Annotated in this window: 44 protein-coding genes, 2 tRNA genes and 1 pseudogene; 31 read left to right on the top strand and 16 right to left on the bottom strand. The window is 70.7% G+C overall.

Features of this window, described 5'->3' with window-relative positions; genetic code table 11:
* Nucleotides 1–81 precede the first annotated feature (81 nt).
* A complete protein-coding gene (locus tag DEJ04_RS15585) occupies nucleotides 82–1,113 on the bottom strand; it encodes a LacI family DNA-binding transcriptional regulator (protein ID WP_111047664.1) in 1,032 nt (343 codons plus the stop codon).
* Nucleotides 1,114–1,231: 118 nt separating this feature from the next.
* Between DEJ04_RS15585 and DEJ04_RS15580 the strand changes: the two genes are divergently transcribed.
* From DEJ04_RS15580 to DEJ04_RS15550, 7 genes are all read left to right on the top strand, one after another.
* Nucleotides 1,232–2,506, top strand: coding sequence for a sugar ABC transporter substrate-binding protein (locus tag DEJ04_RS15580; RefSeq protein ID WP_111047663.1), 1,275 nt, complete (start codon nucleotides 1,232–1,234; stop codon nucleotides 2,504–2,506).
* A complete protein-coding gene (locus DEJ04_RS15575) occupies nucleotides 2,506–3,384 on the top strand; it encodes a carbohydrate ABC transporter permease (RefSeq protein WP_027464687.1) in 879 nt (292 codons plus the stop codon). The genes DEJ04_RS15580 and DEJ04_RS15575 overlap by 1 nt, the downstream gene beginning before the upstream one ends.
* Nucleotides 3,381–4,367, top strand: coding sequence for a carbohydrate ABC transporter permease (locus DEJ04_RS15570; protein ID WP_204166197.1), 987 nt, complete (start codon nucleotides 3,381–3,383; stop codon nucleotides 4,365–4,367). Before DEJ04_RS15575 ends, DEJ04_RS15570 begins: the two co-directional genes overlap by 4 nt.
* On the top strand, nucleotides 4,367–5,764 hold the full coding sequence (locus tag DEJ04_RS15565; protein WP_111047662.1) for a cellulase family glycosylhydrolase: 1,398 nt from the start codon (nucleotides 4,367–4,369) through the stop codon (nucleotides 5,762–5,764). Before DEJ04_RS15570 ends, DEJ04_RS15565 begins: the two co-directional genes overlap by 1 nt.
* Before the next feature lie 14 nt (nucleotides 5,765–5,778).
* Nucleotides 5,779–8,805, top strand: coding sequence for a glycoside hydrolase family 38 C-terminal domain-containing protein (locus DEJ04_RS15560; protein WP_111047661.1), 3,027 nt, complete (start codon nucleotides 5,779–5,781; stop codon nucleotides 8,803–8,805).
* 40 nt (nucleotides 8,806–8,845) lie between these two features.
* On the top strand, nucleotides 8,846–9,820 hold the full coding sequence (locus DEJ04_RS15555) for an endo-beta-N-acetylglucosaminidase H (protein ID WP_111047660.1): 975 nt from the start codon (nucleotides 8,846–8,848) through the stop codon (nucleotides 9,818–9,820).
* Between the two features lie 251 nt (nucleotides 9,821–10,071).
* A complete protein-coding gene (locus tag DEJ04_RS15550) occupies nucleotides 10,072–10,362 on the top strand; it encodes a DUF1905 domain-containing protein (protein WP_111030540.1) in 291 nt (96 codons plus the stop codon).
* Between the two features lie 369 nt (nucleotides 10,363–10,731).
* Here the strand turns inward: DEJ04_RS15550 and DEJ04_RS15545 are convergent.
* Nucleotides 10,732–10,805: transfer RNA gene (locus DEJ04_RS15545), tRNA-Gly, on the bottom strand.
* A gap of 54 nt (nucleotides 10,806–10,859) precedes the next feature.
* Between DEJ04_RS15545 and DEJ04_RS15540 the strand changes: the two genes are divergently transcribed.
* The 5 genes from DEJ04_RS15540 (at nucleotide 10,860) to DEJ04_RS15520 (ending at nucleotide 14,150) form a co-directional block, all read left to right on the top strand.
* Nucleotides 10,860–11,135 carry a hypothetical protein gene (locus DEJ04_RS15540; RefSeq protein WP_111047659.1) on the top strand — a complete coding sequence of 92 codons (276 nt, stop codon included), beginning with the start codon at nucleotides 10,860–10,862 and terminating at the stop codon, nucleotides 11,133–11,135.
* Nucleotides 11,136–11,229: 94 nt separating this feature from the next.
* Nucleotides 11,230–11,306, top strand: a tRNA-Pro gene (locus DEJ04_RS15535).
* Nucleotides 11,307–11,359: 53 nt separating this feature from the next.
* Nucleotides 11,360–12,667 (top strand): trigger factor, encoded by a 1,308-nt coding sequence (gene tig, locus DEJ04_RS15530; protein ID WP_027464695.1) that lies wholly within the window; start codon nucleotides 11,360–11,362, stop codon nucleotides 12,665–12,667.
* Between the two features lie 167 nt (nucleotides 12,668–12,834).
* On the top strand, nucleotides 12,835–13,464 hold the full coding sequence (locus tag DEJ04_RS15525; RefSeq protein WP_071405541.1) for an ATP-dependent Clp protease proteolytic subunit: 630 nt from the start codon (nucleotides 12,835–12,837) through the stop codon (nucleotides 13,462–13,464).
* A gap of 26 nt (nucleotides 13,465–13,490) precedes the next feature.
* The gene (locus DEJ04_RS15520) at nucleotides 13,491–14,150 is read left to right on the top strand and encodes an ATP-dependent Clp protease proteolytic subunit (RefSeq protein ID WP_027464696.1); all 660 of its coding nucleotides are present in this window, start codon (nucleotides 13,491–13,493) and stop codon (nucleotides 14,148–14,150) included.
* A 63-nt stretch (nucleotides 14,151–14,213) separates the two neighbouring features.
* On the opposite strand, the gene DEJ04_RS15515 is transcribed toward DEJ04_RS15520, so the two are convergent.
* Nucleotides 14,214–14,822, bottom strand: coding sequence for a copper resistance CopC family protein (locus tag DEJ04_RS15515; protein ID WP_181437853.1), 609 nt, complete (start codon nucleotides 14,820–14,822; stop codon nucleotides 14,214–14,216).
* 50 nt (nucleotides 14,823–14,872) lie between these two features.
* Complete coding sequence (locus DEJ04_RS15510) at nucleotides 14,873–15,601, bottom strand: YcnI family protein (RefSeq protein ID WP_181437852.1); 729 nt, start codon at nucleotides 15,599–15,601, stop codon at nucleotides 14,873–14,875.
* Between the two features lie 236 nt (nucleotides 15,602–15,837).
* Here DEJ04_RS15510 and clpX point away from each other — a divergent pair, with 236 nt between their 5' ends.
* Nucleotides 15,838–17,118: an ATP-dependent Clp protease ATP-binding subunit ClpX gene (gene clpX, locus DEJ04_RS15505; protein ID WP_017886000.1), complete on the top strand. Its 1,281-nt coding sequence runs from the start codon at nucleotides 15,838–15,840 to the stop codon at nucleotides 17,116–17,118.
* A gap of 137 nt (nucleotides 17,119–17,255) precedes the next feature.
* Here the strand turns inward: clpX and DEJ04_RS15500 are convergent, their stop codons facing one another.
* Together DEJ04_RS15500 and DEJ04_RS15495 are read right to left on the bottom strand one after the other, a co-directional pair.
* Nucleotides 17,256–19,280: a M3 family metallopeptidase gene (locus DEJ04_RS15500; protein WP_111047656.1), complete on the bottom strand. Its 2,025-nt coding sequence runs from the start codon at nucleotides 19,278–19,280 to the stop codon at nucleotides 17,256–17,258.
* A gap of 227 nt (nucleotides 19,281–19,507) precedes the next feature.
* Nucleotides 19,508–20,089 carry a TetR/AcrR family transcriptional regulator gene (locus tag DEJ04_RS15495; protein ID WP_111047655.1) on the bottom strand — a complete coding sequence of 194 codons (582 nt, stop codon included), beginning with the start codon at nucleotides 20,087–20,089 and terminating at the stop codon, nucleotides 19,508–19,510.
* A gap of 122 nt (nucleotides 20,090–20,211) precedes the next feature.
* Between DEJ04_RS15495 and DEJ04_RS15490 the strand changes: the two genes are divergently transcribed.
* The gene (locus DEJ04_RS15490) at nucleotides 20,212–21,051 is read left to right on the top strand and encodes an alpha/beta fold hydrolase (protein ID WP_110864860.1); all 840 of its coding nucleotides are present in this window, start codon (nucleotides 20,212–20,214) and stop codon (nucleotides 21,049–21,051) included.
* 119 nt (nucleotides 21,052–21,170) lie between these two features.
* Here DEJ04_RS15490 and DEJ04_RS15485 read toward each other — a convergent pair whose 3' ends face one another.
* Entirely contained in the window at nucleotides 21,171–21,422 is a 252-nt protein-coding gene (locus DEJ04_RS15485) for a hypothetical protein (protein ID WP_027464702.1), read from the bottom strand.
* 65 nt (nucleotides 21,423–21,487) lie between these two features.
* Nucleotides 21,488–24,082 (bottom strand): valine--tRNA ligase, encoded by a 2,595-nt coding sequence (gene valS / locus DEJ04_RS15480; protein WP_258371396.1) that lies wholly within the window; start codon nucleotides 24,080–24,082, stop codon nucleotides 21,488–21,490.
* A gap of 288 nt (nucleotides 24,083–24,370) precedes the next feature.
* Here valS and proP point away from each other — a divergent pair, with 288 nt between their 5' ends.
* The gene (gene proP, locus DEJ04_RS15475) at nucleotides 24,371–25,933 is read left to right on the top strand and encodes a glycine betaine/L-proline transporter ProP (RefSeq protein WP_246552629.1); all 1,563 of its coding nucleotides are present in this window, start codon (nucleotides 24,371–24,373) and stop codon (nucleotides 25,931–25,933) included.
* Between the two features lie 150 nt (nucleotides 25,934–26,083).
* Here proP and DEJ04_RS15470 read toward each other — a convergent pair whose 3' ends face one another.
* Genes DEJ04_RS15470 through DEJ04_RS15455 form a run of 4 tightly spaced genes read right to left on the bottom strand, consistent with a single transcriptional unit; the run spans nucleotide 26,084 to nucleotide 31,357 of the window.
* The gene (locus DEJ04_RS15470; protein WP_111047654.1) at nucleotides 26,084–27,844 is read right to left on the bottom strand and encodes an ABC transporter ATP-binding protein; all 1,761 of its coding nucleotides are present in this window, start codon (nucleotides 27,842–27,844) and stop codon (nucleotides 26,084–26,086) included.
* Nucleotides 27,841–28,740: an ABC transporter permease gene (locus DEJ04_RS15465; RefSeq protein ID WP_027464704.1), complete on the bottom strand. Its 900-nt coding sequence runs from the start codon at nucleotides 28,738–28,740 to the stop codon at nucleotides 27,841–27,843. The genes DEJ04_RS15470 and DEJ04_RS15465 overlap by 4 nt, the downstream gene beginning before the upstream one ends.
* Nucleotides 28,737–29,732 carry an ABC transporter permease gene (locus tag DEJ04_RS15460; protein WP_111047653.1) on the bottom strand — a complete coding sequence of 332 codons (996 nt, stop codon included), beginning with the start codon at nucleotides 29,730–29,732 and terminating at the stop codon, nucleotides 28,737–28,739. Before DEJ04_RS15460 ends, DEJ04_RS15465 begins: the two co-directional genes overlap by 4 nt.
* A 5-nt stretch (nucleotides 29,733–29,737) precedes the next feature.
* Nucleotides 29,738–31,357 (bottom strand): ABC transporter substrate-binding protein, encoded by a 1,620-nt coding sequence (locus tag DEJ04_RS15455; RefSeq protein ID WP_111047652.1) that lies wholly within the window; start codon nucleotides 31,355–31,357, stop codon nucleotides 29,738–29,740.
* A gap of 32 nt (nucleotides 31,358–31,389) precedes the next feature.
* Here DEJ04_RS15455 and DEJ04_RS15450 point away from each other — a divergent pair, with 32 nt between their 5' ends.
* On the top strand, nucleotides 31,390–31,989 hold the full coding sequence (locus DEJ04_RS15450; RefSeq protein WP_111047651.1) for a TetR family transcriptional regulator: 600 nt from the start codon (nucleotides 31,390–31,392) through the stop codon (nucleotides 31,987–31,989).
* 342 nt (nucleotides 31,990–32,331) lie between these two features.
* Here the strand turns inward: DEJ04_RS15450 and DEJ04_RS15445 are convergent, their stop codons facing one another.
* Nucleotides 32,332–33,354 carry a cation diffusion facilitator family transporter gene (locus DEJ04_RS15445; RefSeq protein WP_111047650.1) on the bottom strand — a complete coding sequence of 341 codons (1,023 nt, stop codon included), beginning with the start codon at nucleotides 33,352–33,354 and terminating at the stop codon, nucleotides 32,332–32,334.
* Between the two features lie 244 nt (nucleotides 33,355–33,598).
* Between DEJ04_RS15445 and ileS the strand changes: the two genes are divergently transcribed.
* Genes ileS through DEJ04_RS15420 form a run of 5 tightly spaced genes read left to right on the top strand, consistent with a single transcriptional unit; the run spans nucleotide 33,599 to nucleotide 40,152 of the window.
* Nucleotides 33,599–36,856 (top strand): isoleucine--tRNA ligase, encoded by a 3,258-nt coding sequence (ileS, locus tag DEJ04_RS15440; protein ID WP_111047649.1) that lies wholly within the window; start codon nucleotides 33,599–33,601, stop codon nucleotides 36,854–36,856.
* Nucleotides 36,853–38,421 carry a folylpolyglutamate synthase/dihydrofolate synthase family protein gene (locus tag DEJ04_RS15435; protein WP_181436848.1) on the top strand — a complete coding sequence of 523 codons (1,569 nt, stop codon included), beginning with the start codon at nucleotides 36,853–36,855 and terminating at the stop codon, nucleotides 38,419–38,421. The genes ileS and DEJ04_RS15435 overlap by 4 nt, the downstream gene beginning before the upstream one ends.
* Nucleotides 38,418–38,834, top strand: coding sequence for a DUF4233 domain-containing protein (locus DEJ04_RS15430; RefSeq protein ID WP_111047648.1), 417 nt, complete (start codon nucleotides 38,418–38,420; stop codon nucleotides 38,832–38,834). The genes DEJ04_RS15435 and DEJ04_RS15430 overlap by 4 nt, the downstream gene beginning before the upstream one ends.
* A 35-nt stretch (nucleotides 38,835–38,869) precedes the next feature.
* The gene (gene ndk / locus DEJ04_RS15425; RefSeq protein WP_017885984.1) at nucleotides 38,870–39,289 is read left to right on the top strand and encodes a nucleoside-diphosphate kinase; all 420 of its coding nucleotides are present in this window, start codon (nucleotides 38,870–38,872) and stop codon (nucleotides 39,287–39,289) included.
* A gap of 14 nt (nucleotides 39,290–39,303) precedes the next feature.
* Nucleotides 39,304–40,152, top strand: a complete 849-nt coding sequence (locus DEJ04_RS15420; protein ID WP_111047647.1) for a thioredoxin domain-containing protein — start codon at nucleotides 39,304–39,306, stop codon at nucleotides 40,150–40,152.
* Nucleotides 40,153–40,228: 76 nt separating this feature from the next.
* Here the strand turns inward: DEJ04_RS15420 and DEJ04_RS15415 are convergent, their stop codons facing one another.
* Nucleotides 40,229–41,092: a thioredoxin domain-containing protein gene (locus DEJ04_RS15415; protein ID WP_111047646.1), complete on the bottom strand. Its 864-nt coding sequence runs from the start codon at nucleotides 41,090–41,092 to the stop codon at nucleotides 40,229–40,231.
* Between the two features lie 31 nt (nucleotides 41,093–41,123).
* The gene (locus DEJ04_RS15410; RefSeq protein ID WP_239001455.1) at nucleotides 41,124–41,726 is read right to left on the bottom strand and encodes a vitamin K epoxide reductase family protein; all 603 of its coding nucleotides are present in this window, start codon (nucleotides 41,724–41,726) and stop codon (nucleotides 41,124–41,126) included.
* Nucleotides 41,727–42,073: 347 nt separating this feature from the next.
* Between DEJ04_RS15410 and DEJ04_RS15405 the strand changes: the two genes are divergently transcribed.
* Both DEJ04_RS15405 and DEJ04_RS15395 read left to right on the top strand, forming a co-directional pair.
* On the top strand, nucleotides 42,074–45,082 hold the full coding sequence (locus tag DEJ04_RS15405) for an Rne/Rng family ribonuclease (protein WP_181437851.1): 3,009 nt from the start codon (nucleotides 42,074–42,076) through the stop codon (nucleotides 45,080–45,082).
* 1 nt (nucleotide 45,083) lies between these two features.
* Complete coding sequence (locus DEJ04_RS15395) at nucleotides 45,084–46,013, top strand: hypothetical protein (protein ID WP_111047644.1); 930 nt, start codon at nucleotides 45,084–45,086, stop codon at nucleotides 46,011–46,013.
* 95 nt (nucleotides 46,014–46,108) lie between these two features.
* Here the strand turns inward: DEJ04_RS15395 and DEJ04_RS15390 are convergent, their stop codons facing one another.
* A complete protein-coding gene (locus DEJ04_RS15390; protein WP_071405560.1) occupies nucleotides 46,109–46,381 on the bottom strand; it encodes a DUF4031 domain-containing protein in 273 nt (90 codons plus the stop codon).
* A gap of 179 nt (nucleotides 46,382–46,560) precedes the next feature.
* Between DEJ04_RS15390 and rplU the strand changes: the two genes are divergently transcribed.
* The 8 genes and pseudogenes from rplU to DEJ04_RS15350 form a co-directional block, all read left to right on the top strand.
* Entirely contained in the window at nucleotides 46,561–46,869 is a 309-nt protein-coding gene (gene rplU / locus DEJ04_RS15385; RefSeq protein WP_027464715.1) for a 50S ribosomal protein L21, read from the top strand.
* A 12-nt stretch (nucleotides 46,870–46,881) separates the two neighbouring features.
* Complete coding sequence (gene rpmA, locus DEJ04_RS15380) at nucleotides 46,882–47,133, top strand: 50S ribosomal protein L27 (RefSeq protein WP_017885976.1); 252 nt, start codon at nucleotides 46,882–46,884, stop codon at nucleotides 47,131–47,133.
* A gap of 104 nt (nucleotides 47,134–47,237) precedes the next feature.
* The gene (obgE, locus tag DEJ04_RS15375) at nucleotides 47,238–48,815 is read left to right on the top strand and encodes a GTPase ObgE (RefSeq protein ID WP_110864846.1); all 1,578 of its coding nucleotides are present in this window, start codon (nucleotides 47,238–47,240) and stop codon (nucleotides 48,813–48,815) included.
* A 7-nt stretch (nucleotides 48,816–48,822) separates the two neighbouring features.
* Nucleotides 48,823–49,641, top strand: a complete 819-nt coding sequence (proB, locus tag DEJ04_RS15370; protein WP_217499638.1) for a glutamate 5-kinase — start codon at nucleotides 48,823–48,825, stop codon at nucleotides 49,639–49,641.
* Between the two features lie 423 nt (nucleotides 49,642–50,064).
* Complete coding sequence (locus tag DEJ04_RS15365; protein WP_071405563.1) at nucleotides 50,065–51,330, top strand: glutamate-5-semialdehyde dehydrogenase; 1,266 nt, start codon at nucleotides 50,065–50,067, stop codon at nucleotides 51,328–51,330.
* A 40-nt stretch (nucleotides 51,331–51,370) separates the two neighbouring features.
* On the top strand, nucleotides 51,371–51,571 hold the full coding sequence (locus DEJ04_RS15360; RefSeq protein WP_035807661.1) for a hypothetical protein: 201 nt from the start codon (nucleotides 51,371–51,373) through the stop codon (nucleotides 51,569–51,571).
* Nucleotides 51,572–51,582: 11 nt separating this feature from the next.
* A complete protein-coding gene (nadD, locus tag DEJ04_RS15355) occupies nucleotides 51,583–52,182 on the top strand; it encodes a nicotinate-nucleotide adenylyltransferase (RefSeq protein WP_027464719.1) in 600 nt (199 codons plus the stop codon).
* Nucleotides 52,179–52,391, top strand: a pseudogene (locus DEJ04_RS15350) (hypothetical protein); the annotation flags it as partial. The gene nadD and the pseudogene DEJ04_RS15350, both read left to right, overlap by 4 nt.

Here is a 52,391-nt window from a genome sequence, read left to right as displayed (position 1 = left end):
CGCGCCGCGCTGCGGGAGGATGAGCGGCGGCATCGGGAGCGGGAGCGGGAGCGGGTCGTCGGCGCCGACGTCCGGAGCGGGTCAGGCGGGGGCGCGGCCGGTGGACTCGCGGACGCTCAGGGTGAGCGAGGGGCCCGGGCGTGAGGGGAGCGGGGCGCTGGCGTCGATCTGCGCGCGCAGCAGGGTCGCCGCACGCTGTCCGAGCTCGACGGTGTCGCGGGTGAGCGAGGTGATCGCCGGGCGGACGAGCCGGATCATCGCCGAGTCGTCGAAGGACACGATCGACACGTCGCCGGGCACTGCGACGCCCATCTCGCTCGCCACGCCCAGCCCGGCGACGGCGAGCACATCGTTGTCGTAGACGATCGCGGTCGGTCGGACGCTCTGGGACAGCAGGGTGCGGGTGGCGCTGGCGCCGGCCTCGGCCGAGTAGTCCGTCGGCACCGAGACCGTGTCGTCGAGCCCCTCGTCGGCAGCGAACGCCCGGAGCCGGTCCATGCGCATGGCGGTGTGCTCGAACTCGGGCCGCCCGGCGACGTGCGCGATGCGTCGGTGCCCGAGGGCGTGCAGGTACCGCAGAACGGTGTCGGTGGCGTCCGAGTCGTCGATCCAGACCGTGGGGGCGGCGCCGTCGGGGGAGGGGTGCGAGCCGACGACGACGGTGGGCATGCCGAGGTCGGCGAGCAGGGCGAGCCGGGCGTCGTCGCGACGGGGGTCGATCACGATTACACCGTCGACACGGTGTCCGCGCCACCAGTCCCGGTAGGTCTCGAGTTCTTCCTCGGCATCGCGCGCGACGAGCAGGTTCATGCCGACGTGGGTGCCGGCGAGCCCGAGCTGGATGCCGGAGATCAGGTCGCCGAAGAACGACTCGGTGCCCAGGGTCCGGGCCGGGCGGTTCAGCACGAACCCGATGGAACCGGCCTTCGCGCCGCCGAGCGCCCGGGCCGCGGTGTGCGGCTGCCAGTCGAGCTCGCGGGCGATCTCGCGCACGCGGCGACGGGTCTCGTCGGAGACGCCGGGGCGGTCGTTCAACGCGAACGACACCGCGCTGATGGACACACCGGCCCGCGCGGCGATATCGGCGATCGTCGTTCGACGCTTGGTGGCCACGGGGTTGACTATAGCGCTTTAGTCATCCACAGTGGCTGCCACACACGGGTTCGGTGACTGCTGCTGAACCGGTTCAGCTATGACGAGGGAGTCAGACGCCATGAGGACCACCACACGCATGACGAGGGGCCGCGCCACCGCGCTGCTCGCGACGGCCGCCGCCACGGCGCTCGTCCTGACCGGCTGCTCGAGCGGCGGGAACGCGGCCGACAACGGCGGCGGCGAGATCAGCGGCACCATCACCCTGCAGACCTGGGCGCTCACGCCGACCTACACGGGCTACCTCAACGGGGTCATCAAGGACTTCGAGCAGGCCCACCCGGACGCGAAGGTCAAGCTGCAGGACCAGCCCGGCGACGGGTACGCCGACAAGGTGCTCAGCCAGGCCTCGTCGAACAGCCTGCCCGACGTGATCAACCTGCCGCCGGACATCGCCCTGCCGCTCGCGAAGCGCGGGTTCCTGCAGGACGTCGCGAAGGACGACTCGAAGCTCGACAGCACGTACGTTGCCGGCGCGTTGGACTCGTACAAGTACAAGGGAGTGGACGGCACGTTCGGGTACCCCTGGTACCTCAACACCGACGTGAACTACTGGAACTCGACGATGTTCGCCAAGTGCGGCCTCGACGCGAAGAACCCGCCGAAGACCACCGACGAGCTGTTCACGCAGGCAAAGACCATGCACGACAACTGCCCGACCGACTACCTGATGAGCCGGAAGCCCGGCCTCGGCGACTTCACGCTCGCCGGCGTCAAGGTGCTCAACGCCGACGGCACGAAGTTCACCTTCGCCGACTCGTCGAAGGCCGCCGACCTGATCGACCGCTACAAGGACGCGTACCAGGACGGCTACATGCCCTCCAACGTGCTGAACAGCGACTACCTCGGCAACTCCACCCTGTTCACGCAGGCCAAGGTCGCCTGGACCACCGGTGGCGCCACCTCGCTCGCCGACTTCGAGAAGAACAACCCGTCGCTCAAGGGCAAGGTCACCGTCAGCCCCGCACTCGACACCCCGCCGCTCTACGTGCAGGGCCTGTCGGTCTCGAGCAAGTCGAAGCACCTCGCCACCGCCGAGGCCTTCGCGAAGTTCATGACGAACGCGGAGAACCAGGAGGCGTTCGCCCACAAGGTCAACATCTTCCCGTCCACCACGTCGTCGCAGTCCGACCCGTACTTCTCGAAGGACGACGGCACCGTGAACGGCGAGGCCCGGGTCCTCGCGAACGAGGCCCTGAAGACGGCGAAGGTCATCAACCCGGTCGAGGCGAACTCCGCGATGACGGACTTCCTCGACCAGCAGATCGCCCTCGCGATGAAGGGCCAGGTGGCGCCCGAGAAGGCACTGCAGACCGCCCAGACCAAGATGAACAGCCTGCTGGCCAACGGCTGATGCGTGCGAACCGCTGGTACACGCCCTGGTTGCTCGTCCTGCCGGCACTGATCTGGCTCGTCGCGTTCAGCCTGTGGCCCTCGATCAACACGGTGCGGTTGTCGTTCACCAACGCCAGCCCGCTCGGCGGCGTCAGCCAGTGGGTCGGGGTGCAGAACTTCGAGACACTGCTCGCCGACCCGCAGGTGTGGGAGGCGCTGCTCAACAGCGTCATCTACATGGCGGTGTGCCTGCCGCTGCTGACGGTCCTCCCGCTCCTCATCGCGGTGCTCGTGCAGCAGAAGCTGCCCGGGATCGCGTTCTTCCGCACCGCGTTCTACACGCCGGTCATCGCGTCCGCGGTGGTCGTCGGGCTCATCTGGACGTGGATCCTCGACGACCGCGGCGTCATCAACGAGATGGCGCAGGCCCTCGGCGTCGTGCAGGGCAGCGTCCCGTTCCTGACCGACCGGTGGCTGCTGCTCCTCAGCGCCATCAGCCTGACGGTGTGGAAGGGGCTCGGCTACTACATGATCATCTTCCTGGCCGCCCTCGGGAACGTCGGCAAGGACCTGCACGAGGCCGCCGCCCTCGACGGTGCCGGCGCGGTCCGTCGCTTCTGGTCGGTCACGATGCCCGGGGTCCGCGGCACCATGACGCTCGTCGGGATCCTGGTGTGCGTCTCGGCGCTCCGGGTGTTCAGCGAGCTCTACATCCTCACCAACGGCACCGGCGGACCCGGCGGGCAGGACAACTCGCTCGTCATGCTCATCCAGCAGTACGCCCGCGGCTTCACCGGCAACCTCGGCTACGCGTCCGCCCTGAGCCTCCTGCTCTTCGTCGTGACGCTCGTGCCGATGCTCGCCCTCGCCCGGATGAACAGCAAGGCGGACAAGTGACGAACACGACCAGCACGACCGAACCCGTCATCGGCGGCGCGCAGGGCGCAGCCAGCCCGACGCCGGACGTGACCGGCGCGACGGGCGCTGGACGGGCCTCCAGGCAGAACGGACGGGGCGGACGCGACGGACGCAAGCGGCGCCGCGCGGTCTGGGGCGTCATGTCCACCCGCGAGAAGGTCGTCCGCTACGTCCTGCTCATCGTGGTGCTCTTCATCACGATCGGCCCGTTCCTGTGGCAGCTGTCCACGTCGCTCAAGGGCGCCGGTGAGGACATCTACACGGCGAACCCGTCGTTCATCCCGTCCGAGCCGACCATCGAGAACTACCTGAAGGTCGCCGCCGCGATCCCGGTGTGGCGGTACATCGGCAACTCCCTGCTCGTCGCCGCGATCGACGTGCTCGGCAACATCGTGTTCGCGACCCTGGCCGGCTTCGCCCTCGCCCGCCTGCAGTGGCGGCACCGGAAGCTCGTGCTCGGCCTGTTCCTCGGCACCCTCGTGCTGCCCGGCGAGGCGACGATCATCTCGCAGTTCGTCACCGTGAAGGACCTCGGCCTCGCCGACAACCTGGTCGGGGTCGCCCTGCCCGGCATGATCGCGGCGCTCAACGTCCTGCTGATGTTCAACGCGTTCCGGCAGATCCCCGAAGAGATCGACCAGGCCGCGGTGATGGACGGTGCGAACGCGATGCAACGTCTGCGCTACATCTCGCTGCCCGCCGTGCAGGGGACCATCGCGGTCATCGCGATCTTCTCGTTCATCGGTGCGTGGGACGACTTCCTCTGGCCGCTCATCGTGCTGCAGTCGCCCGAGAACCTCACCCTGACCGTCGGGTTGCAGTACCTGCAGGGCACGTTCGCCACCGACCAGCGGATGATCGCGGCCGGCACCATGATCGCCTTCATCCCGATCGCCGTGATCTTCGCCGTCCTGCAGCGCTTCTTCTTCAAGGGCGTCGAAGAGGGCGGTGTGAAGGGCTGATGCGGTTCGGGGTCAACTACACGCCCTCGGTCGGCTGGTTCCACTCGTGGCTCGACTTCTCGCGGTCGGACACCGCCAGGGACCTCGAGGCCATCGCGTCGATCGGCGCCGACCACGTGCGGATCTTCCCGCTCTGGCCGGTCGTCCAGCCGAACCGGACGCTCATCCGGCAGCAGGCCCTCGACGACGTCGCGACGGTCGTCGACCTCGCCGGCTCGTTCGGACTCGACGTCAACGTGGACGCCCTGCAGGGGCACCTGTCGAGCTTCGACTTCGTGCCGTCCTGGCTGGACAGCTGGCACCGCCGCAACATGTTCACCGACCCGGACGTCGTCGCGTCGACCGCCGCGTACGTCCGGGCGCTCGCCGGAGCCGTCGCCGACAAGCCCAACCTGCTCGGCATCACCATCGGCAACGAGGTCAACCAGTTCGCACACGCGCCGCACCCCGCGCCGCACGCGATCACGGCGGAGCAGGGGCACGCGTGGGCGGCGGCGATGGTCGCGGCGGCGCGGGCGGGGCTGTCGGTCGGGTCGTCGGCGTCGGTCGCGTCGTCCGTGTCGGTCGGCCTGGAGGCACGGCTCGACCCCGCCTCGTCGGTCCCGCCCGCCACCGGGTCGCGCCCCGGGCCACTGGTCACCGTCGCGCAGTACGACGCGGCCTGGTACGACGACGCCCAGCCCTTCGGCCCCGAGCACGCGGCGGACCACGGTGACGCCACGGTCACGCACTCGTGGGTGTTCAACGGCTCGGCGGCCCTGCACGGCGCCCTCGGAGCCGGGTCGGTGCGGCACGGGGAGTACCTGCTCCAGCTCGCCGCGGCCTGGAACCGCGACGCCGCCCGCCCGAACTGGCTGCAGGAGGTCGGCGCCCCCACCAACGTCGTCGACCCCGCCGACGCCGCCGCGTTCACCGAGCAGACCATCCGGCACGTCCTCGACGCGCAGCAGGTGCTCGGGGTGACGTGGTGGTGCTCCCACGACGTCGCCCGGTCGCTCGCGGACTTCCCGGAGCTCGAGTACGACCTCGGGCTGTTCACGAACGACGGACGGCTGAAGCCCGCCGGCGAGGCGTTCGCCGCCGTCGCCCGCGCCGAGCACACCCGCGACGCCCGTGCCGCACCGCCGACCACCGCGCTCGTCCTCGACGACGTGCTGTCCGACGGCACCGACCGGCACGGCACCCGCGCCGACTGCGCCCCCGGCGGTCGGTTCGCCGCCGCCTGGCTCGCCCTGGCCGGGGCCGCACCGGACGGGCGCGGCCCGCAGGTCGTCCTGCGCTCCCGACTGTCGGACACCGCGCTGCTGGCCGCGCGGGGCATCGACCGCTGCGTCGACGTGCCGTCCGACCTCGACACCACCACCGTCCGCGTCGCCCACCCGGCGACGACGCCCTGACCCCGGAAGGCCCCATGCACGACGACATCCCCCTCACCACCGGACGCGCCCGACGGGTGCTCGACGAGCGGATCACCCCCGCGGTGCACGCGACCACGACGGCCCTCGAGGCCGCCTGGCACGAGCTGCCGGGGGAGCCGGTCCCGCCGACCGAGGGGCTCGCGCTCACGTTCGAGCCCTACGAGGTCGGCACCCCGTGGGGCGCAGCGTGGGGCACGACGTGGTTCCGGCTGACCGGGACCGTGCCGACCGAGTGGGCCGGACGCCGGGTGGAGGCCGTGATCGACCTCGGCTTCGACAAGAACATGCCCGGGTTCCAGTGCGAGGGACTCGTCTACCTGGCCGACGGCACCCCCGTGAAGTCGATCAACCCGCGCAACCAGTGGGTCCTGGTCACCGAGCGGGCCGAGGGCGGCGAGACCGTCGAACTGTTCGTCGAGGCAGCATCGAACCCCGTCCTGCTCGACTACCACCCCTTCCTGCCGACGCAGGAGGGCGACGTGCAGACCTCGTCCTCGAAGCGCCTCTACGCCACCCGCCGGATGGAGCTCGCCGTCTTCGAGTCCGAGGTGCACGAACTCGCCCTGGACATCGACGTCCTGCTCGAACTGCAGGCCGAGCTGCCCGCCGGACCCCGACGCATGCGGATCCTGCAGGCCCTCGACGACGCCCTCGACGCGCTCGACCTGCAGCACATCCCGGAGACCGCCGGGGACGCCCGTGCGGCGCTCGCCGAGGTGCTGGCCGCTCCCGCCGAGGCCTCGGCGCACACGATCTCGGCCGTCGGGCACGCCCACATCGACTCCGCCTGGCTCTGGCCCGTGCGCGAGACCATCCGCAAGGTCGCCCGCACCACGTCGACCATGACCGAGCTCATCGACCAGACCGACGACTTCCTGTACGGCATGTCGAGCGCGCAGCAGTACGCGTGGATCAAGGAGCACCGCCCCGAGGTCTACGCCCGGGTCAAGGCCGCGGTCCAGGCCGGGCGGTTCCTGCCGATCGGCGGCATGTGGGTCGAGTCCGACACCGTGATGCCGACCGGCGAGAGCATCGTCCGGCAGTTCTCGCAGGGCCAGCGGTTCTTCGAGCGCGAGTTCGGCATCCGACCCAAGGGCGTCTGGCTGCCGGACAGCTTCGGGTACTCGCCGGCGCTGCCGCAGCTGATGTGCCGCGCGGGCTTCGAGTGGTTCTTCACGCAGAAGATCTCGTGGAACCAGGTCAACAAGTTCCCGCACCACACGTTCCTGTGGGAGGGCATCGACGGGTCGCGGGTGTTCTCGCACTTCCCGTCGATGGACACCTACAACTCGCGGTTGTCCGGCAGCGAGGTCGCGAAGGCCGCCCGCCAGTTCCGCGAGAACCGGCTCGCCAGCGGCTCGATCGCCCCGGTCGGCTGGGGCGACGGCGGCGGTGGCACCACCCGTGAGATGACCGGCACCGCCGCACGGTTGGCCGACCTCGAGGGCAGCGCGAAGGTCCGCTGGGAGCACCCGGACACGTTCTTCGACCGGGCGAAGTCCGAACTGACCGATCCGCCCGTGTGGGTGGGGGAGCTGTACCTCGAGCTGCACCGGGCCACGCTCACGTCGCAGCACGGCACGAAGCAGGGCAACCGCCGGTGCGAGCAGCTGCTCATCGAGGCCGAGCTCTGGGCCGCGACCGCCGCCGCCCGCACCGACTTCGCCTACCCGTACGACGAGCTCGACGCCCTGTGGCAGCAGGTCCTGCTCCAGCAGTTCCACGACATCCTGCCGGGCACCTCGATCGCGTGGGTGCACCGCGAAGCGGTCGAACGCTACGCCGAGACGGCCGCGGCGCTGACCACGATCATCGACCAGGCGCTCTCGGCGCTCGCCGGTACCGGGGACGCGGCCGTCGTCGTGAACCCGGCCCCGTTCCTCCAGGCCGGTGCGCCCGCGCAGGGCGCGGTCGTGGCGACCGACGTGGTGGCGGCGACCGCCGTGTCCCTGACCGAGCAGGACGGCGGGTACGTGCTGGCGAACGACCTGGTACGGGTCGTCGTCGACGCGCAGGGGCTCGTGATGAGTGCCGTGGACCTGGCGAGCGGGCGCGAGGCGATCGCGGCCGGCCAGGCGGCGAACCTGCTGCAGCTGCACCAGGACTTCCCGAACATGTGGGACGCGTGGGACGTCGACCGGTACTACCGCAACCGCGTCGAGGACCTCGTGTCGACCACCGGGCTGACCGCGTCGGTCGACGACACCGGGGCCGCACGGGTCGTCGTGTCCCGGGCGTTCGGTGACTCGACGGTGACGCAGGAGATCGTCCTGGCGCCGGGGTCCCGCACCCTGGAGTTCGACCAGGTGACGGACTGGCACGAGACCGAGAAGTTCCTCAAGGTGGCGTTCCCGCTCGACGTCCGCGCCGAGCACACCGTCGCCGAGACGCAGTTCGGCGCGCAGAAGCGGGTGACGCACACGAACACCTCGTGGGAGGCGGCGAAGTTCGAGACCTCGATGCACCGCTACGTGCTGGTGGCCGAGCCCGGCTTCGGTGTCGCGCTCGTGAACGACTCGATCCACGGCTTCGACACCACGCGCGACGCCGTCGACGGGCACGTCACCACCACCGTGCGGCTGTCGCTGCTGCGCGCACCGCGGTTCCCGGACCCCGAGACCGACCAGGGCGTGCAGACGCACCGGTACGGCATCGTCATCGGCACCGACCAGCTCGGCGCCACGTCGGCCGGCGTGCGGATGAACGCGGGCGCGCGGACGATCACCGGGGCGCACGGCTTCGACCCGCTGGTGCAGGTCTCCGGCGACGTCGTGCTGTCGAGCGTCAAGCTCGCCGACGACCGGTCGGGCGACCTGGTCGTGCGCGTCTACGAGCCGTCCGGGCAGCGGGGGACCGGGGGCATCGCGGTCTCGGCCGACGAGGCGACCTTCGGCGCTGCCGTCGAGGTGACCCTCCTCGAAGAACCGCTCGGTGACGCCGTGCCGTCGTCCGACGCGCCCGCGTCCTCGTTCGCCGTCGACGCCTACGAGGTCCGCACCTTCCGGTTCCCGCGCAACTGACCGACCGACTGACCGACCGTCCCACCCAAGGAGGAACCACATGAAGCAGTCCACGAAGTTCAGCATCGCGACCGCACTGGTCGCCATGCTCGCGGCACCACTGGTGCCCGCCGCAGCGTCCGCGGCGCCCTCCTCGTCCGGGTCCAGCCACGGGCACGGACACGGATCGTCCCACGGCGGCGGCGGGCACGGTCACGGTCATGGCCACGGGCACCACGCCGCGCCCACCAAGTCGGGGCCGACGAGCATCGCCTACGTCGAGGTGAACAACGACGAGCTCGCCAACGTCGGGCGGTACACGCTGGAGAACGGCGCGAACGCGTTCGACGTGGCGATCATCTTCGCCGCGAACATCAACTACGAGGACGGCAAGGCGGTCCTGTACAACAACGAGAACGTGCAGCGGACCCTCGACCAGGCGGCCACGCAGATCCGCCCGCTGCAGGCCAAGGGCATCAAGGTGACGCTCTCGGTGCTCGGCAACCACCAGGGCGCCGGCCTCGCGAACTTCCCGACGAAGGCCGCGGCGCGGGACTTCGCGGCGCAGGTCTCGGCGACGGTCAAGAAGTACGGACTCGACGGCGTCGACCTGGACGACGAGTACTCGGACTACGGCGTGAACGGCACCCCGCAGCCGAACCAGCAGTCGATCGGCTGGCTCATCAGCGCCCTGCGTGCGGACATGCCGGGCAAGATCATCTCGTTCTACGACATCGGCCCGTCGTCCGACGCCCTGAAGACCGCGAGCCCGTCGATCGGCGGGAAGCTCGACTACGCCTGGAATCCCTACTACGGCACCTACACGGCGCCGACGATCCCGGGCCTGCCGAAGTCGAAGATCTCCGCCGCCGCCGTCGACATCCAGAACACCCCGCAGGCCACCGCGGTCTCGCTCGCACAGCGCACGAAGGCCGACGGGTACGGCGTCTTCATGACGTACAACCTGCCGGGAGGCGACGAATCCGCCTCCGTCTCCTCCTTCACCAAGGTGTTGTACGGACAGGCCGCGTCGTAGCGCTGACGCTCGCGTCCTGACGGCGGCTCGCGCCCCGTGCTCCCCGGCTCCGGCCTGGAGGCACGGGGCGCGTCCGTCGTCCGGGTCCCGCTGGGCGGGGGGGTGGAGAGGAGGGGGCGGCACCAGTTCTTCCTCGCCCGTGACGGTTCCGGTTCGCAGACCCCGGCGATCGTGAACCGGAACCGTCATCCACCGAAAACGAATCCCGGCCCGGCCCGGCGCGCTCGATGCCGCGGCCGTACGATCGCGGCATGGAGCTCGAGTTCCGCGGCGAGGTGATCGAGTGGCGCGGCCCGTCACCGTTCTTCTTCGTCGTCGTGCCACCGGACGTCGCCGAGGTCATCGCCGACCTCGCGCCGGTGCTCACCTACGGGTGGGGTGTGATCCCGGCCCGCGTGACGATCGGCTCGGTGACGTGGACGACGTCGCTGTTCCCGAAGGACGGCGGGTACCTCGTGCCGTTGCGGGCGGCGGAGCGGAAGCGTGCCCGGGTGGAACTCGGCGACTCCCCGGAGATCACCCTCGAGTTCGCCGACCCCTGACACGAGAGGTGAGGTTGTGGAGGGGATGTCGGGAATCGCTGTCGGCGGAGGGCCCCTGTTGTGGAGGGGATGTCGGGAATCGCTGTCGGCGGAGCGCCCGTGTTGTGGAGGGGATGACGGGAATCGCTGTCGGCGGAGCGCCCGTGTTGTGGAGGGGATGACGGGAATCGCTGTCGGCGGAGCGCCCGTGTTGTGGAGGGGATGACGGGAATCGCTGTCGGCGGAGCGCCCGTGTTGTGGAGGGGATGACGGGAATCGCTGTCGGCGGAGCGCCCGTGTTGTGGAGGGGATGACGGGAATCGCTGTCGGCGGAGCGCCCGTGTTGTGGAGGGGATGACGGGAATCGCTGTCGGCGGAGCGCCCGTGTTGTGGAGGGGATGACGGGAATCGAACCCGCGTAGCCAGTTTGGAAGACTGGGGCTCTACCATTGAGCTACATCCCCGCGCCTGCGCACCAGGCGCAGCCCGACCATCGTAGCGGACGAACGAGCACCGACATGCCGTCGCGCGTCATCCCGAAGCCGGACGCCGGTGCCGAGCGCACCATCCGCTGGTCGAGGGTGGTCTCGTACGTGCTCGTGGTCCTCGCCGCCGCGGTCCTGTCCCTGCGTCCCGACCTGTTCGGTGACCCGCAGACGCAACCCGCGCACGCACTGCTGCACGTCTGGCGGATCGTCGTCGGACTGCTGCTCGCGGTGGCTGCCCTCGGGGTCCAGGTGGCCGTCGGGATCCGGTGGCGGCGGGGTCTGCGACGCGCCGCGGAGGACGACTGAGCAACCCCCGGGAACAGCGCGCCGTCGGACCGCTAGACTCACCGGGGTCGCATGCGCCCCTCGGCGTGCGCGGCTGATCCCTGGCACGAAGCAACGGGGCGTAGCTCAGCTTGGTAGAGCGCCCGCTTTGGGAGCGGGAGGTCGCAGGTTCAAATCCTGTCGCCCCGACCAGGTCCTCCGAGCACCACCGACCACACGAACGTCAACCAACAGGAGAACATCCCTTGGCCACCAGCACCGTCGACAAGGTGAGCGACACCCGCGTCAAGCTCACCGTGAACGTGACGCCGGACGATCTCAAGCCGAGCATCGACCACGCCTACAAGCACATCGCCGAGCAGATCAACATCCCCGGCTTCCGCAAGGGCAAGGTCCCGCCGGCGATCGTCGACCAGCGCGTCGGCCGCGGCGAGGTCCTGAACCACGCCGTCGGTGACGCCATCGACAACTTCTACCGCCAGGCGGTCGAAGAGCAGGAGCTGCGCATCCTCGGCCGTGCCGAGGCCGACGTCGCCGAGCTGCCGAACGTCGCGGACTTCACCGGCGACCTCGTCCTCACCTTCGAGGTCGACGTCCGCCCCGAGTTCGACCTGCCGGACTACTCCTCGTACGAGCTCACCGTCGACGCCGTCGAGGTGTCGGACGACGAGATCGAAGAGGAACTGCAGAACCTCCGCACCCGCTTCGGCACGCTCGTGACGGTCGACCGTCCGGCGAAGACCGGCGACTTCGCGCAGATCGACCTCACCGCCAGCATCGGCGACGACGAGGTCGACTCGGCCACCGGCGTCTCCTACGAGATCGGCTCCGGTGACCTGCTCGAGGGCATCGACGAGGCGCTCGAGTCCCTGACCGCCGGTGAGTCGACGACCTTCGAGTCGAAGCTCGTCGGTGGCGACCGCGAGGGCGAGACCGCTCAGATCGCCGTCACCGTCACCGCCGTCAAGGAGCGCGAGCTCCCCGAGGCCGACGACGAGTTCGCCCAGATCGCCAGCCAGTTCGACACCATCGACGAGCTCAAGGCCGACCTGAAGGAGCAGATCGCGAAGTCCAAGACCTTCGGTCAGGGCGCCGCGGCTCGCGACAAGCTCGTCGAGAAGCTCACCGAGGACGTCAACATCCCGATCTCGGAGCAGCTCATCGCCGACGAGGTGCACCGTCACCTCGAGCAGGAGAACCGCCTCGAGGACGAGGAGCACCGCAAGGAGGTCTCCGAGTCCAGCGAGACCGCCTTCCGCTCGCAGATCCTCCTCGACGCGATCGCCGAGAAGGAAGAGATCCAGGTCTCGCAGGAGGAACTGACCCAGTACCTCATCCAGGCCGCCGCGCAGTACGGCATGGAGCCGGCCGAGTTCATCAAGGTCATCGACCAGAACGGCCAGATCCCCGGCATGGTCGGCGAGGTCGCCCGCTCGAAGGCGGTCGCGACCGTCCTGTCCAAGGTGACCGTCAAGGACACCAACGGCGACGCCGTCGACCTGTCCGCCTTCACGGCGGGCGTCGCGCAGGAGCCGGCAGGGGACGCCGAGTAACGATCTCGACGCCACCAGTACGACAGACGGGAGGCGCGGTGCCAGCTGGCACCGCGCCTCCCGTCCGTATTTCCGCACCACCGCATTGCTGTCGGCGAACAGACGAGAACTGGTGCGTTGCACCCGATAAGTTCGACAACAAGCGACAACTGAACGGGAGCTTTTCCATGGCCGAAGCAACACTGAACCCCAGTGTTTTTGACCGCCTTCTGAGAGACCGGATCGTGTGGCTCGGCTCCGAGGTCCGCGACGACAACTCGAACGAGATCGCAGCCAAGCTGCTGCTGCTCGCCGCCGAGGACCCTGAGAAGGACATCTACCTCTACATCAACTCGCCCGGTGGTTCGATCACCGCCGGCATGGCGATCTACGACACGATGCAGTTCGTCCCGAACGACATCGTCACCGTGGGCATCGGCCTCGCCGCGTCGATGGGACAGTTCCTGCTGTCCTCCGGCACGCCCGGCAAGCGCTACATCACGCCGAACGCGCGCGTGCTGCTCCACCAGCCGTCCGGTGGCTTCGGCGGCACCGCTGCCGACATCCAGACGCAGGCCAAGGTCATCCTCGACATGAAGCAGCGCATGGCGGAGCTCACGGCCGAGCAGACCGGCAAGTCGGTCGAGCAGGTCCTCAAGGACAACGACCGCGACAACTGGTTCACGGCGCAGGAAGCGCTCGAGTACGGCTTCGTCGACCACCTCCGCGCCTCGAGTGCCGAGGTCATCGGCGGTGGTGGCACCGTCGGCGACGGCGAGACGCCCACCAGCGCAGCCGAGCCCGACGCCCAGTCCTGATCACCACCGAAGAAAAGGAAACGAGAATGCATCTCCCCATGCTCGGTGGCGCGCAGAACGTCCCGGCTCCGTCCAATCGGTACATCCTGCCGAGCTTCGAAGAGCGCACGGCCTACGGCTACAAGCGCCAGGACCCGTACGCCAAGCTGTTCGAGGACCGCATCGTGTTCCTCGGCGTGCAGGTCGACGACGCGTCGGCTGACGACGTCATGGCCCAGCTGCTCGTGCTCGAGTCGATGGACCCCGACCGCGACATCGTGATGTACATCAACTCGCCCGGTGGCTCGTTCACCGCGATGACGGCGATCTACGACACGATGCAGTACATCCGTCCGCAGATCCAGACGGTCTGCCTCGGTCAGGCTGCCTCGGCCGCTTCGGTGCTCCTCGCCGGTGGCACCCCCGGCAAGCGTCTCGCACTGCCGAACGCCCGTGTGCTGATCCACCAGCCCGCGACCCAGCAGGGTGGCGGTCAGGCGTCCGACATCGAGATCCAGGCGGCGGAGATCCTCCGCATGCGCACCTGGCTCGAGGAGACGCTGTCGAAGCACTCCAACAAGACGCCGGAGGAGATCAACCACGACATCGAGCGCGACAAGATCATGTCCGCGCAGGAAGCCGTGGAGTACGGCCTGATCGACCAGGTCCTCACCAGCCGCAAGAACCTGCCGGCGCTCGTCAAGTAGCACCAGCAGGAACGACGAAGGCCCCGCACCGAACGGTGCGGGGCCTTCGTCGTTGCGCGGTGGTCAGTCCTCGGTGTCGTCGGACTCCGGGGCCGGCTTGCGGCGCAGGAGCAGCAGCACCGCGACGACCACGCCGACCAGCACGACGCCACCGGCGCCGATCCAGATCGCGTCGGACGCCGCCGAATCGCTCGATCCCGAGGCGGTGCCGGTGGTGGTGTCCGAGCCGGCGTCGTCGTCACCGGCGGTGGCGCAGGTCGGGGGCTTCGCCGCACCCGAGGCCGGGGTGAAGCCCGACGGCGCCTTCCACGTGAAGGGGTACTCGTCGGACACGGTGTGCCCGTCGGCGGAGACGATCTGCCACTCGACGGTGTACTTGCCGGAGTCGCCGAGTGCGGCGGCCGTGGTCATCGACGGCCCCTCGACGTCGACGCAGCCGTCCTCGTAGTACCTGCCGTCGGGGCCGACGATGCGGAACGCGAAGCCCGACCCCGAGTCGCCGATGTCGAGCAGCTTGTCGTTCGTCGTGATGTCGAAGTTCTCCGGCAGTTCGGTCAGGGTGCCGCCGACCTCCGGGTCGGACGAGATCAGGTAGTTGTGCGCGCTGGCCGGGCCCGCGAGCCCGAGGACCGCACCACCGGCGATCGCGACGGCCGCGGCGGTCCCGGCCACGAGCCTCCAGGCAGAGGACCGTAGCCGGGACCGACGCGAGCCGCGCTGCGTCACTTGGCGGAGCTCCGACGACGCGTGCCGGCGACGGCGACGACCAGGGCGACGGCGCCGAGCACCAGGCCGCCGAGGCCGAGGAAGCGACCGACCAGGTCGGGGTCGTTCGAGGCGGTCGTGCCGGCGGCCTCGGCCGTCGGGGTCGCGGCGATCGGGTCACCGTCGTCGTCCGTCGCCTCAGCAGCGGTCAGCGTGATCGAGGGTGCCGGGTGCTCGGGCTCGGCTTCGCCGGCCTTCTGCTCCTGGTTCCACTCGACGCTGCCCTTCTCGCAGGTCTGGATCGCGGGGAACTCGACCAGGTCGCCGGCCTTGCCGTCCGGCAGCGAGAACGAGAGCGCGAAGGTGTCGCGCTCGTCGGCGGGCAGGGGGGTCTTCGCGGTGTACGTGACGCTGGTGACACGCTCGGCGGCCGTCTCGGCGTGGTCCTCGTCGGATGCCGAGGCCGACGGGTCGGTGTAGGGCTCGGTCGCCTTCGTGATCGTCCAGTTCGGGTTCACGGTGGGCGTGACCTCGATGACGGACTCCGGCACCTGGAACTGGATCTTCGTCGTGGGGGAGCCGTCGCAGCCGTGCGGGACCGAGAAGGTCGCCGTGGTGTACGAGTTCGCTGCGGTCGACGTGGCCGTGGCGGACACGTGCGCGCTGGCCGCCGTGGCGCTGCCGAGGACGATGACGGCTGCGACACCGAGGGTGACGGCGCCGCCGGCGGCGAGACGCTTCTGCATGGGGTTCCTTCCGGGGTGGTTCTGCACCTGCTGTTCTACAAGATGTAGAGAAGTCCGGATCACCGTAGCAGGCTCGCACGCCCTGGGCGAACGCGCGGGCGGATTCCGGAGGGGCATCACGGTCGGTGTCACCGGTTGCGGTTAGGCTCGTGTCCACGACGAGGTGCCCACCAGCAGCGGTGCACCAGCGGTGGTGCGACAGCGCGGCCGGCATGTCCAATCAGGGAGGCACGGGAATGGCACGCATCGGAGAGAGCGGCGATCTCCTCAAGTGCTCGTTCTGCGGCAAGAGCCAGAAGCAGGTCCAGCAGCTCATCGCCGGACCGGGCGTCTACATCTGCGACGAGTGCGTCGAGCTCTGCAACGAGATCATCGAGGAACGTCTGGCCGAAGCCGGCGAGGACACCTCGAGCGGGGACTTCGAACTGCCCAAGCCGCGGGAGATCTTCGACTTCCTGCAGGAGTACGTCATCGGCCAGGACCCGGCGAAGCGCGCCCTCGCCGTGGCCGTCTACAACCACTACAAGCGCATCCGGGCGCAGGGGCAGATCACCGCCGCCGAAGACCGCGACGACATCGAGATCGCCAAGTCGAACATCCTGCTCATCGGCCCGACCGGCTGCGGCAAGACGTACCTGGCGCAGACCCTGGCGAAGCGCCTCAACGTGCCGTTCGCCGTCGCGGACGCCACCGCCCTGACCGAGGCCGGCTACGTCGGCGAGGACGTCGAGAACATCCTCCTCAAGCTCATCCAGGCCGCCGACTACGACGTGAAGCGTGCCGAGACCGGCATCATCTACATCGACGAGGTCGACAAGATCGCCCGCAAGGCCGAGAACCCGTCGATCACCCGCGACGTCTCCGGCGAAGGCGTGCAGCAGGCGCTGCTCAAGATCCTCGAGGGCACGGTCGCTTCGGTCCCGCCGCAGGGCGGCCGCAAGCACCCGCACCAGGAGTTCATCCAGATCGACACGACGAACGTGCTGTTCATCGTGGCGGGTGCGTTCGCCGGGCTCGAGGACATCGTGTCCTCGCGCGTCGGCAAGCGCGGGATCGGCTTCGGGGCACCCCTGCACAGTGCGACCGACCACCAGGACCTGTACTCCGAGGTGCTGCCGGAAGACCTGCACAAGTTCGGTCTGATCCCCGAGTTCATCGGTCGCCTGCCCGTCGTCACCACGGTGTCGCAGCTCGACCAGGCGGCGCTCATGCAGATCCTGACCGAGCCGAAGAACGCGCTGGTCAAGCAGTACCAGCGGATGTTCCAGATCGACGGCGTCGAGCTCGAGTTCGACCAGGGTGCGCTCGAGGCCATCGCGGACCTCGCGGTGCTGCGCCAGACGGGTGCCCGTGGGCTCCGGGCGATCCTCGAAGAAGTCCTCGGCCCGGTGATGTTCGACGTCCCGTCCGACGACGACGTCGCCCGCGTGGTGATCACCCGCGAGTCCGTGCTCGAGAACGCGGCGCCGACGATCGTGCCGCGGCCCCGGGCCAAGCGCGTCGAGAAGTCGGCGTAGCCCTCCGGAACCAGCGAACGGACACAGCACCACGGGATTCCGTGGTGCTGTGTCCGTTTCGTGGTGCGGTGCGGTGCGGTGCGGTGCGGTGCGGTGCGGTGCGGGGCGACGGCGCGCGGCGGCCTGCGCCGGCGCGCCTACTCGAGCCCGCGGCGCCGCAGCAGCGGGCCGACCTCGGCGTCGCGGCCGCGGAAGTCCCGGTACGCCTCGAGCGGGTCCTTCGCCCCGCCGACCCCGAGCAGACGCTCGGCAAACCGCTTGCCGGCCTCCCGGTCCAGCCCGCCGTTGTCGCGGAACCACTCCACCGTGTCGGCGTCGAGCACCTCGGACCAGATGTACCCGTAGTACCCGGCGTCGTACCCGCCCGAGAACGTGTGGGCGAAGTACGTCGACGAGTAGCGCGGCGGCACGGCCTCGACCGCGATGCCGGCGGCGTCCAGGGCGTCCCGCTCGAAGTCCTCGACGGACGTCACCGCTGCGGCGTCGGCCGCCGACAACCGGTGCCACGCCTGGTCGAGCAGTGCTGCGGCGAGGTACTCGGTCGTGCCGAAGCCCTCGTTGAACCCCTCGGACTCGCTGAGCCCCAGGACGAGCTCGGGCGGCAGGGGTGCTCCGGTCTCGTGGTGCTTCGCGTAGTTCGCCAGCACGGACGGCCACGACAGCCACATCTCGTTCACCTGGCTCGGGAACTCGACGAAGTCCCGCTCGACGTTCGTGCCGGAGAACCGCGGGTAGGTGGTGCGGGCGATGAGGCCGTGCAGGGCGTGGCCGAACTCGTGGAAGAGCGTCTCGACCTCGTCCTGGATGAGCAGGGTGGGGGAGCCGGCGGACGGCTTCGCGACGTTGAGGTTGTTGACCACGACGGGCAGGGTGCCGAGCAGCTCGGACTGCTCGACGACCGGGTTCATCCACGCGCCGCCGCGCTTGCCGTCACGCGTGTAGAGGTCGAGCAGGTACAGCCCCACGGGGTCGCCGTCGTCGCCGGTGACCTCGAAGACCCGGACCTCGTCGTTGTAGCCGTGCAGGTCCGGGCGCTCGGTGAAGCTCAGACCGTACAGGACACCGGCGGCGTGGAAGACCCCGTCGTGCAGGACCCGGTCGGCCTCGAAGTACGGGCGGAGCGCGGTGCTGTCCGCGGCGAACTGCTCGCCACGCAGGATCTCGGTGGCGTACGCCCAGTCCCACGACTCGATGTCGAACCCGACCGTGCGCGACCGGACCGCGCGCTCGTCGTCGGCGTTCCGTGCCGCGGCGCCGACGAGCGAGGACAGCAGCCCGTCGACGGCCTCGGGGGTCTTCGCCGTCTCGTCGGCGGTCACCACGGCGGCGTGGTTCGGGAACCCGAGCAGCTCGGCGCGCTCGGCCCGCAGCCGGACGATGCGCAGCAGCACGTCGCGGTTGTCGTACTCGTTGCCGCGACGACCGCGGGCGAGCGAGGCGCGCATGATCCGCTCGCGCAGGTCACGGTTCGCCAGTGACGACAGCCACGGGTGTCCGGTGTACAGCGGCAGCGTGATGAGCCAGCCGTCCAGGCCCCGGTCGGCGGCAGCGGCGGCCGCGGCGGACTTCGCCCCGTCGTCGAGCCCCTCGAGCTCGTCCCCGTTCGTCACGTGCACGGCGGAGTCGTTGGTGTCCTCGAGCAGGTTCCGCTCGAAGGTCGTCGTGAGGGTCGAGAGCTCCTGGTTGATCGCGGTCAGACGCTCCTTGCCCGCGTCGTCGAGGCCCGCGCCCGCCAGGGTCATCTCGGCGTGGGTCCGCTCGACCAGGCGCAGCGCCTCACCGGTCAGCCCGGCGGCTTCGGCGCCGTCGAGCACCTCCTGCACGCGGGCGTACAGGCGGGAGTCGAGCGTGATCGCGTCACGGTGGGCGGCGAGGAGCGGGGAGACCTCGGCCTCGAGGTCGTGCAGCTCCGGCGTCGAGTCGGCCGACGACAGCGTGAAGAACACGTGGCTGACGCGGGTCAGCAGCTGCCCGGATCGCTCGAGTGCGACCAGGGTGTTCTCGACCGTCGGGGCGTGCGGGTCGGTGGCGATGGCCTCGACCTCGGCGCGCTGCTCGGCCATGCCGGCCTCGAACGCCGGTCGGTAGTGCTCGAGTCGCACGTCGCCGAAGGGCGGCAGGGCGTAGGGGAGGGTGCTCGGGACGTCGAACGGGGTTGCCATCTGCCCACCCTATGCACGGGTGCTGGAGTCCGTTCCTTCCCATGACGCCCGGACTGGGAAGCGGGATCGGGCGTACCTGGTCGAAAGAACCGACCCGGTACGCCCGGAACGACCAGGTACGCCCGGATCGGCCAGGCAGGCGCACCCGCGCCCGAAGCGACCCACAGACGGACGGGAGGCTCGTGGCGGCGCCGCCACGCTCCTCCAGTCCGCATTGCGGTCGCGTGTCAGCGCATCGCGGCGTCGATCAGGGTCACCGCGGCACGACGCGCGTGCGCGGCCGGCGCCGTGGTGCCGGCGATGGCCGCGGTGGTCTGCGCGCCCTCGGCGAGCAGTGCGAGCTGTGCGGCGAGTTCCTCGGCGTGCTCGGGGTCGGCGACGACCTCGGCGGTGAGCTGCTGCACGAACCGCTGGAACGAGTCCTTGTGCTCGCGCGCGATCTCGGCGACGGCGGGCGAGGTCGCACCGAGCTCGCCGAACGCGTTGATGAACCCGCAGCCGCGGAACGTGTCGTCGCCGAACCACGACTCCAGGAAGTCGTAGACCGCCAGGAGCTTGTCGCGCGGGCTGGCCGCGGCCTCGACCGCGCCGTGCACGCCCTGCTCCCACATGTCGTGGCGGCCGGCGAGCACCGCGGCGATGAGCTGTTCCTTACCGGGGAACGCCGCGTACAGCTTCTTGAGGGAGACCCCGGCGCCCGTGCGGATCTCGTCCATCCCCACGGACTGGATGCCGCGCGTGTAGAACAGCTGGTCCGCGACCTCGACGATGTGTGCTCGGACGTCCGGCTCGACGGTGCTGGTGGCCATGTGTGTACCCCGTTCCCTGAGTGTTCACCGTTCTCGAGTTGCGCTGGGAACGGGCGTTCTCTACTGTAGTCCACATCGGCGGAGAACGATCGTTCTCCGCGATACTCAGGGAAGGAACGATCATGGGTGCCATCACCGTCGGAACCGAGAACAGCGTCGACATCGAACTCCACTACGAGGACAAGGGCCAGGGGCAGCCGATCGTGCTGATCCACGGCTTCCCCCTCGACGGCAACTCGTGGGAGGGGCAGGTCCCGATGCTCCTCGAGGCCGGCTACCGCGTCATCACGTACGACCGCCGCGGCTTCGGCCAGTCCTCCCAGCCGTCCACCGGCTACGACTACGACACCTTCGCCGACGACCTGCACACGGTCCTCGAGACCCTCGACCTGCGCGACGTGATCCTCGTCGGCTTCTCGATGGGCACCGGCGAGATCGCCCGCTACATCGGCCGCCACGGTGAGGACCGGATCGCGAAGGTCGCGTTCCTCGCCTCGCTCGAGCCGTTCCTCGCGATCACCGACGACAACCCCGACGGCGCCGGCCCGATGTCGTTCTTCGAGGGCATCGCCGCCGACGTGGCGAAGGACCGCTACGCGTACTTCACGAACTTCTACCAGGACTTCTTCAACCTGTCGGAGAACCTCGGCACCCGCATCTCCGAGGAGCAGGTCCGCAACGCCTGGAACATCGCGGCCGGCTCCGGCTCGATCGCGTCCGCCGCAGCACCCCTGACCTGGCCGACCGACTTCCGCCAGGACATCCCGAAGGTCACCGTCCCCGCCCTGATCGTGCACGGCACGTCGGACAACATCCTCCCGATCGACGCCACCGGCCGACGCTTCACCCAGGCGCTGCCCGCGGCGGAGTACGTCGAGATCGAGGGCGCCCCGCACGGCCTGCTCACCACGCACACCGCCGAGGTGAACGAGGTCCTGCGCACCTGGCTCGCCGAGTCCTGATCCCTCGGCGATCACGCGGGCGCTCCCCGGCGGGGACGCCCGCATCGTGAGCACAAATGGTCGGGTTCCCACCGGGGACCCGACCATTTCTGCACTCCAAGCGAACCGCTCGCCGCGCGCTAGTCCTCTTCGCCCGCGTCGTCGGGGTTCGTCACCTGGGCGTGCCCGAGCGCGTCGAGGTGGATCGAGGTGCCGTCGTCGAGCTCGACGATCGGCTTGCCCTCCAGGAACGTCAGGGTCCAGCCCCACGTCGCCGTGTCGACGGACTCCGCCGCCAGCTCGTCTTCGACCCCGCGCACGGCGACGACCATCGTCTCGGGCAGTCGCGCAGGCGGCTCCCCACCCACGTTCCAGCGTGTGCCCAACTGCATCCGTGCCTCCAGTCCGGTGGTTGACGGGCCGGGTCACCAAGGCGACCCGGCCCGGACAGGCGACGTTACGCCTGCTGCTCCGCGAGCTCGATCTCGGTGACGGCGAGCTCCTCGCCGTCGACGAACGACAGGTTCTCGATGCGGCCGACGGCCGCCAGGTCGACCGCCGCGCGCTCGATGAGCACCCGCGTCTCGGCGGGTGCCGCGACGACCGCCCGCGTCACGGGCGTCTTCTGGGACGCCTTCGCCGCCGTCTTCGCACCGCGGATCCCGATGAGCGCCTGTCCGACGGCCGCGAGCAGCCCGGTGGGGGCCGCGTCGGTCGGCAGGTCGGCCGCGGTCGGCCAGGAGGCCCGGTGCACGCTGGTGTCGTGGGTCCAGGCCCACACCTCTTCCGTCGCGTACGGGAGGAACGGTGCCAGCAGTCGGAGCAGCACGTCGATCGCGCCACGCAGCGCCAGGACCGCGCTCGCCTGCGTCTCGTGCGTCGCGTCGGACGCGGTGCCGTACGCACGCTCCTTCACGAGCTCCAGGTAGTCGTCGCAGAACGTCCAGAAGAAGCGCTCGGTGATCTCGAGGGCACGGGCGTGGTCGAACCCGTCGAACGCCGCGGTGGCCTGCTCGACGACGGCACCGAGCTCGGCGAGCATGTCGACGTCGAGGGCCTCGGTGACGCTCGTGGCGCCCTCGGGCAGCGGGAAGCCGTAGACGAACTTCGCCGCGTTGAGCACCTTGATCGCCAGACGACGGCCGACCTTGATCTGCTTCGGGTTCTGCGGGTCGAACGCCGCGTCCGTGCCGAGCTTGGACGAGGCCGCCCAGTAGCGGACCGCGTCGGCGCCGTGCTGCTCGAGGATGGACAGCGGCGTGACGACGTTGCCCTTCGACTTCGACATCTTCTTGCGGTCGGGGTCGACGATGAAGCCGGAGATCGAGGCGTGCTTCCACGGCACCACGTCGGCCTCGAGCTGGCTGCGGAGCACGGTCGTGAACAGCCAGGTGCGGATGATGTCCTGCGCCTGGGGACGGACGTCGTACGGGTACACCAGGTCGTAGAGCGCCGGGTCGGTCTCCCACTTGCCCGCGAGCTGCGGGGTGAGCGACGAGGTGGCCCAGGTGTCCATGACGTCGAGTTCGCCCTGGAACCCGCCGGCCACGCCGCGCTGGTCCTCGGTGAAGCCGGGGGCGGGCTCGGAGGCCGGGTCGACGGGCAGCTGCGCCTCGGTCGGGACGATCGGCTGGTCGAACACCGGGTTGCCGTCGGCGTCGAGCGGGTACCAGACGGGCAGCGGCACGCCGAAGAAGCGCTGGCGCGAGATGAGCCAGTCGCCGGACAGGCCACCGACCCAGTTGTCGTAGCGGACGCGCATGAAGTCCGGGTGGAACGCGATCTCCTCGCCGCGCTGGCGGAGCGTGCTCTTCAGCTGCTCGTCGCGCGCGCCGTTGACGATGTACCACTGGCGGGTCGACACGATCTCGAGGGGCTTGTCGCCCTTCTCGAAGAACTTCACCGGGTGCTGGATGGTCTTGACGTCACCGATCAGCTCGCCGGACTCCGTCAGCGCGTCGACGACGACCTTCTTGGCCGAGAACACGGTCTTGCCGGCCATCTCGGCGTAGAGCTCCCGGCCCGTCGCGGACTCGATCCAGGCGGGCTCGTCCGAACGCACGCGGCCGTCGAAGCCGATGATCGCGCGGTTCGGCAGCTGCAGCTCGCGCCACCACACGACGTCGGTGGTGTCACCGAAGGTGCAGACCATCGCGATGCCGGCACCCTTGTCCTTCTGCGCCAGGTGGTGTGCGAGCACCGGGACCTCGACGTCGAACAGGGGGGAGCGGACCGTGGTGCCGAAGAGGTCCTGGAACCGCTCGTCGTCCGGGTGTGCGACCAGGGCGACGCAGGCGGGCAGGAGCTCCGGGCGGGTGGTCTGGATGACGACGTCGTCGCCGCCGTCGGTGCGGTGGAAGGCGATGCCGTGGTACGCGCCGGGCATCTCCTTGTCCTCGAGCTCGGCCTGCGCGACCGCGGTGCGGAACGTGACGTCCCACAGGGTCGGGGCGTCGGCCTGGTAGGCCTCGCCGCGCTCGAGGTTGCGCAGGAACGCGCGCTGGGCGCTGGCCCGCGAGGTGTCGTCGATGGTGCGGTACGACTGGGTCCAGTCGACCGACAGGCCGAGCGTGCGGAAGAGCTCCTCGAACTGCTGCTCGTCCTGCACGGTCAGGCGCTCGCACAGCTCGATGAAGTTGCGGCGCGACACGGGCAGCTGGTCGGCGGCCTTCGAGGACTTGCCGTCCCCGCCCTCGAACGGCGGCGTGAACTCGGGGTCGTACGGCAGCGTCGGGTCGCAGCGGACGCCGTAGTAGTTCTGCACACGGCGCTCGGTGGGCAGACCGTTGTCGTCCCAGCCCATCGGGTAGAAGACGTGCTTGCCGCGCATGCGCTCGAACCGGGCCTTGAGGTCGGTGTGCGTGTACGAGAACACGTGCCCGATGTGCAGCGAGCCGGAGGCGGTGGGCGGCGGGGTGTCGATCGACCAGACGGCGTCACGGTGACCGGCGGCGTCGCGGTCGAAGCGGTAGGTGCCGTCCTGCTCCCAGATCGGCCCCCAGACCTGCTCCAGTCCGTCGACGCTCGGCTTCTCGGGCATGGGCTTGGTCATGGGTGTGCCTTCCGTACGTGTGTGCGGCACCGAGTCCGTGATGAGGTGCCTGAGTGTTCCGCGCCTGACGCGCGGTGCCCCAATCGTAGCGGCCGCGCACGGGCACGCAGGCGGACGAACCGGTCGGACGCGGCCATCACCGAGCAGCGCCTAGCACACCGAACTGTCGGACACGCCCGGAGCCTGCTAGTCTTCCTGGGTTTGTCCGGCGAGCGCAGGGTTCGCAGGAGCTGCAACGTCGCCGTCCGCCGGACGCCCGAAGGAAGCACCGCACCCCGGAGGAACGACTTGGCACCGAACAACGCACCCCACCCGCACGGCGATCGGCCGTTGCGCACGAAGGGCGCCGCGAAGCGCGCTCGTCGCGATCTGACGAAGGACGACGTCACCGTCGTCGAGGAGTCGCTGCTCAAGCGTGCCGTCGCGGCTGCCGCGCTCGGCAACGCCATGGAGTGGTTCGACTTCGGCATCTTCGCGTACCTGACGGTCACCATCTCGCAGGTGTTCCTGCCGCAGGGCGACCCGGCCGCGAACATCGTCGCCACGTTCGGCTTCTTCGCCGCCGCGTTCATCGTGCGCCCGATCGGTGGTGCCGTGTTCGGCCCGATCGGCGACAAGATCGGCCGACAGAAGGTCCTCGCGCTGACGATGATCCTGATGGCCGCGGGCACGCTCATGATCGGCCTGATCCCGTCGTACGACACGATCGGCTTCTGGGCCCCGGTCCTGCTGCTCGTCGCCCGCTTCGTGCAGGGCTTCTCGACCGGTGGTGAGTACGGCGGCGCCGCGACCTTCATCGCCGAGTACTCGCCCGACAAGCGCCGCGGCTTCATGGGCTCGTGGCTCGAGTTCGGCACCCTCGCCGGCTACGTGCTCGGCGCCTCGATCGTCACCGGCCTGCAGTTCGGCCTGTCCGAGGACGCCCTGCTCAGCTGGGGCTGGCGTATCCCGTTCATCATCGCGGGCCCCCTCGGCCTGATCGGCCTCTACCTGCGCCTCAAGCTCGAGGAGACCCCGGCGTTCCAGAAGCAGCAGGAGCAGGCCGCCGAGCGCGAGGGCCAGAAGACCCCGTTCCTCAAGCTCTTCGCCGAGAACTGGCGCTCGCTCATCATCTGCATCGGCCTGGTCCTGGTCTTCAACGTGACCGACTACATGCTGCTGTCGTACATGCCGACCTACCTCGAGCAGAACCTCGGCCAGAACGCCACGTTCGGCCTGATCCTCATCGTCATCGTGATGCTGCTCATGATGGTCGTCATCACGTTCGGCGGTCGGCTGTCCGACAAGTTCGGGCGCCGTCCGGTGCTCGCCGCCGGCTGCATCGGCTTCATCCTGCTGTCCTGGCCGGCCCTCAAGCTGGTCCAGACCGGCACCGGTGTCGGCGTCTTCGCCGGCCTGTTGATCCTCGGCGTCGTGCTGGTCACGTTCACCTCGACCATGCCGTCGACGCTGCCCGCGCTGTTCCCGACGATCATCCGCTACGGCGCCCTGGCGATCGCGTTCAACGTGTCCGTGTCGCTCTTCGGCGGGACAACCCCGCTCGCGACCGCCGCGCTCATCAACGCCGCGAAGGACGCAGGGTACGGCTGGGCCGAGGACATCCCCGCGTTCTACCTGATGCTCGCCGCCGTGATCGGCTTGGTCGCGGTGTACTTCACCAAGGAGACCGCCGCGAGCCCGCTCATGGGCTCCGGCCCGACGGTCGGCTCCGAGGACGAGATCGCCGGCGTCATCGAGGACTACAACGACCCGACGTCGGAGCTCGCGCAGTCCGACTGGGCGAAGGACTTCTCGACGAGCGAGATCCCGATCATCTCGGCCGACGCCCAGAAGGAACCCTCCGGTTCCTGACCACGGGGCCGCCCCGCGGCAACCCGGCCAGGAGGCCCGGTGCACGTTCCGTCTCGGAACGCGCCCCGGGCCTCCTGGCCGTTGCCGGGCCGTCGGTGACGTCACGCGCGCAGCGACAGTCCACGGGCAGGAGCGCGCGTGGACTGTCGCTCAGTCCGTGAGGTCGGCTGCGGTCCCCGCTGCGGGGCCGGCTGCCAGCCGCTCCGCGGCGTGCAGCAGCCGCGCGGTCACCGGGTGCGCCGGGCGCGCGAAGACCTCGGCGGCGGGGCCGTGCTCGACGACCGCGCCGCGGTGCACCACGAGGACGTCGTCGGCCATCCGCCGGACCGCCCGCAGGTCGTGCGACACGAACACCATCGCCACGCCGGTCTCGTCGCGGAGCCGTTCGAGCAGCCGCAGCACGGCGTCCTGCACCGTGGCGTCGAGGGCGGTCACCGGCTCGTCGAGCACGATCACCTCGGGGTCGGTCGCCAGCGCACGGGCGATCGCGAGCCGCTGTCGTTGCCCGCCGGACAGGGTGCGGGGGGAGCGGGACCGCAGCACGGGGTCGAGGTCGACCTGCCGCAGGGCCGCGTCGACCCGGTCGCCGAGCGCACCGCGCGCCCGCCGTTCGTCACCGCGTGAGAACGCGTCGGCGAGGACCCGCTCCACGTTCCACCGTTCGTCGAACGTCGCGCCGGGGTCCTGCACGACGGCCGCGAGCCGGTGCCGTCGGGGGCGTCGCTCGCGCTCGGGCAGCGGGACCCACGGTTCGTCGTCGAGCGTGACCGTGCCGGCGTCGGGCGTCTCGAGCCCGAGGAGCATCCGCGCCAGCGTCGTCTTGCCCGAGCCCGAGGCGCCGATCACCCCGAGCACTCGGCCGCGCTCGAGCCCGAACGACACGTCGTCCACTGCGAGCACACCGTCGTACTCCCGCGAGAGCCCCTGCGCCGCGAGCACGTCCCTCGCACCGTGCGAGGTTGCCCGCTCGGTGCCGCGGCTGCCGATCGGCGCACGGTGCGGAGTCGTGCGGTCGGTGCGAGGTTGGCCGCTCGGTGCATCGTCAGACGGCTGCACGGAGCCATCGACCTCGCACCGGTCTGCGAGATCGGCACCGTGCGCCGGCGCGGGCGCAGCCGCCGCGGCAGCACCGGCAGCCGCCGCAGCAGCGCCGGCAGCACGCACCAGCGCCCGGGTCGCGGGGTGCACCGGCGCCGCGAAGACCTCGGCGACCGCGCCCTGCTCGACGATCCGGCCCTCGTGCACGACGGCGACCCGGTCCGCCCACCCCGCGACGAGCCCCAGGTCGTGCGTGATGACGAGCAGTCCGGCACCGCGGGCCTGCGCCGCCCGCAGCTGTTCCATCACGGTGACGGCGACCCCGGCGTCGAGCGCCGTCGTCGGTTCGTCGGCGACCAGCAGCGCGGGGGACCCGACGGTCGCCGCGGCGATGAGGGCCCGCTGTCGCATCCCGCCCGACAGCGTCCCGGCGAGCCGGCCGTCGGTCGCGATGTCCGGGTCGAGGCCCACCGCGGCCAGGGCGTCGCGCACGGCGTCCACGCGCTCGGCCGCACGCATCTCGGTGTGCAGGCGGAGGCTGTCGGCGACCTCGCGCCCGACGGGGCGCAGCGGGTCCAGCGCACCCAGGGCCTCCTGGCCGACGTAGCCGACCCGCGATCCCCGCAGCCGGCGCCACCGCCGGTCCGTGTACCCGCCGACGTCGACGCCGTCGACCGTGAACACGTCGGCGTGCACGGCGGCGCCGGGCGCGGACAGACCGAGCACGGCGCGGGCGGTGACGGTCTTGCCGGAGCCGGACGCCCCGACCAGGGCAACGCACTCGCCGGCGTCGACGCGCAGGTCGACTCCGTGCACGATCGGGGTGCCGCCGATGGCGACGGTGAGCCCGCGGACGTCGAGGACGGCGCTCACCGCGCGGCCCCGGTCCGTCGGATCGCCCGGCCGAGCACGGTGACGGCGGTCGCGAGCACCACGATCGCGAGTCCGGGGAAGGTGCTCATCCACGGCGCGGTCTGCAGGTAGGTGCGACCGTCGGCGAGCATCGCGCCCCACTCCGGCGCGGGCGGGGGCGTGCCGACCCCGAGGTAGCTCAGCGCCGAGGCCCACACGACCGCCTGCCCGACCCCGAGCGTGGCGACGGCGACGACGGGCCAGAGCGCCGTCGGCAGCACGTGCCGGACCACGGTGCGGGCGGGGGAGCGGCCGAGCAGCACCGCCGTCTCGACCACCTGCGAACTCCGGGCGGCCCGGACCAGGCCGCGCACGATCCGGGCGTAGCCGGGAGCGGTCGCGAACCCGACCGCGAGCACCGCCGGCACCGGACCCGGACCGGTCACGGCGATGACGACGAGGGCGACGAGCAGCAGCGGCAGGGCGAACGCGACCTCGGTGACGCGGCCGATGACGGCGTCGAGCAGGCGTCCGGGTCGTCCGGCCCCGGCACCGAGTCCGGCCACGACGCCGAGCAGGACGCCCACGCCGCCGCCGATCAGGGTCGCGGCGACGCCGACGACGAGTGATGCCCGGGTCCCCGCGACCACCCGCGCCAGGACGTCGCGTCCGGACTCGTCAGTGCCGAACGGGTGCGCGCCGCTCGGTGCGGCCAGGGCATCCGCGGGGTGCACCGCGAGCGGGTCCCCGCCGCCGAGCAGGGCCGGCCACGCCGCCGCCACGACGGCGACCAGGACGACCACCCCCGCGGCGATGCCGCCGGCGCCGAGCGTCCCCCCACGGACGCGCTCGGTGCCGGCGGCGGTCTGGTGGCCGGGCGCTCCGGTCTGGAGGCCCGGGTCGGCGATCCCGCTCACCGCGCGCCCGCCGGGCGGCCGGGTCCACGGCGTCGCGCACCACCGGGGCGCAGGGCCGCGTTCCGTGCGGTGCTGCGCGGGTCGACGGCACGTTCGACGAGGTCGGCCACGGCCAGCACGACCACGTACGCGGCCGCCGACACCATCGCGATGCCGGCGACGAGCGGCATGTCCCGCTGGGTGACGGCGGTGACCAGGGCGCGGCCGATGCCGGGCAGGGCGAACACGGACTCGACGACCACGGCTCCGGAGACGAGCGACCCGAAGGCCCACGCGGACAGCGCGATCCCGGGCAGGGCGGCGTGCCGGAGCAGGTGCCGTCCGAACAGGCCGAGGCGGGTCTCGCCCCGACCCCGGGCGGCGAGTGCGAAGGCGGAGCGCTGTGCGTCGACCACGCCGTCGCGCACGGTCTCGGCCAGGTACCCGGCGACCGGCACGGCCACGGTCAGCACCGGGAGCACCCACCCGCGCGCGGTGCCGTCACTGACCGCCGGCACCCACCCCAGGGTCGTGGCGAACACCACGATGAGCACGCTGCCGAGCCAGAAGTGCGGCATCACGCTCGCGGTGACGCTCAGGGCGCTGGTGAGCCCGGCGGCGATCCGGCCGCGTTGCGTCGATGCCCACGCGGCGACGATCGCCAGCACCCAGGCGACGACGAGGCCGGCGACCGCGAGCGTCAGCGTGACGGGCAGCTGCTGGGCGAGGAGCGTCGCGACCGGGGTGCGGAAGGCGTACGAGTCGCCGAGCTGGCCGGTCGCCAGACGTCCGAGGAACACCGCGTACTGCACCAGGACCGGCTGGTCGAGGCCGTACTCGTGGCGGACCTGGGCGACGGCCTCGGACGAGGCCTGCGAGCCCGGTCCGCCCAGGATCGCGAGCGCCGGGTCACCGGGGATGAGCCGGATCGCGACGAAGACGATCGTCGCGACGGCCCAGAGCACGCCGATGCCCCCGGCGAGCCGCCGGACGGCCCACCAGACCCACCGCATCCGTGTCAGCGGTCGATCCAGGCGGTGCCGAACCACGGCGTCGAGACCGGGGTGGTCCGGATGCCGTGCACGGACGAGCGCACCAGGAAGTGGTTCTGCTGGTCGTACAGGGGGAGCACGGTGTCGCTCGCCAGGATCGCCTTCTGCGCCTGCTCGTACAGGTCGGCGCGCTCGTCGGCGTCCGAGGTGCGGGCGGCCTGCTCGAGCAGCCGGTCGACGGCGGGGTCGTCGAGCTGGGCCAGGTTCGCGAAGTAGCCCGACGGTGCCGGTTCGATGCTCGCGCTGTCGTACAGGATGCGCAGGACGTCGGGGCCGACCTTCGTGTACGGGGCGCTGACGACGTCGTACTCGTTCGCGGCGAGGGCGGCGTACCAGCTCGACAGGTCGAGTTCGTCGAGGACGACCTTGAACCCGACGGCCTTCTCGGACGCCTGGATCTGCTGGAACAGGCTGCGCTCGGCCGGCACCGACTGGTTCGTCGAGACGGGGAACGTCACGGTGAGCTGCTGGCCGTCCTTCTCGCGGATGCCGTCGGACCCGACCTTCCACCCGGCGTCGTCGAGGAGCTGCTTGGCCTTGGTGGGGGAGTAGTTGAACCGGCTCTTCTCGGAGTACGCGAGCGGCTCAGCGCTCGAGAGCACCGAGTACGAGCGCTTCGCAGTGCCGAGGAACAGCGACTGCAGGCCGGGGTCGATCTCGGCACCGGCGATGAAGGCCTGGCGCACCGCTTCGTCGCGGAACACCCCGTGCCCGGAGTTCAGCTCGAGCCGGTTCGAGGCGCCGGGGCGTGGGGCGTCGAGGTCGCGGATGGCGCCCTTCGCCGACGCGGCCTTGAGCTGGTCGGGCTGGGCGTTGTCAATCACGTCGACCTGACCGGACTGCAGTGCGGCGTAGCGCGAGGTCGAGTCCGGCAGGAACCGCCACGTGATGCCGGACAGACGCGGCTTCGTCGCACCCCAGTAGTCGGTGTTCTTCGTCAGGGTGACGCGGTCGCCGTGCTTCCAACCGGTGACCTCGAAGGGGCCGGTGCCGACGGGGGACTCGCAGTTCGTCGCCTGCTTCCGTTCGAGCGCCTTCGGGGACTCCATGCCCACCCAGGGCTGCGAGAAGGACTCGAGCAGCGCGCTGTCCGGTCGGCTCAGCGTCAGCGTGACGGTGTGCTCGTCGGTGGCGGTCGCCTTCGTGATGGACTGCAGCGCCAAGTACCCGGTGCTCGAGGCGGTGGCCGGGTCCTGCACGTGCTCGATGTTCGCCACGACCGCGGCGGCGTCGAACGGGGTGCCGTCGGTGAAGGAGACGTCGTCAAGCAGGGTGAACGTCAGGGTCTTCCCGTCGTCGCTCGTGCTCCACTTCGTCGCGAGCTCGGGCGTGGGCTTGCCGTCCTCGAGCCCGACGAGCTCCTCGATGTACTGCGTCGCCAGGAGTGCCTGCGGGTAGTTGCCGCCGACGTGCGGGTCGAGGCAGGTCGGTTCGGCGTCGCCGGAGGCGTAGGTGAGCGTGCCGCCCGCGACCGGGGTGCTGCTCCCGGTGCTCGTGCCCGGTCCGCTGCAGGCAGCCAGGACGAGCAGGACCGCCGAGGCGCCCGCGACGGCGGTGAGGGTTTTCTGTACTGAGTCCAAGATCATGGCTGAACGAGTCTAGCGGTTTACTGGGGCCCATGGACGAACCGATCCGCCGCGGTGGCCGACCCCGACGCTCGAGCGCCGAGGTGCTCGCGGACGCCGCCGCCGAGCTCTTCCTCGAGCAGGGGTACGGACGCACCACGGTCGACCAGATCGCCGCCCGCGCCGGGGTCAGCCGTGCGACGTTCTTCAACTACTTCCCGGCGAAGGCCGACGTGATGTGGCTCGAACTCGACGCCGCCGTCGCCGGGCTGCCCGGGTACCTCGCCGCGTCGACCGAGCCGAGCGTCGTCCGGGCCGTCGAACAGGCGCTGCTCGCGGCAGCCCGTGCCCACGACCCCGAGCGCGTGCCGTGGGCCGTCGCGCAGGCCGAGGTGATGGGCATCGGGCCCGAGCTGGTGGCGGGCGTCGCGGTCCGGGTGACGGCGCAGCACGAGGCCGTCGCCGCCTTCGTCGCCGGCCGCACGGGGGAGCAGCAGCGCTCACTCTGGCCGCAGACGGTGTCCGGCGCGATGCTCGGTGCCGCCGCCGCGGCGTTCGGGGTGTGGGTCACCGACGGGGTCGGCCGCCGTGCGCTCGTCGAGTACGTCGCGGCGGCACTCACCCCGGTGGTCGCGGGCCTCGACGCCCGCTGACGCGCCGGCGTCTTCGCGCGACGCCGCCTCGACGGCGAGACGCCGTTGGATCCTGCGGCGTCTCGAGCACGTGGCGGCGTCTTGCTGACACGCCGGCGTCCCACGGGCCGCGCGCGGGGCGGTGGACGTGACGGGCGGCGGACGGGAGGCCCGTGGCGGCCTGGCACCGCGCCCCCCGTCCGACGTTCGGTCGCCCGCGGAACACGCCGGCGTCTTCACCTGACGCCGCCTCGACGGCGAGACGCCGTTGAATCCTGCGGCGTCTCGAGCACATGGCGGCGTCGGACGGACACGCCGGCGTCCTGCGACACCAGCCCGACACCCACCCGCGCGCCCAGTCGCTCACTCCGTGCGCAGGGTCCCCGCGCCACCGGACGCCACGTCCGAAGCCGTGCCGTCCCGCACGACCTCGGGCACGTCGCCGTCGGTCGGCACCAGGGACTCGTCGCCCGGGTAGCTCAGGGTGAGGACGGCCTCCTCGATGTACGGGCTGTCCTCGAGCGACTGCTCCACGTCGCGCAACCGCACCGCCACGTGCTCCTCGGTCTCGTTGCCCGTCAGGTCGACGGCCGCGACGAGGTACACCCGCGACGGCCCCACGAACTCCAGGTGCAGGTAGGTGACCCGCTCCACCTGCGACCGGCCCAGCAGCTCGACGAGCACCGCGTTCTCGAGCTCGGGCGACGTGCTCTGACCGAGCAGGAACCGGCGGTTGCGGTCGATCAGGACGATCGCGACGACCCCGAGCAGCACACCGATCGCGATGGAGCCGAGCGCGTCGAAGACCGCCAGCCCGGTGACCTGGTGCAGGAACACCCCGAGGAACGCCACGACCAGGCCGATCAGCGCCGCCGCGTCCTCGGCGAACACCGCACGGAGCGTCGGGTTCGACGACTGCAGTACGTGCCGCAGCACCGGGACCTTGCGCTTGGTCGCTGCACCGTGCGCCTGCCGGTACGCCTGCAGGAAGCTCGTACCCTCGAGCAGGAACGCGACCCCGAGCACGACGTAGTTGAGCACGACGTCCTCGGCCGGCCCGGTGTCCCCGAACTCCGAGATGCCGTGGTAGATCGAGACGATCGCACCGGCCGTGAACAGGCCGAACGCGGCGAACATCGACCAGATGTACGTCTCGCGTCCGTACCCGAGCGGGTGCGCGGTGTCCCGCTTCTTGCCGCCCCGTCGTTCCGCGACGAGCAGGAACACCTCGTTGCCGGTGTCGGCCCAGGAGTGCGCCGCCTCGGCCACCATCGAGGCCGAACCCGAGACGAGCGAGGCGACCGTCTTCGCGATCGCGACGAGCAGGTTCGCCCCGAACGCGATCAGGACGGTGACGAGTGACTCTGGGCGTTCTTCTGCGGGCATCACTCAAGCATGCTCCCGTCCGGTAAAGTCGTCTTCCAAGAGCGTCGATCCGGCCATCACCGGGGAGCTTCCGGAAGAACGCGGAGCGCACCAGCGGCTCCGTCAGTAGAACCGGGCGGGTTCGGGACCGTCACCACCCCCGACACAGAGTGGTCGCACAGCGCACGTTGGGCGGCAAACGAGGTGGTACCGCGGAACCTGTTTCCGTCCTCGTGGAGATCGAGCGAACCCACAAGGAGTCCCGGTGCCGTACCCGTTGAACGCCGATGCCGATGGCGTCGTCCCCTCGCCGAGCTTCCCCGCCGTCGAGCGGGGCATCCTCGCCTTCTGGAAGCGCGACGACACGTTCCAGGCGTCCATCGACGCGCGACAGGGCTGCCCGGAGTGGACCTTCTACGACGGCCCGCCCTTCGCCAACGGCCTGCCGCACTACGGGCACCTGCTGACCGGCTACGCCAAGGACGTCTTCCCGCGCTACCAGACCATGCGCGGCAAGCAGGTGCACCGCCGCTTCGGCTGGGACACCCACGGCCTGCCCGCCGAGCTCGAGGCGATGCGGCAGCTCGGCATCACCGAGAAGCACGAGATCGACGCCATGGGCATCGACGTCTTCAACGCCGCCGCCAAGAAGTCCGTGCTGCAGTACACCGACGAGTGGCAGGAGTACGTCACCCGCCAGGCGCGCTGGGTCGACTTCGAGGACGACTACAAGACCCTCGACGTCACCTTCATGGAGAGCGTGCTCTGGGCGTGGAAGCAGCTCTGGGACAAGGGCCTCGCCTACGAGGGCTTCCGGGTCCTGCCGTACTGCTGGAACGACCAGACGCCGCTGTCCAACCACGAGCTGCGCATGGACGACGACGTCTACAAGATGCGCCAGGACCAGTCCGTCACCGTCTCGTTCCCGCTGCACGGCGACCGCGCTTCCGCGCTCGACCTGACCGGTGTGCGGGCGCTCGCCTGGACGACGACCCCCTGGACCCTCCCGACGAACGCCGCCCTGGCGGTCGGTCCGGAGATCGCGTACGCGGTCGTCCCGGCAGGGCCTGGAGGCGCGGCTGACGGTGCCGACGCCGGTTCCGTCTCCTACCTGCTCGCGTCCGACACCGTGGCCGCGCACGCGAAGGAGCTCGGCTACGCCTCGGGTGACGAGGCGCTCGCCGCCGTCGCGCGCACGCTGACGGGCACCGAGCTCGACGGCGTCGAGTACGAGCGTCTGTTCGACTTCCTAGCCGACCAGGAAGGGTACGAGAACGCTTGGCGAGTACTGGTCGCCGAGTACGTCGAGACCGGTGAGGGCACCGGCATCGTGCACCAGGCCCCGGCCTACGGTGCCGACGACCAGGAGGTCTGCGCCGCCGCCGGCATCCCCGTCGTGCTGTCCCTCGACGAGGGCGGCGTCTTCACGTCGCAGTTCGGCGAGGTCGCCGGCATGCTCTGGTCGGACGCGAACAAGCCACTGACCAAGGCGGTCCGCGACGCCGGGCGACTGCTCCGCCAGGCGTCCTACGAGCACAGCTACCCGCACTGCTGGCGGTGCCGGAAGCCCCTCATCTACAAGGCCGTCTCGTCGTGGTTCGTCCGCGTCACCGAGCTCCGTGACCGCATGGGCCAGCTCAACCAGGACATCAACTGGGTGCCGGACAACGTCAAGGACGGCCAGTTCGGCAAGTGGGTGGGCAACGCCATCGACTGGTCGGTCTCGCGCAACCGTTACTTCGGCACGCCGATCCCGGTGTGGCAGTCCGACGACCCCGAGTACCCGCGCACCGACGTGTACGGCTCGCTCGCCGACATCGAGCGCGACTTCGGTCGCCTGCCGGTGAACGCCGAGGGCGAAGTCGACCTGCACCGGCCGTTCATCGACGACCTGACGCGGCCGAACCCCGACGACCCGACGGGCAACTCGACGATGCGCCGGATCACCGACGTGTTCGACGTGTGGTTCGACTCCGGCTCGATGCCGTACGCCCAGGTGCACTACCCGTTCGAGAACGCTGCGTGGTTCGAGTCGCACAGCCCGGCCGACTTCATCGTCGAGTACATCGGGCAGACGCGCGGCTGGTTCTACGTCATGCACGTGCTCTCCACCGCGCTGTTCGACCGGCCGGCGTTCCAGAACGTCATCAGCCACGGCATCGTCCTCGGCTCGGACGGCCAGAAGATGTCGAAGTCGCTCCGGAACTACCCGGACGTCTCCGAGGTCTTCGACCGTGACGGCGCCGACGCCATGCGCTGGTTCCTGATGTCCTCGTCGGTGATCCGCGGCGGCAACCTCGTCGTCACCGAGGAGGGCATCCGCCAGGGCGTCCGCGAGTTCATGCTGCCGCTGTGGTCGACGTACTACTTCTTCACCCTGTACGCGAACGCCTCGGGCCCCGACGGGTACCGGGCCCAGCGCCGGACCGACTCGACCGACGTGCTCGACCGGTACCTGCTCGCGAAGACCCGGGTCCTCGTCACCGACGTCCGGACACACCTCGACGCGCTCGACACCCCGCTCGCGGCCCAGGCCGTCCGCGACTTCGCCGACGTGCTCACGAACTGGTACGTCCGCCGCTCGCGCGACAAGTTCTGGACCGGGGCCGACGCGGACGCCGGTGTCGAGACCCGTGCGGCGTTCGACACGCTGTACACCGTGCTCGAGACCCTGACCCGGGTCGCCGCCCCGCTCGCGCCGCTCGTCACCGAGGAGATCTGGAAGGGCCTGACCGGCGGACGCAGCGTCCACCTGACGGACTTCCCGGACCCCGACGAGTTCCCCGCCGACGACGCCCTCGTCGACGCGATGGACCGCGTGCGCGACGTCGCCTCGAAGGGACTGGCGCTCCGCAAGGCCACCGGCAAGCGCGTTCGCCTGCCCCTGGCCACGCTGACCCTGGTGGTGCCGGACCCGGCCGCGGTCGAACCGTTCGCCGACATCCTGCGCGACGAGCTCAACGTCAAGCGCGTGGTGCTCGAGGCCCAGGCCGAGGAATCGCTGGCGCAGTACGGCATCGAGCGGAAGCTCACCGTGAACGCCCGCGTCGCCGGCCCCCGCATCGGCAAGCAGGTGCAGCAGGTGATCCCGGCCGCCAAGAAGGGCGACTGGACCGCGACCGACTCCGGCGTGACCGTCGGTGGCGTCGACCTGATCGAGGGCGAGTACTCGCTCGACCTCACCGTGGCCGACGCCTCGGTGGCCGTGGCGTTCCTCGACGAGGGCGGCTTCGTCGTGCTCGACACCGTGACCACGCCCGAGCTCGAGGCCGAGGGGCTGGCCCGTGACGTCGTCCGCGCTGTCCAGCAGGCCCGCCGCGACGCCGACCTCGACGTCAGCGACCGCATCGCCCTGACCCTCCGGGTGGACGGCACGGCCGACGGCGCGGTCCGCGCGCACCAGGAGCTCATCGCCGGGGAGACCCTGGCGACGAGCGTCGAGATCGTGCCCCTCGGGGCGGACGACACCACCACCGACGTCGGTGACGGTGCGAAGGTATCCGTGGAGGTAGCACGCGCATGAGTGACCACGACCAGTACGACGACCACGAGGCGAACGAGGAGTTCGTCGGACACGACGAGCTCGACGGTCACGGTGTTGACGGGCGCGACGCGGACGGCATCCGGATCCCGGTCGGCCCCTCCGGCGACGCTCCGGCCGACGCCGTGCCCTACGGCGGCGACGACGACGAGGTCCGCCGCGTCGAGGCCGCCCTGTACGCCCGCATCGGCGAACAGGCCCCCGAGCGCCGACTGACCGCCACGCGCCGCGCCGTCGAGCTGCTCGGCGACCCGCACCTGGCGTACCCGGTGATCCACGTGACGGGCACGAACGGCAAGACGTCGACCGCGCGCACCATCGAGAGCATCGTCCGGGCGCACGGTCTGCGGACCGGCCTGATGACGAGCCCGCACCTGGTGTCGATCCGGGAGCGCATCGTGGTCGACGGCCAGCCGATCGCGGCGGACCGGTTCGTCGAGAACTGGGACGACATCGCCCCGGTGCTCGAGATCACCGACCGCGAGCTCGCCGACAAGGGCGAACTCCCGCTGACCTTCTTCGAGGCGCTCACCGTGCTCGCCCTGGCGTGCTTCGCCGAGGCCCCGGTGGACGTCGCCGTGATCGAGGTCGGCATGGGCGGCGAGTGGGACTCCACCAACGTCGTGCAGAGCCAGGTGTCGGTGTTCACGCCGATCGCCATCGACCACGCGAAGCAGCTCGGTGCCACGGTGGCCGAGATCGCCCGCACCAAGTCGGGCATCATCAAGCCGTCGTCCGCCGTGGTGTCGAGCCGGCAGGTCCCCGAGGCCCTCGCCGAACTCGAGCGCGCCGCCGAGCTCACCGAGTCCACCCTGGCCGTCGAAGGTACGGTGGGCCCCTTCGAGCCGGTACCTGACCGTCGCGAAGCGGCGGGCAGGCCGAGCTCGCAGGGATTCAGCGTCGTCGACGTCACCCCGGCCGTGGGTGGACAGCTCATCACCGTGCAGGGCATCGCCGGCCGCTACGACGACCTGTTCCTCCCGCTGTTCGGCCGGCACCAGGCCGAGAACGCCGCCGTGGCCATCGCGGCGGTCGAGTCGTTCCTCGGTCGCGGGGCCCAGGCCCTCGACGAGGACGTCCTGTCCGAGGGCATCGCCGGCACGACCAGCCCCGGTCGCCTGCAGCCCATCGCGACCGACCCGACCGTCGTCGTCGACGCCGCGCACAACCCGCACGGTGCGAAGGCCCTGGCCGAGGCGCTGCCGGTCGCGTTCCCGTCCGAGCACGTCGTCGGCGTCGTCGGGATCCTCGGCGACAAGGACGCCCGCGGGTTCGTCCGCGCGCTCAAGGACACCGTCGCCACGTTCGTCGTGACGCAGCCGCCGGGGGAGCGTGCGCTCGACGCGGACGAGTTCGCCCGGGTCGTCGTCGACGAGGTCGGTGAGGACCGCGTCGTCGTCGAGCCGTCCCTGGCGTCCGCACTGCAGGAAGCGCGCAGCCTGGCCGACGAGGCCGACGCCGAGGACGCCCTCGTGCTCGTCGCGGGCTCCATCGTGATGGTGGGCGCGGTCATGGACCTCGTGCACCGCGAAGGCGAGGCGAAGTGACGGACGCACCACGGGCCTCCCGGCCGGGCCGCGCACCGCGCACCCGGAAGCCGCGCCGCGAACGCGGGGCGCAGGAGAGCCTGCTCTCGATCACGCTCGTGCTCGAGGCGATCATGTTCTTCTTCCCCATGCTCGTCGTCTTCGGCAAGGGCACGCTGCCGCCCGCAGCGGCCTTCGGCGGGGGCATCGGGGCGATCATCGTCCTCGCAGCTGCCTCACGTCTGATGGGCAACCGGGCCGGTGTATGGTTCGGGTGGCTGCTGCAGGCGGCCATCCTCGCCACCGGGTTCATCGAACCGTTCATGTTCGCGGTCGCCGTGGTGTTCCTGGCGCTGTGGGTCTTCTGCTTCGTCAAGGGCGGTCAACTGGACCGTCAGAACGCCGCGCGCCGAGCGGCCATGGGCGAGGACTGACCACCACATTCGACCCCGAACACAGGGAGTACTGCGTGTCCGACTTCGAAGAGACCCTCGTCCTCGTCAAGCCCGACGGCGTCGCCCGCCAGCTGACCGGTGAGATCCTCCGCCGGATCGAGGCGAAGGGCTACGAGCTCGTCGACCTGAAGATGCTCACCGCGCCGCGTGACCTGCTCGACGCGCACTACGAGGAGCACCAGGGCAAGCCGTTCTTCGAGCCGCTCGTCGAGTTCATGCAGTCCGGTCCGGTCGTCGCCGTGCGCGTCGCCGGCAACGGTGCGATCGCGGGCTTCCGCTCGCTCGCCGGCACCACCGACCCGACCTCGGCCGCGCCCGGCACCATCCGTGGTGACCTGGGCCGCGACTGGGGCCTCAAGGTGCAGCAGAACCTGGTCCACGGTTCGGACAGCCCCGAGTCGGCCGCGCGCGAGCTCGCGCTCTGGTTCGCCTGAGCGACGGGGACGACGTGACGAACAGCGACCGACCCACCAAGAACGAGCGGCGTCAGCATGCCCGAGAGGTCGCACGCCAGCGCGCCGACGCCGAGAAGCGCCGCAAGCGCCGCAACAAGTGGTTCCTGCAGGGCGGCATCGGCCTGGGCATCGTGGCGATCGCCGCGATCATCGCGATCGTCGTGGTGAACGTGAACAACGCGCCCGTGGTGTCCGCAGCCGGGCCGAAGAACATGGCCACCGGCGCGATCCAGTTCACCGGCCAGGACGGCAAGGTCACCCCGGTGACCACGCCGGCCGTCTCCGCGACGGGCTCGGCCTCGCCGGTCCCGACGGCGAACAGCGACGGTGCCGTGACGGTCACCGAGTACGTCGACTGGGCCTGCCCGGTCTGCAAGCAGTTCGAGGCGGCCTACTCCGACCAGATCCTCGACAAGGTGAAGTCGGGCGACGCGACCCTGGCGATCCAGCCGGTGTCGATCCTCGACCGCAGCTACGCGGGCTCCCGCTACGCCAGCCGCGCCGCGAACGCCGCCATGTGCGTGGCGAACTACGCGCCGGACAAGTTCCTCGACGTGCAGACGCAGTTCTTCGAGAACCAGCCGGCCGAGGGCACCAAGGGCCTGACCAACTCCGAGATCGCGAAGCTCGTCAAGGCGGGCGGCGCGACCGGTTCGGACCTGTCCCAGTGCCTGTCGTCCGAGCAGTTCAAGGGCTGGGTGACGAAGTCGACGCAGGCCGTCACCACGAACGAGGCGCTCGCGGGCACGCAGGGCTTCGGCACGCCGACGATCGTCGTCGACGGCAAGCGCCTGGACGACCTGAGCACCGTCATCACCGCGATCGACGCCGCGGCGAAGTAGCACTCCCCGAACGACCGACGGCCCTCGCTCCCTTCCGGGAGCGGGGCCGTTCGTCGTGAGTGGGGGGCGGGGGAGGCTAGGACGCCCTGCCGTGCTGCCGGACGAAGGCCGCGAACGCGTCGACGTCGGCGAGGGATGCCGCACCGTCCGCGTTGTACTGCTCGCCGTCGACGATGATCGTCGGCGTGCTCGTGATCCCGTCGAGGGACGAGTTCGGCACCGGGTCGTTCATCGCCCGGTTCGTGGCGTCGGCGACCCACCCGGCGAAGTCCTGCCGGGTGATGCACGGTGCCACGGCCGGGTCCGTCGCCCCGGCTTCGTGCGCGAGGGACGCCAGCTCGTCGTTCGTGAGTCCGCGCGTGCTCTCCGAGGGCTGGTGGTCGTAGAGCGAGCTGTTGAAGGCCAGGAACGCGTCCGGGTCGTGGTCCGCGACGCACGCGGCAGCCGCAGCGGAGCGGGTCGAGTACCGCGATCCGAGCGACACGCGGTCGAGCAGCCCGAGCGGATGCAGCTCGAGGGTGGCGGTGCCGTCCTCCACCCACTGTCGGATCCGGGGCATCTGGGCCGTCTCGAACTGGTTGCAGTACGGGCACATGTAGTCCGCGTAGATCGTGATCGCGGTCTTCGAGCCGTCCTGCGCGGTCGGCGTCGGGGTCCCGCCGTCGGGCACCGCTCGCGTCTCGACGGGCACGATCCTGCCGTGCACCCCGGTGAGCAGGACGCCGTCGCTCGCCGTGTTCCGCGGACCCGGTCCGGCGGGCTGCACGGAGTTCGCGATGACCAGGACGACCACCGCGACCACCGCGAGGCCCCCGACGATGATCCCGCTGATGCCGAGTGTGCGGAGGCGACGACGGCGCGACTGCTCCGCCGCCCGTGCCGCTCGCGCACGTTCCCGTGCGGCGTCCCGGCGCGGCCTGCTGCTCTCGATCTCGCTCATCGATCCCGAGCGTAGGGGCAGCGGGGACGGCTCAGAAGCTGGTGAGGACCGCGGGGAACTTGATGATGATCGTGACGATGATGACCAGGTAGTTCGCCAGCGCGAACGCCCAGCTGAAGGGCAGGAGCGACCGCCCGACACGCTGTGCCCCGGCGCCGAAGCGACCCTGGGCGGCGTTCCAGATCGTGAACACCCAGAACATCGGGATCGTCATCGACCAGACGAGCATGCACCACGGGCACAGCGCGCCGATGACGAACACGGTCTGCGTGAACAGCCAGGTCACGAACACCCATGCCAGGAAGACCCCGGCGTTGAAGACGATCCAGAACCAGCGCGAACCGTTCCGGAACCCGGCGAGCAGCAGCACGGCGACCGCGATCGGGGCGACGAACCCCATGACGCCGAGCAGCGGGTTCGGGAACCCGAACAGGTGCCCCTGCCAGCTGGCCATCACGTCGGAGCAGTTGATGAACGGGTTCACGTCACAGCTCAGGACGGCCTTCGGGTTCTCGTACTTCGTGAACTCGTCGAGGACGAGCCGGAACGAGCCGAAGAGGCCGACGATCCCGGTGACGAGCAGGAAGACCGCCATCGCGATCGGACGACGGGGGGCAGGTGCAGACGCGGTCACGCGGTCATCATCGCATGCGGGTTCCGGTGCTTTCCGGGTGCGGCATGCGATAATGCCTGGAGGTCGTGCGGCCAACCGCACACCGAAGAGAGCTTTCCGAGTGACGCCCCACCGGGCCGAACCCGGACGATCCGGTGCGGTGAGAGCGCACTGTGGTCGGGCAGCGTCACTCCGATGCCGAGCCGGAACGGGCCGGGTGCCCGGACCGGAACGGGCGCGGACGCAACGAGAAGTTGACGCGGACCGATCACGAGACAGCGAGCGCGGGGGCGTCGACGCCGCCCGCCACGACACAGAATTCCCGCCACCCGAAAGGGTGCGAGTGGGGCCGAGGAGTGCACCAGTCCATGGTGGAGCAGAACAACGACAACACGACCAACGACGAGAACGCGCCGAAGCGCCGGAGCCGCCTGTTCGGCGGTCGCCGCGCCCGGTCGTCCGGCCAGGAGGCCCGTGGGGGCGCCGAGCAGGCACCCCACGCCGACGAGACCCTCGCGCTGACGGGCGGCGCTGACGCCCGTCCCGCGGCCAGCGTCGCGTCGGCCGGTTCGCCGGAGTCTCCCGATTCGCCGGACTCGCCCGACTCCCCGGCATCGCCGGCGTCGCCCGTCGAGCCGACCGACACCGGGGCGGTCTCCGTCGCGGTCGAGGCCGTCGCCGACAGCGGTGCCGAGCCGCACGACGTGAGCACGCTGACCGGCGACCTGCCGGTCGTGACGGGCGACCGGTCGGCCACCGCGACCGACGGCGCGGACGCGGACCGCGCCTCCCGTCCGACCGACGCCGCACCGACGGCCGAGGCGAGCGACGACGCCGTACCCGCCGACGAGCCGTTCGTGCCGAAGGCCACGAGCACGCTCAGCCTGATCTTCCACGCGCCGGTGCTGCCGGAGCTGCCGCAGCGCGCGCCCCGGTTCGAGCGCGATCGTGACCGCGACCGCGACCGCGACCACGACCGCGACGAGGACGACCGCTACGACCGCGAGGATCGGTTCGACCGCGACCGCGATCGCGACCGTGACGACCGCGACGACCAGGGCGGCTCGCGCCGTCGCTCGCGTCGCCGTGGTTCGAGCGCCGACCGCGAGGCCCGCGAGCCGCGCGACCACCAGGAGCCGCGCCGCCGCGAGCCGGAGCTCATCACCGAGCCGCAGCGCATCAAGGGCTCGACCCGGCTCGAGGCGAAGAAGCAGCGCCGTCGTGACGGCCGCGATGCCGGACGCCGCCGCCAGGTGGTCAGCGAGGACGAGTTCCTCGCCCGCCGCGAGAGCGTCGACCGCCAGATGATCGTCCGCTCCAGCTCGTCGACGATCGAGATCGGCGTGCTCGAGGACGGCATCCTCGCCGAGCACTACATCACCAAGTCCGAGAACGTGTCGCTCATCGGCAACGTCTACCTCGGCAAGGTGCAGAACGTCCTGCCCTCGATGGAGGCGGCGTTCGTCGACATCGGTCGTGGCCGGAACGCCGTGCTCTACGCCGGTGAGGTCGACTGGAACTCCGTCGAGACCGGCAACCACGGTCGCCGCATCGAAGCAGCACTCAAGCCGGGTGACAAGGTCCTCGTGCAGGTCACGAAGGACCCGGTCGGCCACAAGGGTGCCCGCCTCACCAGCCAGATCTCGCTGCCGGGTCGCTACCTGGTCTACGTGCCGAACGGCTCGATGAACGGGATCTCGCGCAAGCTGCCGGACACCGAGCGTGCCCGACTGAAGAAGATCCTGAAGGAGGTCCTGCCGGAGCACGCGGGCGTCATCGTGCGCACCGCTGCCGAGGGCGCGACCGAGGAGCAGCTCACCCGCGACGTGCAGCGCCTGACCAGCCAGTGGGAGGCCATCCAGAAGAAGGTCGCCGGTGGCCACGCCCCGGTGATGCTGCACTCCGAGCCCGACCTGCTCATCAAGATCGTGCGTGACGTCTTCAACGAGGACTTCACGAAGCTGATCATCGACGGCGAGGCCGCCGGCGGCACCATCGACGAGTACCTGTCGGCCGTCGCCCCGGACCTCAAGGACCGCGTCGTCCGGTACGAGGGCCCCGACTCCTTCGAGGAGTTCCGCCTCAACGAGCAGATCGACAAGGCGCTCGACCGCAAGGTCTGGCTGCCCTCCGGTGGTTCGCTCGTCATCGACCGCACCGAGGCCATGACGGTCGTCGACGTCAACACCGGCAAGTTCGTCGGCTCCGGGGGCAACCTCGAGGAGACGGTCACGAAGAACAACCTCGAGGCCGCCGAGGAGCTCGTCCGCCAGCTCCGCCTGCGCGACATCGGCGGCATCATCGTCGTCGACTTCATCGACATGGTGCTCGAGGAGAACCGCGACCTCGTGCTCCGCCGCCTGGTCGAGTGCCTGAGCCGCGACCGCACGAAGCACCAGGTCGCCGAGATCACCTCGCTCGGCCTCGTGCAGATGACCCGCAAGAAGATCGGTGTCGGCCTGCGCGAGTCCCTTGACGAGGTCAACGCGAAGATCAACGACAACAACGCCGACCCGGGCCCGAGCAAGGGCCGTCGCAAGGGCCGCGGCGGGAACGGCAACGAGAACGGCCGATCCGACAACGGCAACGGCAACGGCGGCAAGGGGAACTCCGGTTCCTCGGGGCAGTCGAACGGTGCCTCCGGCCAGGCGCACCAGATCACCGACGACGTGAAGAACGCGCTGTCGCGGATCGCCGCATCGACCCTGTCGCACGACGAGCAGGAGGCCGCAGCGGCTGCCGTGACCGCGACGGAGGCCACGGCACCGTCGTCGGCCGACGCGTCGACCGGCCCGGACAGCACGGGTGGCGAGCAGTCGACCGGTTCGAAGCGTCGTCGCCGTGGCCGTGGCGGCCGCGGGGCAGAGCAGCAGAGCGGAGACCAGCAGAGCGGCGACCAGCAGGCCGCTGCCGATGCTCGGGCCACCGATGCGCCGCAGGCACCCGCTGCCGAGCAGTCGGACGCGCCGGGGTCGTCGGTCACCGCTGAGCCCGCCGTGATCGTCGAGTCCGAGGCTCGCGCGCCGAAGGTCGCTGCTCCGGCGGTCACCGAGCCCGCAGCCGCACCGAAGGCGAAGGCCCCGGCCCGTCGTCGCGTGAGCTCGAGCGCCACCGTGACGCCGACCGACAACACCGTGGCGATCCTGGACATCCCGATCGCCGCGGCGCCCAAGCGCGAGCCCCGCGCGGTCGCCCCGGATGCCGAGTCCCTGCTCGACTCGGTGCTCCAGGCGCTCCCGGAGCCGAAGCAGCCCGGACAGGGGCGCTCGCGCTCCCGCCGGGTCTCGTCGCCGAGCATCAGCGCTCCCGCCACGCCGACGGAGGAGTCGACCGACGACGCCGACGGCTCCGACGGCGCAGTGATCCTGGGGAACTGACGTGACGAACCCGGGCGACCCGCAGCAGCAGCGTGGGTACTACGGTGCGGGCTGGTCCCAGCCCGCACCGCCCGGCCCGGGTGCCCAGCAGCCCGGCGGCCCGGTGCCGCCGCAGCAGGGCGGTGTGCCGCAGTACGGGCGTCAGCCCGGTGCCGGCGCGCCGTACGCTCCGCCGCGGCCGCCCCGTGCCCCGGCCGATCCCCGCCGGGCCTTCGCGCCCGGTGCCTCGGTGACGAACACGGCCGGTGCGCTCATCGCCGTGGTGGCCCTGGTGCTCGTCGAGTTCGTGTCCGGGCTCTTCGGGCTGCTCGGCACCTCGCTCGTGGTCAGTCCGTTCCGGCACTACGGCGCCGGCACGAGCCTGCTCGGCAGCTTCACGACCGGGGTCTTCGTGGCTCCGTTCCCGTACTACGTCGGCGCGTTCCTGGCCCTGGCGTTCCTGACGCCGATCGACCGCCGCAGCCCGCTGCCGAGACTCCTGCTCCGCGTGGTCCTCGCCGGCGCCGCGGGCACGGTGGCCCTGATGCTCGTCGGGGTGTTCACCGGCTCGTTCGGAGCGGCCACCGCCGGCGGCTCCCAGCTCGTCATCGACGTGCTCACGCGGCCGCTGCAGAACGGTCTGCCGTTCACCGTGATGCTCCTGGCGACCGCCACGGCGGCCTGGCTCTGGCTCGGTCGGCCGCGCCGCGGACGTGGCTCGTCGACGACTCCGGGGATGCCGGGCACCGTCCGACCCGCCGACGCGGTCCCGCCCTCGACGATCCAGCCGCAGGCACCACAGCAGCCACAGCAGCAGCCGCCGGCACCGTACGGGCAGGGGCGCGTGCAGCCCGACCCCCACGGCCAGTACGGCGGCCAGTACGGCGCCGGGCCACGCCCAGACCAGCAGCAGCCCCCGGCGAACCCCTGGGGCGGTCCAGCGCCCCGCTGAGCCCGTTCGCGCGGCCCTGCGAGCCGGCGGCGCACCGTGTGCGGCGCCGGGCGGGGCAGGCCAGCGCCGCGCCTCCCGGGCGTCCGGACGGGCGGTCAGAGACCGCGCTTGTCCCGCTGCGCCACGCGCAGCCCACTGCGGATCAACCGCAGCACGAGCTCGCGACCGGTCACGGCCGAGGCGCCAGCGGCCACCAGTTCGTCGTACCGCGAGAGCGGGACGTCGTAGTGGTCGTGGTCGAACGCGCGGCGCGGCACACCGGCCCGCGCAGCGAACGCGTGGAGTTCCGCGTAGGATTCATCACTGACGAGGTGCGACCACAGTGTGTCGTGGGCGGGCCACGTCGGTGGGTCGATCAACACGGTCACCGTGCAATCGTACGGGTGTCGCCGTTTGACCGGACCCAGGGTGATCGAGTATTCTCGGTCCCTGGTGTCAGCGGGCCGTTCTGCCTGCGTCGCCGATCGGGCCCGGCCTTCCGGGAGCCGCTCGTGCAGAAGTGGGCACCCGAGACTTCCCTCAAGCAGAGTTACGTAAGGATTTCCACGTGGTTTACGCAGTAGTGCGCGCCGGCGGCCGTCAGGAGAAGGTCGAGGTCGGCACCATCCTGACCATCGACCGTGCCAAGGCGGACGACAAGGGCAACATCGACCTCGCCCCCGTGCTCCTCGTGGACGGTGACAAGATCACGTCGGCGGCTTCCGAGCTCGCGAACGTGACCGTCACCGCCGAGGTGCTCGACGACCTCCGTGGTCCCAAGGTCATCATCCAGAAGTTCAAGAACAAGACCGGGTACAAGAAGCGCCAGGGTTTCCGCGCTGAGCTGACCCGCGTCAAGATCACCAAGATCGCGTAAGGGAGTCAACTCATGGCACACAAGAAGGGTGCGAGTTCCACTCGCAACGGTCGTGACTCGAACGCACAGCGCCTCGGCGTGAAGCGCTTCGGTGGCGAGGTCGTCAACGCCGGCGAGATCATCGTCCGCCAGCGCGGCACGCACTTCCACCCGGGCGCCAACGTCGGCCGCGGTGGCGACGACACGCTGTTCGCCCTCTCGTCCGGTTCGGTCGAGTTCGGCACCAAGGGTGGCCGCAAGGTCATCAACATCGTCAACGCGTAGTCGTTCGAACGACTGCAGCTGGAGGGGCGGGCCGAGTGCCCGCCCCTCCTTCGCTTTTCCCGCCGACGATCCCGTCGGCACAACGAAACACCTGGAGTGGACCCATGGCGACCTTCGTCGACCGCGTGACCCTGCACCTCAGCGCGGGGCACGGCGGCAACGGCTGCGTGTCGGTCCGCCGTGAGAAGTTCAAGCCCCTCGCCGGGCCCGACGGCGGCAACGGCGGTGACGGCGGCGACATCGTGCTCGTGGCCGACCCGCAGGTGACGACGCTGCTCGGCTACCACCGATCCCCGCACCGGTCGTCGAAGAACGGGCAGCCCGGCATGGGCGACCACCGCAGCGGTGTCAGCGGCGAGGTCCTCGAGCTCCCGATGCCCGTCGGCACCGTGGTGTACGACGAGTCCGGCGAGGTCATCGCCGACCTCACCGAGCCCGGCATGCGCGTCGTCGTGGCCCCCGGTGGACAGGGCGGCCTCGGCAACGCGGCACTCTCCACCACGAAGCGCAAGGCTCCCGGCTTCGCGCTGCTCGGCACCGAGGGCTGGGCGGGGGACATCAGCCTCGAGCTGAAGACCATCGCCGACGTGGCCCTGGTCGGGTTCCCGAGCGCCGGCAAGTCCTCGCTGATCGCGGCCGTCTCCGCCGCCAAGCCGAAGATCGCGGACTACCCGTTCACGACCCTCACGCCGAACCTCGGTGTCGTCGAGTCCGGTGACACCCGCTTCACCGTCGCAGACGTCCCCGGTCTGATCGAGGGCGCGTCGGAGGGCAAGGGCCTGGGGCTCGAGTTCCTGCGCCACGTCGAGCGGTGCGAAGCGCTGCTCCACGTCATCGACTGCGCCACGCTCGACCCGGGCCGCGACCCGATCAGCGACCTCGACGTCATCCTCGGCGAGCTCGAGCGCTACCCGGTCCCCGAGGGCCAGGTGCCGCTGCTCGAGCGCCCGCAGCTCATCGCCCTGAACAAGATCGACGTGCCCGAGGCGCAGGAACTCGCCGAGTTCGTCACCGCCGAGCTCGAGGGCCGCGGCTACCGCGTCTTCCCGATCTCCACGGCGTCCCGCAAGGGGCTCCGCGAGCTGACGTTCGCCCTGGCCGACATCGTCGAGCAGGCCCGCGCCGCCCGTGCGGCCGAGCCGGTCCCGGAGCGCATCGTGCTCCGCCCCCGCTCGGTCAACGAGAAGCCGTTCACCGTGCGCGCCGAGGGCGGCGAGGAGCACCGCTTCTACCGCGTCCGCGGCGCCAAGCCGGAGCGCTGGGTCCAGCAGACCGACTTCACCAACGAAGAGGCGATCGGCTACCTGGCCGACCGGCTCGCCAAGCTCGGCGTCGAGGACGGCCTGTTCAAGGCCGGAGCCGTCGCCGGCTCCACCGTCGTCATCGGTGGCGACGGCGGCATGGTGTTCGACTGGGAGCCCACGCTCACGTCGACCGCGGAGCTCATCACGAGCGCCCGTGGCACCGACGCGCGCATCGGTGCGACGTCGCGTCCGACCCGCAACGAGCGGCGCGAGGAGTACTTCGAGCGGATGGACGCCAAGGCGGCCGCCCGTGCCGAGCTCGAGCAGGAGCGCGTCTCCGGACTCTGGGTGGACGACGACGTGGTGACCAGCGACCAGCTCGGCACCGGCGACCAGTTCGACGCCGACCAGGTCGAGACCAGCGACCAGAAGGACTGACCGCGGCATGACCGACACGACCGCCCGCACCGACCTCGGACCCGTCACACGGCGCGAGGACATCCCGCGTGCGCGGCGGATCGTCGTCAAGGTCGGCTCGTCCTCGGTCAGCGGTGACGCCGCCGGCCAGATCGGCCCCCTGGTGGACGCGCTGGCTGCCGCCTACGGCCGGGGGACCGAGGTCGTGCTCGTGTCGTCCGGTGCGATCGCGACCGGGTTCCCGTTCCTCGGGCTCGAGGGCCGGCCGGACGACCTCGCCACGCAGCAGGCGGCGGCGGCCACCGGGCAGAACGTCCTGATGTTCCGGTACCAGAAGGAGCTCGACCGGCACGGTGTCGTCGCGGCGCAGATCCTGCTCACCGCCGGTGACCTGCAGAACCCCACGCACCGGGTGAACGCCCAGCGCGCCATCGACCGCTTGCTCGCCCTGCGCGTGCTCCCGATCGTGAACGAGAACGACACCGTCGCCACGCACGAGATCCGCTTCGGCGACAACGACCGGCTCGCGGCCCTGGTGGCCCGGCTGCTCGGCGCGGATGCCCTCGTGCTGCTCTCCGACGTCGAGGCGCTCTACACGGCACCCCCGGAGCAGCCCGGCGCGACCCGCATCGACGAGGTGCCGTTCGGCGACGAGCTCGCCGGGGTCACCTTCGGCTCGATCGGCACCGCCGGTGTCGGCACCGGGGGAGCGGGGACCAAGGTCGCCGCCGCGCGGCTCGCGGCCGAGGCGGGCACCGCGGTGCTCGTGACCGACACGGCGCTGGTCGACCGCGCGCTGGCCGGGGAACACCTCGGTACCTGGTTCCACGCCGCGCCGCGTCCCTGACGCAGTCGGCAGTGCGCCGCGCCGCGTCGCGCCGGTGGCAGCGAGCGGTCACGACTCGCCGTCGGGACGGCGTCGACTGGTCGGAGACCGTCGGTGTGGGCGTCGCGGAGCGACGGTCTGTGACCGCTCGCGTGGCGCAGGACGACGTGTCGTGACCGATTGACGGGGTGGGCGCGACCGCCTGGAGGCCCGGCGCCGGTCCCGGGGACCGGTGCCGGGCCTCCAGGCGGTCACGACTCCCCGTCGGGACGCCGTCGAACGGTCGGGAACCGTCGGTATAGGCGGCGCGGAGCGACGATCGGTGACCGCTCGGCAGGCGGGTGACGACGTGTCGTGCCCGCTGGAGCGGCGGACCGAGCCTGGAGGCACGGCGAGCGTCAGCAACGCCCGTCACGAACCGAGGAGCGGACCTACAATCGGTCCATGTCGTCGATCGCGCCCGCCCCGACCCTCACCGACAAGCTCGTGGCGGCACGGGCCGCCTCGTCGGCGCTCGCGACCGCGACGACCGCCGTCAAGGACGCGGCCCTCGGCGCGATCGCCTCGGCGGTGCGTGCCGCGACCGACGAGATCGTCGCCGCGAACCACGACGACCTCGTCGCCGGCGAGGACGGCGGGCTCTCGTCCGGGCTGCTCGACCGGTTGCGACTCGACCCCGTCCGGATCGAGGCCCTCGCCGCCGCGGTCGAGCACGTCGTCGGGCTGACCGACCCCGTGGGCGAGCACGTGCGCGGGTCGCAGCTGCCGAACGGACTCCAGCTCACCCAGGTGCGCGTGCCGTTCGGTGTCGTCGGGGCCATCTACGAGGCACGCCCGAACGTCACCGTCGACATCGCCTCACTCGCGCTCAAGTCGGGCAACGCCGTCGTGCTCCGCGGCGGGTCGGCGGCCCAGCACACGAACGCCGTGCTCGTCGCCCGGATCCAGGACGCGGTCGAGTCGGTCGGGCTGCCCCGCGACCTGGTGCAGACCATCGACGAGTTCGGCCGCGCCGGTGCCACCGAGCTCATGCGGGCACGGGGCCTGGTCGACGTGCTGATCCCACGGGGGAGCGCCGCGCTCATCCAGACCGTCGTCACCGAGTCGCAGGTGCCCGTCATCGAGACCGGTGCGGGCGTCGTGCACGTGTTCCTCGACGCGTCCGCGCCCGAGCAGCGTGCGGTCGACATCGTCCTGAACAGCAAGGTGCAGCGGCCGAGCGTGTGCAATGCCCTCGAGACCCTCCTGGTGCACGAGGCCGCGGCCGAACGGCTCCTGCCGCTGCTGGCCGACCGGCTGCGGGCGTCCGGTGTGACGCTGCGCGGCGACGACGCCACGCGGGCGATCGTGCCCGGGGTGCTCCGCGCCACCGACGACGACTGGGCGACCGAGTCGATGGACCTCGACCTGTCGATCCGTGTCGTGCCCGACGTCGACGCGGCGATGGCGCACATCGCCCGGTGGTCGACGCACCACACGGAGTCGATCGTCACGAACGACGTCGACACCGCCGAACGGTTCCTGGCGACCGTCGACTCGGCGGTCGTGATGGTGAACGCCTCCACCCGGTTCACCGACGGCGGCGAGTTCGGTTTCGGGGCCGAGGTCGGCATCTCGACGCAGAAGCTGCACGCGCGCGGCCCGATGGGCCTGCCGGAGCTCACGAGCACGAAGTGGATCGTGCGCGGGTCCGGGCAGATCCGCGGCTAGACTGAACGGCGTCTTTCCCCGACCGAACGGAGCACGAACGATGACCCTCCTCGCAGAAGCTGCTGAGCACGCCTCCGGGGCGCCCGCGTTCGTGTTCCCGATGGTCGGCGCCCTCTTCTTCATCTTCCTCGGCTTCGTGACCTGGAGCTTCCGCGACGTGGCCTACCGCCACTCGCAGAAGTTCGAGGCCACCCGCCACCACGAGACGGGTGTCGACGAGTTCGGTCACACCAAGATCTGACCGACCACTCGATGCTCGAGACCACCGGACGGCCACGCATCGGCGTGATGGGTGGCACGTTCGACCCCATCCACCACGGGCACCTGGTCGCGGCGTCCGAGGTGGCGCGGGCGTTCGACCTCGACGAGGTCGTCTTCGTCCCCACCGGACAGCCGTACATGAAGTCCGACGTCACCGACGCCGAGCACCGGTACCTGATGACCGTGATCGCCACCGCGTCGAACCCGATGTTCACCGTCAGCCGTGTGGACATCGACCGCCCGGGGCCGACGTACACCGTCGACACCCTGCGGGACCTGCACGAACAGCGACCGGATGCCCAGCTCGTCTTCATCTCGGGCGCAGACGCCGTTCAGCAGATCGTCGACTGGAAAGACCATGATGGTCTCTGGGACCTCGCGCACTTCGTGGCCGTGACGCGTCCGGGACACGCCTTGAGCCTCACCGGATTGCCCGAGCGGGACGTAAGCTTGCTCGAAGTCCCTGCACTGGCCATATCCTCGACGGATTGCCGTGACCGGGTTCGACGGGGGTTCCCCGTCTGGTACTTGGTTCCCGACGGTGTCGTCCAGTACATCTCCAAGCACCATCTGTATCGGAGCGTTGCATGAGTTCGTCCGACGCGCAGCCGCCCCTGTCGCGGCGCCAGGCGCGCGAGCGGGAGCGTGCCGCCGCGGCCGGTTCGCAGCCCGCGACGCCGCCCCCGACCGTCGCCGCACCAGCCGCCGAGACCGCCGAGTCCCGTCGTCGCCCCGGGTCGCACGTCGCCCCGGCCCCCGGTGGCCCCGCCCAGTCATCCGCACCGGCATCGGCGCAGACC

This window comes from Curtobacterium sp. MCLR17_044 (assembly GCF_003234435.1).
In the GTDB taxonomy this organism is placed as follows: Bacteria; Actinomycetota; Actinomycetes; order Actinomycetales; family Microbacteriaceae; genus Curtobacterium; species Curtobacterium flaccumfaciens.
The sequence above is the reverse complement of the archived record's forward strand: the minus strand, read 5'-3'. Positions and strand labels throughout refer to the sequence as shown.

Coding starts and splice junctions, on each gene's coding strand:
- DEJ04_RS15415 (WP_111047646.1), bottom strand. CDS start 41,092: ATGAGCGAGATCGAGAGCAGCAGGCCGCGCCGGGACGCCGCACGGGAA.
- DEJ04_RS15550 (WP_111030540.1), top strand. CDS start 10,072: ATGGAGCTCGAGTTCCGCGGCGAGGTGATCGAGTGGCGCGGCCCGTCA.
- DEJ04_RS15575 (WP_027464687.1), top strand. CDS start 2,506: ATGCGTGCGAACCGCTGGTACACGCCCTGGTTGCTCGTCCTGCCGGCA.
- DEJ04_RS15485 (WP_027464702.1), bottom strand. CDS start 21,422: ATGCAGTTGGGCACACGCTGGAACGTGGGTGGGGAGCCGCCTGCGCGA.
- DEJ04_RS15365 (WP_071405563.1), top strand. CDS start 50,065: ATGTCGTCGATCGCGCCCGCCCCGACCCTCACCGACAAGCTCGTGGCG.
- DEJ04_RS15360 (WP_035807661.1), top strand. CDS start 51,371: ATGACCCTCCTCGCAGAAGCTGCTGAGCACGCCTCCGGGGCGCCCGCG.
- DEJ04_RS15435 (WP_181436848.1), top strand. CDS start 36,853: ATGAGTGACCACGACCAGTACGACGACCACGAGGCGAACGAGGAGTTC.
- proB (WP_217499638.1), top strand. CDS start 48,823: ATGACCGACACGACCGCCCGCACCGACCTCGGACCCGTCACACGGCGC.
- valS (WP_258371396.1), bottom strand. CDS start 24,082: ATGACCAAGCCCATGCCCGAGAAGCCGAGCGTCGACGGACTGGAGCAG.
- DEJ04_RS15520 (WP_027464696.1), top strand. CDS start 13,491: ATGCATCTCCCCATGCTCGGTGGCGCGCAGAACGTCCCGGCTCCGTCC.
- nadD (WP_027464719.1), top strand. CDS start 51,583: ATGCTCGAGACCACCGGACGGCCACGCATCGGCGTGATGGGTGGCACG.
- DEJ04_RS15490 (WP_110864860.1), top strand. CDS start 20,212: ATGGGTGCCATCACCGTCGGAACCGAGAACAGCGTCGACATCGAACTC.
- DEJ04_RS15510 (WP_181437852.1), bottom strand. CDS start 15,601: ATGCAGAAGCGTCTCGCCGCCGGCGGCGCCGTCACCCTCGGTGTCGCA.
- DEJ04_RS15500 (WP_111047656.1), bottom strand. CDS start 19,280: ATGGCAACCCCGTTCGACGTCCCGAGCACCCTCCCCTACGCCCTGCCG.
- DEJ04_RS15495 (WP_111047655.1), bottom strand. CDS start 20,089: ATGGCCACCAGCACCGTCGAGCCGGACGTCCGAGCACACATCGTCGAG.
- DEJ04_RS15555 (WP_111047660.1), top strand. CDS start 8,846: ATGAAGCAGTCCACGAAGTTCAGCATCGCGACCGCACTGGTCGCCATG.
- DEJ04_RS15460 (WP_111047653.1), bottom strand. CDS start 29,732: ATGCGGTGGGTCTGGTGGGCCGTCCGGCGGCTCGCCGGGGGCATCGGC.
- DEJ04_RS15565 (WP_111047662.1), top strand. CDS start 4,367: ATGCGGTTCGGGGTCAACTACACGCCCTCGGTCGGCTGGTTCCACTCG.
- obgE (WP_110864846.1), top strand. CDS start 47,238: ATGGCGACCTTCGTCGACCGCGTGACCCTGCACCTCAGCGCGGGGCAC.
- DEJ04_RS15560 (WP_111047661.1), top strand. CDS start 5,779: ATGCACGACGACATCCCCCTCACCACCGGACGCGCCCGACGGGTGCTC.
- DEJ04_RS15445 (WP_111047650.1), bottom strand. CDS start 33,354: ATGCCCGCAGAAGAACGCCCAGAGTCACTCGTCACCGTCCTGATCGCG.
- rpmA (WP_017885976.1), top strand. CDS start 46,882: ATGGCACACAAGAAGGGTGCGAGTTCCACTCGCAACGGTCGTGACTCG.
- DEJ04_RS15580 (WP_111047663.1), top strand. CDS start 1,232: ATGACGAGGGGCCGCGCCACCGCGCTGCTCGCGACGGCCGCCGCCACG.
- DEJ04_RS15450 (WP_111047651.1), top strand. CDS start 31,390: ATGGACGAACCGATCCGCCGCGGTGGCCGACCCCGACGCTCGAGCGCC.
- DEJ04_RS15455 (WP_111047652.1), bottom strand. CDS start 31,357: ATGATCTTGGACTCAGTACAGAAAACCCTCACCGCCGTCGCGGGCGCC.
- DEJ04_RS15540 (WP_111047659.1), top strand. CDS start 10,860: ATGCCGTCGCGCGTCATCCCGAAGCCGGACGCCGGTGCCGAGCGCACC.
- clpX (WP_017886000.1), top strand. CDS start 15,838: ATGGCACGCATCGGAGAGAGCGGCGATCTCCTCAAGTGCTCGTTCTGC.
- DEJ04_RS15525 (WP_071405541.1), top strand. CDS start 12,835: ATGGCCGAAGCAACACTGAACCCCAGTGTTTTTGACCGCCTTCTGAGA.
- DEJ04_RS15405 (WP_181437851.1), top strand. CDS start 42,074: ATGGTGGAGCAGAACAACGACAACACGACCAACGACGAGAACGCGCCG.